This is a genomic window from Paenibacillus sp. FSL M7-0656 (assembly GCF_038003225.1).
Lineage (GTDB): Bacteria > Bacillota > Bacilli > Paenibacillales > Paenibacillaceae > Paenibacillus > Paenibacillus amylolyticus.
Window position 1 is genome coordinate 5363439 of sequence record NZ_JBBOOT010000001.1, and the last position, 57671, is coordinate 5421109.

56 protein-coding genes, 15 tRNA genes and 2 rRNA genes (2 of these 73 cut by a window edge) are annotated in these 57671 nt (G+C 46.4%); 64 read left to right on the forward strand and 9 right to left on the reverse strand.

The window, feature by feature from the left end; genetic code table 11:
• Together MHI01_RS23505 and MHI01_RS23510 are read left to right on the forward strand one after the other, a co-directional pair.
• On the forward strand, positions 1-577 hold the 3' portion of the coding sequence (locus MHI01_RS23505) for a sigma-70 family RNA polymerase sigma factor (RefSeq protein ID WP_036606995.1). The gene continues 197 nt to the left of window position 1, outside the view; 577 of the gene's 774 nt are visible here — the last part of the coding sequence; its start codon lies off the left edge, out of view; it ends in the stop codon at positions 575-577.
• 137 nt (positions 578-714) lie between these two features.
• Entirely contained in the window at positions 715-1740 is a 1026-nt protein-coding gene (locus MHI01_RS23510; protein ID WP_047841670.1) for a magnesium transporter CorA family protein, read from the forward strand.
• A 28-nt stretch (positions 1741-1768) separates the two neighbouring features.
• Here MHI01_RS23510 and MHI01_RS23515 read toward each other — a convergent pair whose 3' ends face one another.
• The 4 genes from MHI01_RS23515 to MHI01_RS23530 form a co-directional block, all read right to left on the reverse strand.
• Positions 1769-2134 carry a DUF5665 domain-containing protein gene (locus MHI01_RS23515; RefSeq protein WP_017692276.1) on the reverse strand — a complete coding sequence of 122 codons (366 nt, stop codon included), beginning with the start codon at positions 2132-2134 and terminating at the stop codon, positions 1769-1771.
• Between the two features lie 84 nt (positions 2135-2218).
• Positions 2219-2626, reverse strand: coding sequence for a YtxH domain-containing protein (locus MHI01_RS23520; protein ID WP_076319638.1), 408 nt, complete (start codon positions 2624-2626; stop codon positions 2219-2221).
• Between the two features lie 64 nt (positions 2627-2690).
• The gene (locus MHI01_RS23525) at positions 2691-2948 is read right to left on the reverse strand and encodes a GlsB/YeaQ/YmgE family stress response membrane protein (RefSeq protein WP_017692278.1); all 258 of its coding nucleotides are present in this window, start codon (positions 2946-2948) and stop codon (positions 2691-2693) included.
• 134 nt (positions 2949-3082) lie between these two features.
• Positions 3083-3784 (reverse strand): phosphatase PAP2 family protein, encoded by a 702-nt coding sequence (locus MHI01_RS23530; protein WP_340984245.1) that lies wholly within the window; start codon positions 3782-3784, stop codon positions 3083-3085.
• Positions 3785-3961: 177 nt separating this feature from the next.
• On the opposite strand from MHI01_RS23530, the gene MHI01_RS23535 reads away from it, so the two are divergent.
• Entirely contained in the window at positions 3962-4981 is a 1020-nt protein-coding gene (locus MHI01_RS23535) for an asparaginase (protein WP_340984246.1), read from the forward strand.
• 139 nt (positions 4982-5120) lie between these two features.
• Positions 5121-5846: a pirin family protein gene (locus MHI01_RS23540; RefSeq protein ID WP_340984247.1), complete on the forward strand. Its 726-nt coding sequence runs from the start codon at positions 5121-5123 to the stop codon at positions 5844-5846.
• 52 nt (positions 5847-5898) lie between these two features.
• Here MHI01_RS23540 and MHI01_RS23545 read toward each other — a convergent pair whose 3' ends face one another.
• On the reverse strand, positions 5899-6123 hold the full coding sequence (locus MHI01_RS23545; protein WP_036607002.1) for a DUF1128 domain-containing protein: 225 nt from the start codon (positions 6121-6123) through the stop codon (positions 5899-5901).
• 158 nt (positions 6124-6281) lie between these two features.
• Here MHI01_RS23545 and yyaC point away from each other — a divergent pair, with 158 nt between their 5' ends.
• The 5 genes from yyaC (at position 6282) to MHI01_RS23570 (ending at position 12791) form a co-directional block, all read left to right on the forward strand.
• Complete coding sequence (gene yyaC / locus MHI01_RS23550) at positions 6282-6839, forward strand: spore protease YyaC (protein ID WP_340387563.1); 558 nt, start codon at positions 6282-6284, stop codon at positions 6837-6839.
• Between the two features lie 60 nt (positions 6840-6899).
• On the forward strand, positions 6900-7691 hold the full coding sequence (locus MHI01_RS23555; RefSeq protein ID WP_036607004.1) for an alpha/beta fold hydrolase: 792 nt from the start codon (positions 6900-6902) through the stop codon (positions 7689-7691).
• Positions 7692-7962: 271 nt separating this feature from the next.
• Complete coding sequence (locus tag MHI01_RS23560) at positions 7963-8667, forward strand: DUF6483 family protein (protein ID WP_076253599.1); 705 nt, start codon at positions 7963-7965, stop codon at positions 8665-8667.
• 96 nt (positions 8668-8763) lie between these two features.
• Positions 8764-10011 (forward strand): class I SAM-dependent methyltransferase, encoded by a 1248-nt coding sequence (locus tag MHI01_RS23565; protein WP_340984248.1) that lies wholly within the window; start codon positions 8764-8766, stop codon positions 10009-10011.
• Positions 10012-10202: 191 nt separating this feature from the next.
• Complete coding sequence (locus MHI01_RS23570; protein ID WP_340984249.1) at positions 10203-12791, forward strand: O-antigen ligase family protein; 2589 nt, start codon at positions 10203-10205, stop codon at positions 12789-12791.
• A 664-nt stretch (positions 12792-13455) separates the two neighbouring features.
• On the opposite strand, the gene MHI01_RS23575 is transcribed toward MHI01_RS23570, so the two are convergent.
• Positions 13456-13803 carry a dehydrogenase gene (locus tag MHI01_RS23575; RefSeq protein WP_076328912.1) on the reverse strand — a complete coding sequence of 116 codons (348 nt, stop codon included), beginning with the start codon at positions 13801-13803 and terminating at the stop codon, positions 13456-13458.
• A gap of 160 nt (positions 13804-13963) precedes the next feature.
• On the opposite strand from MHI01_RS23575, the gene MHI01_RS23580 reads away from it, so the two are divergent.
• The 17 genes from MHI01_RS23580 (at position 13964) to MHI01_RS23660 (ending at position 27680) form a co-directional block, all read left to right on the forward strand.
• Positions 13964-14578, forward strand: coding sequence for a DedA family protein (locus MHI01_RS23580; RefSeq protein WP_036607012.1), 615 nt, complete (start codon positions 13964-13966; stop codon positions 14576-14578).
• A 2-nt stretch (positions 14579-14580) separates the two neighbouring features.
• Positions 14581-15150 (forward strand): thioredoxin family protein, encoded by a 570-nt coding sequence (locus MHI01_RS23585; RefSeq protein WP_017692292.1) that lies wholly within the window; start codon positions 14581-14583, stop codon positions 15148-15150.
• 6 nt (positions 15151-15156) lie between these two features.
• Entirely contained in the window at positions 15157-15789 is a 633-nt protein-coding gene (locus MHI01_RS23590) for an MBL fold metallo-hydrolase (RefSeq protein ID WP_036607016.1), read from the forward strand.
• Between the two features lie 553 nt (positions 15790-16342).
• On the forward strand, positions 16343-16588 hold the full coding sequence (locus tag MHI01_RS23595) for a hypothetical protein (protein WP_127551797.1): 246 nt from the start codon (positions 16343-16345) through the stop codon (positions 16586-16588).
• Between the two features lie 103 nt (positions 16589-16691).
• Positions 16692-17222, forward strand: a complete 531-nt coding sequence (gene sigY / locus MHI01_RS23600; protein ID WP_076328914.1) for an RNA polymerase sigma factor SigY — start codon at positions 16692-16694, stop codon at positions 17220-17222.
• A 2-nt stretch (positions 17223-17224) separates the two neighbouring features.
• On the forward strand, positions 17225-17560 hold the full coding sequence (locus MHI01_RS23605; protein ID WP_076328915.1) for a YxlC family protein: 336 nt from the start codon (positions 17225-17227) through the stop codon (positions 17558-17560).
• Entirely contained in the window at positions 17553-17783 is a 231-nt protein-coding gene (locus tag MHI01_RS23610; RefSeq protein ID WP_174806499.1) for a hypothetical protein, read from the forward strand. The genes MHI01_RS23605 and MHI01_RS23610 overlap by 8 nt, the downstream gene beginning before the upstream one ends.
• 131 nt (positions 17784-17914) lie before the next feature.
• Positions 17915-18298: a hypothetical protein gene (locus MHI01_RS23615; protein ID WP_024631336.1), complete on the forward strand. Its 384-nt coding sequence runs from the start codon at positions 17915-17917 to the stop codon at positions 18296-18298.
• 205 nt (positions 18299-18503) lie between these two features.
• Positions 18504-18791: an Asp-tRNA(Asn)/Glu-tRNA(Gln) amidotransferase subunit GatC gene (gatC, locus tag MHI01_RS23620; RefSeq protein WP_036607033.1), complete on the forward strand. Its 288-nt coding sequence runs from the start codon at positions 18504-18506 to the stop codon at positions 18789-18791.
• A gap of 27 nt (positions 18792-18818) precedes the next feature.
• Entirely contained in the window at positions 18819-20276 is a 1458-nt protein-coding gene (gatA, locus tag MHI01_RS23625) for an Asp-tRNA(Asn)/Glu-tRNA(Gln) amidotransferase subunit GatA (protein ID WP_340984250.1), read from the forward strand.
• Positions 20277-20302: 26 nt separating this feature from the next.
• On the forward strand, positions 20303-21742 hold the full coding sequence (gatB, locus tag MHI01_RS23630) for an Asp-tRNA(Asn)/Glu-tRNA(Gln) amidotransferase subunit GatB (protein ID WP_047841558.1): 1440 nt from the start codon (positions 20303-20305) through the stop codon (positions 21740-21742).
• 96 nt (positions 21743-21838) lie between these two features.
• The gene (locus MHI01_RS23635; RefSeq protein WP_340984251.1) at positions 21839-22303 is read left to right on the forward strand and encodes a GNAT family N-acetyltransferase; all 465 of its coding nucleotides are present in this window, start codon (positions 21839-21841) and stop codon (positions 22301-22303) included.
• 32 nt (positions 22304-22335) lie between these two features.
• Entirely contained in the window at positions 22336-23046 is a 711-nt protein-coding gene (locus MHI01_RS23640) for an MgtC/SapB family protein (protein WP_017692302.1), read from the forward strand.
• Positions 23047-23192: 146 nt separating this feature from the next.
• Positions 23193-23783: a hypothetical protein gene (locus tag MHI01_RS23645; protein ID WP_340984253.1), complete on the forward strand. Its 591-nt coding sequence runs from the start codon at positions 23193-23195 to the stop codon at positions 23781-23783.
• 26 nt (positions 23784-23809) lie between these two features.
• A complete protein-coding gene (locus MHI01_RS23650) occupies positions 23810-25219 on the forward strand; it encodes a DUF4097 family beta strand repeat-containing protein (RefSeq protein WP_340984255.1) in 1410 nt (469 codons plus the stop codon).
• A 167-nt stretch (positions 25220-25386) separates the two neighbouring features.
• Entirely contained in the window at positions 25387-25809 is a 423-nt protein-coding gene (gene perR, locus MHI01_RS23655) for a peroxide-responsive transcriptional repressor PerR (protein WP_026081471.1), read from the forward strand.
• Between the two features lie 140 nt (positions 25810-25949).
• On the forward strand, positions 25950-27680 hold the full coding sequence (locus MHI01_RS23660) for a glycosyl hydrolase family 18 protein (protein WP_036667993.1): 1731 nt from the start codon (positions 25950-25952) through the stop codon (positions 27678-27680).
• A gap of 263 nt (positions 27681-27943) precedes the next feature.
• Here MHI01_RS23660 and MHI01_RS23665 read toward each other — a convergent pair whose 3' ends face one another.
• On the reverse strand, positions 27944-28324 hold the full coding sequence (locus MHI01_RS23665; protein ID WP_036607050.1) for a DUF2614 family zinc ribbon-containing protein: 381 nt from the start codon (positions 28322-28324) through the stop codon (positions 27944-27946).
• A gap of 122 nt (positions 28325-28446) precedes the next feature.
• Here MHI01_RS23665 and MHI01_RS23670 point away from each other — a divergent pair, with 122 nt between their 5' ends.
• The 19 genes from MHI01_RS23670 to MHI01_RS23760 all read left to right on the forward strand — a co-directional run bounded on the left by MHI01_RS23670 (position 28447) and on the right by MHI01_RS23760 (position 37227).
• Positions 28447-29325, forward strand: coding sequence for a nucleotidyltransferase-like protein (locus tag MHI01_RS23670; RefSeq protein ID WP_036607052.1), 879 nt, complete (start codon positions 28447-28449; stop codon positions 29323-29325).
• Positions 29326-29783: 458 nt separating this feature from the next.
• Positions 29784-31336 (forward strand): 16S ribosomal RNA (locus MHI01_RS23675).
• Positions 31337-31649: 313 nt separating this feature from the next.
• Positions 31650-34575: ribosomal RNA gene (locus tag MHI01_RS23680) — 23S ribosomal RNA — on the forward strand.
• The 16S and 23S rRNA genes sit together here with 15 tRNA genes alongside, the layout of an rRNA operon.
• 66 nt (positions 34576-34641) lie before the next feature.
• Positions 34642-34717 (forward strand) — tRNA-Asn (locus MHI01_RS23685).
• A 3-nt stretch (positions 34718-34720) separates the two neighbouring features.
• Positions 34721-34812 (forward strand) — tRNA-Ser (locus MHI01_RS23690).
• Between the two features lie 9 nt (positions 34813-34821).
• Positions 34822-34893 (forward strand) — tRNA-Glu (locus MHI01_RS23695).
• A 67-nt stretch (positions 34894-34960) separates the two neighbouring features.
• Positions 34961-35036: transfer RNA gene (locus tag MHI01_RS23700), tRNA-Val, on the forward strand.
• 17 nt (positions 35037-35053) lie between these two features.
• A tRNA-Met gene (locus tag MHI01_RS23705) sits at positions 35054-35127 on the forward strand.
• Positions 35128-35154: 27 nt separating this feature from the next.
• A tRNA-Asp gene (locus MHI01_RS23710) sits at positions 35155-35232 on the forward strand.
• Between the two features lie 95 nt (positions 35233-35327).
• Positions 35328-35403, forward strand: a tRNA-Phe gene (locus tag MHI01_RS23715).
• Between the two features lie 20 nt (positions 35404-35423).
• Positions 35424-35499 (forward strand) — tRNA-Thr (locus tag MHI01_RS23720).
• A 9-nt stretch (positions 35500-35508) separates the two neighbouring features.
• Positions 35509-35594: transfer RNA gene (locus MHI01_RS23725), tRNA-Tyr, on the forward strand.
• A 6-nt stretch (positions 35595-35600) separates the two neighbouring features.
• Positions 35601-35674, forward strand: a tRNA-Trp gene (locus MHI01_RS23730).
• 29 nt (positions 35675-35703) lie between these two features.
• Positions 35704-35776: transfer RNA gene (locus MHI01_RS23735), tRNA-His, on the forward strand.
• Positions 35777-35798: 22 nt separating this feature from the next.
• Positions 35799-35873, forward strand: a tRNA-Gln gene (locus MHI01_RS23740).
• Positions 35874-35877: 4 nt separating this feature from the next.
• Positions 35878-35952 (forward strand) — tRNA-Gly (locus MHI01_RS23745).
• 6 nt (positions 35953-35958) lie between these two features.
• Positions 35959-36032, forward strand: a tRNA-Cys gene (locus MHI01_RS23750).
• A 6-nt stretch (positions 36033-36038) separates the two neighbouring features.
• Positions 36039-36117 (forward strand) — tRNA-Leu (locus MHI01_RS23755).
• Positions 36118-36300: 183 nt separating this feature from the next.
• A complete protein-coding gene (locus MHI01_RS23760; RefSeq protein ID WP_340984256.1) occupies positions 36301-37227 on the forward strand; it encodes a class I SAM-dependent methyltransferase in 927 nt (308 codons plus the stop codon).
• A 229-nt stretch (positions 37228-37456) separates the two neighbouring features.
• Here the strand turns inward: MHI01_RS23760 and MHI01_RS23765 are convergent, their stop codons facing one another.
• Positions 37457-39850 carry a helix-turn-helix domain-containing protein gene (locus MHI01_RS23765; protein ID WP_340984257.1) on the reverse strand — a complete coding sequence of 798 codons (2394 nt, stop codon included), beginning with the start codon at positions 39848-39850 and terminating at the stop codon, positions 37457-37459.
• Positions 39851-40407: 557 nt separating this feature from the next.
• On the opposite strand from MHI01_RS23765, the gene MHI01_RS23770 reads away from it, so the two are divergent.
• The 12 genes from MHI01_RS23770 to MHI01_RS23825 all read left to right on the forward strand — a co-directional run bounded on the left by MHI01_RS23770 (position 40408) and on the right by MHI01_RS23825 (position 51126).
• Positions 40408-40716 carry a LiaF transmembrane domain-containing protein gene (locus MHI01_RS23770; RefSeq protein ID WP_017692311.1) on the forward strand — a complete coding sequence of 103 codons (309 nt, stop codon included), beginning with the start codon at positions 40408-40410 and terminating at the stop codon, positions 40714-40716.
• Between the two features lie 35 nt (positions 40717-40751).
• Complete coding sequence (locus tag MHI01_RS23775) at positions 40752-41423, forward strand: PspA/IM30 family protein (protein ID WP_017692312.1); 672 nt, start codon at positions 40752-40754, stop codon at positions 41421-41423.
• A 5-nt stretch (positions 41424-41428) separates the two neighbouring features.
• The gene (locus tag MHI01_RS23780; protein WP_017692313.1) at positions 41429-41662 is read left to right on the forward strand and encodes a PspC domain-containing protein; all 234 of its coding nucleotides are present in this window, start codon (positions 41429-41431) and stop codon (positions 41660-41662) included.
• A 17-nt stretch (positions 41663-41679) separates the two neighbouring features.
• Positions 41680-42189, forward strand: coding sequence for a PspC domain-containing protein (locus tag MHI01_RS23785; RefSeq protein WP_017692314.1), 510 nt, complete (start codon positions 41680-41682; stop codon positions 42187-42189).
• A gap of 1 nt (position 42190) precedes the next feature.
• Positions 42191-42898 (forward strand): PspA/IM30 family protein, encoded by a 708-nt coding sequence (locus MHI01_RS23790; protein ID WP_017692315.1) that lies wholly within the window; start codon positions 42191-42193, stop codon positions 42896-42898.
• A gap of 149 nt (positions 42899-43047) precedes the next feature.
• The gene (gene liaF / locus MHI01_RS23795) at positions 43048-43695 is read left to right on the forward strand and encodes a cell wall-active antibiotics response protein LiaF (protein ID WP_091020935.1); all 648 of its coding nucleotides are present in this window, start codon (positions 43048-43050) and stop codon (positions 43693-43695) included.
• A gap of 31 nt (positions 43696-43726) precedes the next feature.
• The gene (locus tag MHI01_RS23800; protein ID WP_340984259.1) at positions 43727-44842 is read left to right on the forward strand and encodes a sensor histidine kinase; all 1116 of its coding nucleotides are present in this window, start codon (positions 43727-43729) and stop codon (positions 44840-44842) included.
• Positions 44784-45452, forward strand: a complete 669-nt coding sequence (locus tag MHI01_RS23805) for a response regulator transcription factor (protein WP_091020933.1) — start codon at positions 44784-44786, stop codon at positions 45450-45452. The genes MHI01_RS23800 and MHI01_RS23805 overlap by 59 nt, the downstream gene beginning before the upstream one ends.
• 447 nt (positions 45453-45899) lie before the next feature.
• The gene (locus MHI01_RS23810; RefSeq protein WP_340984260.1) at positions 45900-46649 is read left to right on the forward strand and encodes a YwmB family TATA-box binding protein; all 750 of its coding nucleotides are present in this window, start codon (positions 45900-45902) and stop codon (positions 46647-46649) included.
• A 215-nt stretch (positions 46650-46864) separates the two neighbouring features.
• Complete coding sequence (zwf, locus tag MHI01_RS23815) at positions 46865-48415, forward strand: glucose-6-phosphate dehydrogenase (RefSeq protein WP_036605690.1); 1551 nt, start codon at positions 46865-46867, stop codon at positions 48413-48415.
• A gap of 377 nt (positions 48416-48792) precedes the next feature.
• On the forward strand, positions 48793-49191 hold the full coding sequence (locus MHI01_RS23820; protein ID WP_024634146.1) for a DoxX family protein: 399 nt from the start codon (positions 48793-48795) through the stop codon (positions 49189-49191).
• Positions 49192-49542: 351 nt separating this feature from the next.
• Positions 49543-51126 carry a peptide chain release factor 3 gene (locus MHI01_RS23825; RefSeq protein WP_036605691.1) on the forward strand — a complete coding sequence of 528 codons (1584 nt, stop codon included), beginning with the start codon at positions 49543-49545 and terminating at the stop codon, positions 51124-51126.
• 226 nt (positions 51127-51352) lie between these two features.
• On the opposite strand, the gene sspI is transcribed toward MHI01_RS23825, so the two are convergent.
• Positions 51353-51586: a small acid-soluble spore protein SspI gene (gene sspI / locus MHI01_RS23830; RefSeq protein ID WP_017692323.1), complete on the reverse strand. Its 234-nt coding sequence runs from the start codon at positions 51584-51586 to the stop codon at positions 51353-51355.
• A gap of 128 nt (positions 51587-51714) precedes the next feature.
• Here sspI and MHI01_RS23835 point away from each other — a divergent pair, with 128 nt between their 5' ends.
• From MHI01_RS23835 to MHI01_RS23865, 7 genes are all read left to right on the forward strand, one after another.
• Positions 51715-52416: a potassium channel family protein gene (locus MHI01_RS23835; protein WP_076254620.1), complete on the forward strand. Its 702-nt coding sequence runs from the start codon at positions 51715-51717 to the stop codon at positions 52414-52416.
• A gap of 26 nt (positions 52417-52442) precedes the next feature.
• Entirely contained in the window at positions 52443-53237 is a 795-nt protein-coding gene (locus MHI01_RS23840) for a TrmH family RNA methyltransferase (protein ID WP_340984261.1), read from the forward strand.
• A 216-nt stretch (positions 53238-53453) separates the two neighbouring features.
• Positions 53454-53957, forward strand: a complete 504-nt coding sequence (locus tag MHI01_RS23845) for an SMI1/KNR4 family protein (protein WP_340984262.1) — start codon at positions 53454-53456, stop codon at positions 53955-53957.
• A gap of 313 nt (positions 53958-54270) precedes the next feature.
• Positions 54271-55029 (forward strand): SDR family NAD(P)-dependent oxidoreductase, encoded by a 759-nt coding sequence (locus MHI01_RS23850; protein WP_340984263.1) that lies wholly within the window; start codon positions 54271-54273, stop codon positions 55027-55029.
• A 60-nt stretch (positions 55030-55089) separates the two neighbouring features.
• A complete protein-coding gene (locus tag MHI01_RS23855; protein WP_340984264.1) occupies positions 55090-56175 on the forward strand; it encodes an alkene reductase in 1086 nt (361 codons plus the stop codon).
• A gap of 81 nt (positions 56176-56256) precedes the next feature.
• Complete coding sequence (locus tag MHI01_RS23860; protein WP_340984265.1) at positions 56257-57255, forward strand: NADP-dependent oxidoreductase; 999 nt, start codon at positions 56257-56259, stop codon at positions 57253-57255.
• A gap of 61 nt (positions 57256-57316) precedes the next feature.
• Positions 57317-57671: the 5' portion of a TetR/AcrR family transcriptional regulator gene (locus tag MHI01_RS23865; RefSeq protein WP_340984266.1), read on the forward strand. Its footprint extends 224 nt past the window's final position; only the first 355 of its 579 coding nucleotides appear in the window; it begins with the start codon at positions 57317-57319; the stop codon falls past the right edge of the window.

Consider the following 57671-nt stretch of genomic DNA (forward strand, 5'->3'; position numbering starts at 1 on the left):
TTTGATTCGTTTGCTTAAGCAATACGATATCAACCTGGGTATTCCGTTTGAACCTTATGCCATGAAGAGCATGATCGGTCATATGAAGAACTACTTGCGTGATAAATCCTGGTATATTCAGGTGCCCCGGAGGATTAAGGAAAAGGGAGCCCTTGTGCAACATGCCATTGATGAGTTAACCGTTAAGCTGGAGCGCTCACCCGGTGTGAACGAAATTGCTGAATACCTTGATCTGACTGCAGAAGAGACAATTGAAGTTCTGGCTGGTCGGGAATGTTACCACTATGTATCACTGGATTCTCCTTTATCTCAGGATGACAGTGCAGCAACATTGGGAGAACTGATCAGTGCAGATGTTAATGACTATGATTCGGTCGAAAAACGGATGGACTTGCAACAGGCATTGGGACAATTGAAGGAACAAGAACAGCAGGTACTTATTCTAGCATTCCAGGATGGCCAATCTCAGCGGGCAATTGCCCAGAAGCTTGGTGTTTCACAGATGAGTGTATCTCGGATTCAGAAGCGAGCTACAGAGAAACTGAAACAGATCATGTCTAATGCTTCAATGTTATGACAAATGGAACCCTAATGTTGTTGAGTACGGCATAAAGAAGGACACGTCAATGCGCTGAAATGCATACGTGTCCTTTTTGGGATCAAAAAGATGGGCATGCAATGAAGAACATGAGTGCAGGAGTGGATAAAGTGATTATGAACCAAATCAAGTTGGAAGCTCGCCGTGACAAGTTATCTTGCTCGGACCATTGGCAATGGTGGGATTGGGTTGCACCTGACACCGATAGCATGAACGATGCGTTGGAGGAGCTGACAGAGGCGTTTCCGGATATGCGGTATTGGCTTCATAAGATTCCGGAAGTGGAATCGAATTATTTGTCCGTCCGTTTCGTGAATGGTAAAGAACCAGTCATATTTGGTTCATTGTTGTATGCTGTCAAGAATGAGAGAGATGACAAACGTCAAGATAATCAGATGTTTTTCTATGTCGATCGCAATAACCTGGTTACCTTGAATATGGATGACAATACACGAGGCATTATGAAGACGGATGAACGTGCCCATATGTTACAGCAATGTAGTGAAGCCAGGGACGGGATGTTTGTACTTTTTCGAGCTATACTGCATTACTACCATGTGGGGATGGATCATTTTGAGATGAACCTGCGTGATCTGGAACGGAAGATGGAATCCCGCAATGCCCGCACCTTGATGGACCAGATTCTCGCCGCTCGATTTGAATTATTGTATTGGAGTAATCTGTTCATCCCTTACTCGGAACTGATGGCTGCTTCACATGAGGCTTACCTTGATGAAATAAATGAAAATCGATATTTCCAGCAACTCCAACATCGGGTAGAGCGAATGGAACGTTTGTTTAGTCACTACGAGAAAGAGATCGATACGTTAATCTCCATTGATAATGCGATCTCCGGTGTACGTGGCAATGAGATCATGAAGACGCTGACCATTGTCACTGCTGTGTTCATACCTGCCACGGCAGCTGGCGCGATCTGGGGGATGAACTTTGAGAACCTGCCCTTTATCGACAAATCATGGGGAGTTGTACTGGTCCTTGTTGTCATTATCTTAAGCATGATCAGCATGTATGTATGGCTGATGATGAAAGGCTGGACAGGAGATCTGCTCAAAGTGAAATCTTCACAGCCTTCAGCTGAAGAGACAGAGAAAAAAGGAGCTATGGAAAAACGTAAGGGATAGCCTACTGGTGGTTAGTCCTCTTAGTTTCTTAGTTTTTGTAATCTTCAATATAACCAAGCAAGTCAGCGATATATTGGCCCACAATCGGCATATTCACGAATTGGCTGAGAATGAATGCCAGCAAACCGAGAACAACAAAGGTACCCACAGTCAGACCAAGACCTCGTGCCATGCCCGCTGTAAAATTGGTAATAATCCGCTTTTTGGGACTGCTGTAATTCTCAATAATATCCTTGATCTGTGCTCTCTCCAGGCTGTCCGCAATCTGGTCCAGACGGGTGTTCAATCGCTTTACCTCATGACGCAATTCAAAAGGGTGCTCGCTTGTATCATACTGCTGGGCCGGTGTTCCTCCCGTAATTGGAGTATTACCGTTGATTGTAACTTTACTCATATTATTTGTCCTCCTCAACTCTCATTGGATAAAAAATAGCCAGCTGGAGTGCAGCTGGCTATTAGTCACTCGATCTGTATCGCCTTACAGGCTAGTCGAGTTAAGTTCTTTACGTGCATCTTCCTTCGCTTCAACGGAAGCGGCAGCCACTTCATCAGATGCACGGGATGCTTCATTAGCCACATCAGCGGACGCTTTTCTCACAGAGTCCATTACATCATTGCGGCCTTGATTTACCGTTTTTGCAATGTCTGAAGTTTTGGAAGAGACCGTTTTTGCCAGTTCAGAGGCTTTGTCACTTACAACAGTTGCCACTTCTTTGGTGCGGTCAGTAACGATGCCCACTTTCTCGGAAAGGTCACCACGCAATTCACGTCCCGGTTTAGGCGCAAAGAGTAGTGCTGCTGCAGCTCCCAGCAAACCCCCGATGAAAATACCTTTTGCGAAAGTGGAACCCGTCTGTACAGGATATTGCTCTTCTGCTTTATTCATGTCTAATCACTCCTTCTTCAATTTAAGAAACAAATACGAAACAACGAACACCTTGTTGCCCGAATCAGGCAGCCTGTCTTAGCAGTCTGGACACAAGCCCCAGCAAGAAAACAAAGAGCGCTGTACCAATGATGGCAGGGATAATGGCAAAGTTACCGATAACTGGTCCCCAGTTACCAAGCAAAAGTGCTCCTAGCCAGGCTCCGGCAAATCCGGCAATCATTGCACCGATTATGCCTCCAGGCATGTTGTGACCGGCAAGTGCATCTCCGATCAAACCGATGATGACAGCCATCACAATGCTGATAATGATGCCCCACATAACAACCGCCTCCTTTAAACTTGATGTAGGATGTTGTCTGTTCGCGTTTGCTTACTTCGTATATAAACCCCGTGCAACCCTGTGAAACAATAAAGATGAGGAGGAATGAACTGGAAATTAGAGGAATTCATTCTTTAGCGGCTTTGTTTAATACCTTTAACCATGCAGAAGATCCATGCCAATCCAGCAGTAAATCCAGTAAATACATCCGTAGGATAATGAACGCCCAACATGATTCGGCTGAGGCCAATCAAGAAAATAAAACTAATACCACCTAGAACAGGAAGCCACACACCGGAAGAGTTATGTCGCTGTCTTTCAATGGCCCAGATTACAAAGAGCATGCCGTAGAAGCCCATGGAGATCATGGCATGTCCGCTGGGAAAGCTGTACCCGTGAACGACCAGCAGATGATCCAGATCAGGTCTGCTTCGTCTGAAAAATTCCTTCAATAAGGTGTTCAGAATCCACATCATGGCAAAACTTCCCGTGAGCGCATATCCATATACAACAAACCTTGGACTGCGTTGAATGAAGAAAAGAAGAGCAAACCCTCCTGCAGCCACAGCAGAGATTTTGAATGAACCCAGTGCGGTTATGAATGCAGTGTAAGGGAATAGATGAAGACGTGAATCTGAATTCAGATAAAATAATTGCTGAATTTGATCATCCAGACGAATAATAACATCAGCACCCAACCAGGCACCCAGACCTGCCAGGATAAATACGACCGATGCGCTGAGGGCCAGGCCAGCCATACCCCAGTTGAGGAGTGGACGTAATAACGTACCGGAATTTGAACTGAATGAGGCTGGTGAATACGTTTTGCGCGGCATAATGAGTTTCTCCTTCAGTTATTGTAGTAGATGAACATAGATGATAAAGCTATACCCGAAATGCCTGTCGAAAAAACTGTAAAAACGTCGCTTTTGTACTATACTATTTAAGATATCCCATGCGGCGTCGTGACGCAAAGCAGAGATGAAATCGGGAGCACAAAGGAGAGAACTCGCATGGAGAGTGCCTTGTTAATTAAAGAATACCGTGCAGGCGTTATGGAATGCGCCCATTACGGACACATAAGTATTACGGATGAGTATGGCCGAATCGTATACTCGGCTGGTGACCCTCAATTTAGAGCGTTCACTCGCTCATCTGCCAAACCTTTTCAAGCCATTCCAGGTATTCGGGCAGGAATTGCCAGTCACTATGACCTATCAGCACAGGAGATCGCCATTATGTCCTCTTCGCATCGTTCGGAACCGGAACACATTCGGGTGCTGGAGCAGTTATCCGGTAAGATCGGATTGGGAGAAGAATGCCTGATCTGTGCACCAAGTTATCCGCTTAATGAAGAAAGCCGTAATCAATGGTTACGTGGACAAGGAGAGAAACGGCGCATCTTGCACAACTGCTCCGGAAAACATCTGGGAATTCTGGGGTACAGTCAGATGAAGCAGGTTGATCTGGGCAGTTACGCTGAACCGGATCATCCGGTACAACGAGAAATTCTTGAAACCTTTGCCGACCTGGCAGGTATTGAGGAAAAAGAGATTAAGCTTGGGACGGATGGCTGCGGCTTTCCGGTATTTTCTTTGCCGTTGTCGGCATTGTCGAACGCCTATCTGAAGCTCGCTTGTCCGGATCTTATCGCTGATCCTTCCACAAGAACAGCTGTAGAGACCATAACATCAGCTATGAATGAACATCCGTTGATGGTAGGTGGCACGGAGCGTGTCGATTCAGTGTTGCTGGAAGACAATAACATTGTAGCGAAGGGTGGATTCAAGGGGGTATTCGGTTTTGGTCTGAAAAAAGAAAGGCTGGGAATCACCTTCAAGGTGCTTGATGGTTCTGAGGAAGAGTGGGCCTTCATTACCCAATCCATCCTGAAACAGATTGGTTATTCCAATGAGAGAACCATTGCCCGATTGGCTGAAGTGTTCCCTTCGGACATCCGAAATGATGCGGGTACCCTTGTAGGTCATGCAGATAGTGAGTTCATTCTTCACTCACTTGAAGATAGCGTATAACCTTAAGAAGGGGCGTGATTAGAGTTGCCGGACCCCGGGTAAAGATGACATACCAACTGGTATTCATCTATACAATTCATATACACGCATGGACTGCCGCGGTAATGTGGCAGCTCTAAACCCTTGGAGGTGGATGAACATGATTAAAGTGGTGACATCGGAAGAAAGGCACACGTCGGATCGAGGTTGGATACACAGTGAATTCAGCTTTTCCTTTGCGGATTATGATGATCCAAGCAACGCCCATTTTGGCTGTCTGTTGGCTCATAATGAAAACACGCTGATGCCGCAAGAAGGCTTTAAGAAACATCCACATCATGATCTTGAACTTGTCAGTTATGTGATATCAGGTACACTCAAACATACGGATAGTATGGGAACAGAACAATTGCTTGAACCGGGTACGGTCCAGGTGATGAGTGCGGGTACGGGAGTGGAACACTCCGAGACCAATCCGTCAGCGGATGAACCGGTACGTTTCCTCCAGATGTGGTTTTTGCCATCGGAGCGTATGCTGAAACCTTCCTATACGAATCGGAGAATAGAGCCGCAGGAGCATTTGAATCGTCTATGTCCGATTGTATCCGGGCAAGGGGGCGAGGGAAGCGAAGGCGCATTGCCTATTTCCCAGGATGTAACCTGTTATCTGTCCCATTTGGAGTCCGGGAAAAAGTTGATGTACCCGCAACACGAAGATCGACGGACACATCTTTTCCTGATCAGTGGACATGTGGAGATTCATTGTTCGGATGGTAACTTCAACCTCAAGCCGGGGGATACCGCACGAATTCGCAAAAGCTGTGATCTGCAAATCACGAGTACAGACAGTGAACCTGCCGAATTTGTTTTGGTTGACCTGCCTTAAGCGAAAAAGGACCTGTTCCCACGGTGATGTGGAAAACAGGTCCTTTTTTGGCTTAAGATTTACGAAGATTACCCAGTTCCGAAGCGACAGCTTCCACTTCAGAGATACTGAGATGTTCCTTGCTCAAAATCATTTCATACAGGTCAAACAGATCTTCATATTTCTCAAGTGGGAATGAAGAAGCTTGCATGGCGGCACCGCTTGCCATACGAAGTTTGGTTTTGATCGCTTCAATCATATATTCCATATTGGCTGCTGTTGCTTGTGATAAATCCATCGTTAAGTTCATCCCTTCCGTATCGGAAACTCTTGTTATTGTATCATGATTGGAAGCGCTCAGGCTAATGCTTTTGCGAGGAAACCAAGCATCGGTTACAATGATGGATACAACAACAGGATTTAACGGAAACCTGAGTGTACTGGAGGGAATACAGTTTGGCAGCGTATAAGCGAGAAATGGTTCGCCATCAAGGAAGGGAAGTCCGCAAAGGCGTGCCTGCAGAGAATCTGGTCTTATTTTTCAAAAACATCGTTCAACTTCATTCTCCAGCTGAAATCACGTTTGTCTGCATCGGTACTGATCGTTCCACCGGGGATGCTCTGGGTCCAATGACAGGAAGTTTACTGCAAGAGAGCGGAATGGAGAACGTGATTGGTACGCTGTCTTCCCCTTGTGATGCAGATACGCTGGAAAAGAAATTGGCACTTATTCCTGCACACCATGCCATCATAGCGATTGATGCATGTCTGGGTCCAAAGCATGCGGTAGGTACATACTATCTCTCGAATAACCCACTCATTCCGGCCCAATCGGTCGGAGGCAAGCTACCCCCTGTTGGACAATACAGTGTAGCAGCTGTGGTTAATGCGAATGGACCAAGGCCCTATTCCATTTTGCAGATGACCTCGCTTCACTTGGTTATGGGGATGTCCCGAACGATTGCAGATGCCGCAATTGAAGCATGGAAATGGAGACAAACGTTTCATTCATGATATGTAGGCTTAATAATATACAACCTGAATTATTTAATTCGCGCAGAGAGAGGGATTCATATGGAAAAAGTGATGTGTGATGGAACGACGATTTGTTATGCCGAACAAGGTAAGGGAGAAGCACTCATTTTGCTCCACGGATACTGTGGCAGTTCATCGTATTGGGATGAGGTCGTACCTGAACTGGCACGCAGCTATCGCTGTATCGTACCTGATCTGCGTGGACACGGAAAAACAGATGCACCTGTAGGAAGTTATACCATCGAACAGATGGGCAACGATGTATTACAGTTGATGGATGAGTTGAATGTGGAAAAAGCGGTCCTTCTGGGACACTCGATGGGGGGATACATTGCGCTCTCGATTGCACAACGTCACCCGGAGCGTTTGAATGCATTTGGTCTGATTCATTCGACAGCCTATCCGGACAGTGAAGAAGCCAAGGAAAAACGCCTTCGTGCTGTATCCACCATTCAGACCGAAGGTATCGTGAATTTTGTAGATGGACTGGTTCCCGGACTGTTTGCACCGGAACATGTGGAATCGTTATCTAAGCATGTAACACGTGTGAAGGAAATTGGATACCAGACTGCTCCTCAAGGTGCTGTTGGTGCTGCACTTGCTATGCGAGAACGCCCGGATCGCCGCGATGTGTTATCGGCTACACCTTTACCTGTATTGCTGGTTGCAGGAGAGAAGGATGCTGTTATCCCGCCAGAACGTACATTTACAAGTGACAAGCCACATATCGTGCAAGCCGTGATTGCGGGTGCAGGTCATATGAGCATGTATGAAGCTCCTGAAGAGTTAATTCAGGTCATTAAACAATTTATGGCTGGATTATCGAAGTAATTGATGAAGTGATTTATGTTGATATCATTAGAATATAGTTTGGTTTCTGGATGATTCAACCTCTTGTGGAGGAGGAGTAACCAGTTCCATTTCAACCGAGCCCCTGCCACGTCCCTTTGGGATAGGCAGGGGTTTAGTGTGTTCATGGCCAGAGCAAAGACACGTGTGTCTTGTTTTTGGCTTTTTGTCATGGCATGAATTAAAATAAATATAAAGGAACGATATGAGAACGATTGAATGTATAGGGTCGAATGATGAGGGGGCATACAGCATGTTCAGAAAAGATTATCTGCTCCGCATGATGGAGGAAATGACTGAAGCAATAGGCAAAGTGTTCACGCTCAAACAGCAACGTAAGCACACCGAGGCATTGTCTGAACTGGATGAGTTGATGCGCAGGCAGTTTGGGTTGAACTTATCTCTACTGAACTCATTGCCAGCAGAGGATGTTATTGAAATGTTCCGTTTTCGCGGAATAATTGAGGTAGATAATCTGCAGCAAGCCGCGAGGCTGATTGAAGAAGAGGCTTACATCTATCAAGAGAAGGCCAAAGTTGAAGGCATCGATGATCAGGAGAGAATGGACGCAGAGGATGACGCCCTCATTCGATTGATGAGATCACTTCATTTTTACCTGTATGCATTAAATCATGGCGCTAATCCCAAGTTGTTGGACGCACCGGAACGGGTTGAGGGTGTGTTGGGGCTTACGAAAGAATATGAACTCCCTGCTCGAACCGAAAGACAGCTTGCCCTTTATCGTGAACAACAAGGGCGTTATGACCAGGCAGAGAACAGTTGGTACAGGCTGCTACAGCTTGGTGCTGAATTCCCGGTGAGCTACCGAGATGATGTACAGGCGTTCTATGAAAGGTTGAGCCCACTCACGGATGAACAACTGGAGCAGGGCGGTCTGCCACGGAACGAAGTTGAAGAGGGACTAGCTGAACTAAGTCGTCAAGAGATGAACTCATAAAATATGGATTGGATCAAGGCCTGTTACATGCCTTTACTTGGAGAGGGAACGGAATTGTGGTATGGTAACGGTTGACCAAACCAAATCGAAAGTGAGATGTACCCCGTGGATTCATTGCGAAAGCTTATACAAGACATCTTTGAACAGAATTCGCTGATTACAGCGACCTGGAGCCAGCTGCGCAGACGGGACAATGTCTCGTATACCAAAGTGCAAGTCAAGCCGGTGACACTGAAGAATCAGCTGCATTATCAATTTGCATTTCATTATAACAACAAAGTGCTGCACGAGAATTTGACTCCGGCTGAAGCGGCTGAGCGCATGACTTTGTTATGCGAAGAGACGTTTCGTCAAGGGCTGCTCTGTACGACCGAGGCAGACTATCAAATTTTGATCAGCAAAAAATATAAAGTATCCATTCTGACCAAATCTGCTTCCAAAACTGCGGTGGATCTGTCGCATAATCGCAAGAAGCAATATGTATTAGAAGAAGGCGTACCTGTATCGTTCCTCGTTGAACTTGGTATTATGAACGAAGAAGGTCGTGTGCTGGCCCGCAAGTATGACAAGTTCAGACAGATCAACCGTTTCCTCGAAATGGTGCAGGATGTCATTCCACATCTGCCGGAAGGACGTCCACTGACCATCGTTGATTTTGGTTGCGGCAAGTCTTATCTGACATTTGCGTTATATCATTATCTGTCTGTACAACAACGTCGTTCACTCAAGATTATTGGGCTGGACTTAAAGGCAGATGTAATTGAACACTGTAATGACCTGGCTAATCGATTGCATTATGGCGATCTGAAGTTTCTGGTTGGAGACATCGCGGACTACGATGAATTGAATGAAGTGGATATGGTTGTCACACTGCATGCCTGTGATACAGCTACCGATGCTGCTTTGGAGAAGGCAGTTCGTTGGGGGGCTTCTGTTATTCTGTCTGTTCCTTGCTGTCAGCATGAACTGTTTGATCAAGTAGAGGCTTCCGTGATGAATCCGTTGTTGTCCCACGGTATTCTCAAGGAACGTTTTTCCGCTCTGGCTACGGATGGGATTCGTGCCAAGTTGCTTGATCTGATGGGATACAAAACACAATTGCTTGAATTCATCGATATGGAGAATACGCCTAAAAACATATTGATTCGTGCTGTTCGCGGTCAGGCTGGCGAAGTGACGGAGATGTGGAATGAATATACGGCTTTCCGTGATTTCATTCATGCTGATCCATATTTGGAGCGGGCTTGTGCCGATTTGCTTCCTGGCGATGGCAAGCAGGCCGATGGGAAATCAAATTCGAGCAAAGAAATCGTTCAAGATTCCGCAAATTGCGACCTTTGCTGAGTGTGCCAACGCCAATCCAGGGACATACTGCAATTAGGGTCCCTGAATGTAAAATGATATTCTATGCACATACTTCGTAGCAATCAACATTATAACTGTCAGATGTATATCAGGCAGAAGGACCCGTTATCGGGATCTTCTGTCTTTTTGTTATGCATATGGAGTGCTGGAAGGAAGGAGGGTGTATAAGGATGAAGAATAGGACAATGCATAAGGGAGTTGTAAGGTATAGACGAGGGTATGCGGCGAATGAGGAAATGATGGAACAGGCGTTTGAACGGTCTCACCACGCAAATGGTACAGAATATGTAGATAACAGGGACTTATGTAATGGGGACAGTAAGGGTAGTAAAGACAGTACATATAATAGGGAAGATACATATAACAAAGATGATACGTATAAAAAAGAGGATAAAAATAATTCAAATGGAGCTATTCAGACCGATGCGTCAGGGAGTTTTTCTCAAAGTTTGAGGTGTAAACGTTATTCAGGATGGGGTTGGACTGTTGGGGTAGGCATACTCTCCATTGTCTTGCTGCTTGCAGGATGTCTGAGTCGAGGGCTGTACTATTCAGCGGATCTGTACCCTGTCCTTTTGATCGCAGGAGGAAGCATATTGATTATGTTTTTGCTTTTCCTTGTAGGTATTCGTCCCAAGAAGGCGAGTGAACGAATACCCATGTCATTGGGACAGGGTCGGGGGAGACTCGAACGAATCGTTGAGAAAATTTTTCGATTTCCAGGAATGTGGCGGGTATTATGGCCGCTGGGGATGATGACATGTTTTGGGCTACATGCATGGGTAGGCTCGGTGAGTAAACAGGGCAGCATGGATGAAATGCTACGGTGGAGCCTACTTGCGATGTTTACGCTGCTCACTGCAATACTGGCTACGCGCACGGATGGTGCGCGTTGGTTAGCTTGCGGTTGGCAGATGGCAGGAGGCTTGCTTGTGCTAAGCGGCATCCTTGCCGTATGCGGGATATTGCCGCTGCCCTTCGGGGTGATGCGGACTGCTGACCCCGAGATCAGTTCCGCCGGAGCAAGGCTCGGCGGACTATTGCAGTACCCGAATGCGTACGGTGCCGTTGTTGGCATGTACGCATTGGAGCGGCTGACAGCCACCGCGCGAGTCATAGCCCGGCCTGTGCCGGCCGGGCGACTCATCGCGGCAGTGCTGCCGCTCATGCCTGCGCAAGCCGCGCTTCTGCTGAGCGAGTCGCGCGGCGCTTGGCTGGCGACCGGCTGCGCCGCGGTCGCCGCCTTTGCTTTGCAGCGGCGCGGTGCCCGCCTGCCGCTGCTGCTGGCCATGGCCGCGCCACTGGCGTGCGCGGCCTGGCTGTACCGCCAGCTGGCTGCTGCCCAGCTGGCGCCTGCACCCGTGCCCGGCCTGCTGGCACTGGCCGGGGCATGGGCAGCTGCGCTGCTTGGCACGCTGCTGCTGTGCCGTCTATGGCACAGCGGCGCCGCCAAGGCTCCACGCGCCGCTGCCCTGACGGCCATTGTGCTGGCGGGAGCCGCCGCCGCACTAATGGCCGTGGCCTCCACCGCCGATCGCCTCGCGGCGGGTGTCGGCACTGGGGTGTCCCGCCTACAGATGTGGCGGGACGCCCTCCAGCTGTGGACCGAGGCCGCATGGCTCGGCCACGGTGGGGATACATGGCGCAACATATTCCGCGCCATTCAATCCTCGCCTTATGTCGGAGGCGAGGTCCACAACGGCCTGCTCGATCTCGCCCTGGACACGGGCATGATCGGCATCGTGCTTGTCGCAGGGTGGTTTCTCCTCACCCTGCGAAGCATCTTTCATTTTGCACCGCAGCTCATGCCTTCTGTGCTTATTTTTGGCCTGCATGGGGCGATGGACTTTGACTGGAGCTTTACATTATTTTGGATGCTCTTCATCTGGCTCGGTGCTTGGGCAACTGCATTGAAGACGGAAACAGAGGGAGTGCAACGATCCGGCGTAACTGTAAAATACACTCCTATCAGATTCAAATCGGGATCTAAATCGAGATCTAAATCCAGATCCAGATCCAGATCTCTTTTCTTGCGATATTTACCAACCCAATCCCACCCATCAGCTGTCTCGATGCGTTCCTTCTTTCATATTTTTCAGCGAGTAACTGCTTGGCTAATAAGGGTATCCACAGTGATGATCATCCTTTTCTGGATTGGTGGAACAGTCTGGCTGACCTCCCGATATGCCGTAGCAGAAGTGCAGTACCATCAGGCGATGTCTGAACCGGCTGGCACTCCAGCACAGAAGGTGCATCTTATGGTTGCCCTTCAGTCTAACCCGAATCGGGCGGATATCGTGATATCCTTTGCGCGAACGCTCCCGGTACGAGAAGCAGAAACACTCCTTTTAAACAGCTTGTCCCATTCCCCGATGCACCCTCAGATTTACATCGAACTGGGACGATTGGTAGCCCAATTCGACGAAGGACAGCAGGCTGGAGAATATTTTGAACAAGCGATCGCATTGAATCGGTATGATGGCATTGGCCAATCCTCGGCTTTGTATTGGATGGAGCAGGTAGCGAGGCGGGAATGGAAGGCAGGATTCACGGATCGAGCCCAACAGACTGCCGCCGCTGGTGTTCAGATGTATGAACGGTATCAACTGCTGGCTGAGGAAGTGGAAGCAGGAAACGTTCGCAATGATCGTCGTTTTGTACTGGAAGAACATGCTCCAGGCTATGGAGAGAACCTGCGCAGGCTTGCTTCAGCTTTTTCTCATCCGTTTACTCCAGAGTTGACCAAGCGGAGCCCTTGAATCACTGCTGGATCTTGACGTTTACCCAAGCTATATGATGATGGATGTCAACGTCTAAAAATTCTGGGAGTCCAAGCCGGTTGCTCCTCGCGGATGGGTATGCGATTTTCTAAGGAACACAGGACGTCTTATTTGGCCTTTAGCTCCTCCTTTTAAATTGTAAGGAACATCAGACACGTTATTTCCGGAAATTCCCTAACAAAAACCTATAAAAGGTCAAAAATTCCGATATAACGTGTCTCAGGTTCCTTAGATTTCTGCAGACGCTTCAAATCGTTGAATAAGACGCCTCAGATTCGTTACCGCTCATGGGCTTGGGCTTGAGTATGAGAATGAGCATGAAAATATACTCTCAGCTTATGTTCATACTCCCCATGGTGGTCGGCTTCATGCTCTGCTCGATCCGCAAGCCAGAGGACGCCCTGCATTCCACCTGGAGCGAAGCTTTACATCATAAATGAGCAATTCCCATTTATGTTGTCTCAATCGCTTGCTCGTACGTGAAGAAGGCATTAACATCACACGGTAAGGACACAGTGCCCGTGCCCTTACCCGTTCCTAACATGTTCCTAACATGTTCAGATTCGCTTAAGATTAGCTTCAACCATTGCTCCGTTTTTCAGTAGGTTTGAAGACACAGCTATCTGCCTCATTCCTCCATAATCTACAGACGATAACCGCCAAATGCGTGCTGAAACGCATCTTTTAATGGTTCAACGTCTACTTCCCACATCGTGGCGATCTCTGCACTGACATCTGTGTTCCACCACTCACATAATTTCTTGCGGTTGTCGCGATTCTCCCCAATCCAGAGCAGATTTGTAATCACCTTACCGTAATAATATTCTTCCGCCTGTTTCATTCGTTCGGGAGAGACATATACTTTTAGCCTTTTGGCTGTCCGGTACAATTCCTTGCTGCATGCTCTGCGAATTCCTCTGGCGGAAGGAAGGTTTTGACCAGATTGCTTATGTTTGACCGGCGGAGAACCGGGTATTGACTTGTGTGACATCTTCTCACGCTCCTCTCCCCATACCATATGCCGACTGCTACGAACGGGACACTATCCCAACCTCGTGAAGTAGCAACGTCCACAGCCCTGTGATAAAATAGGGACGAACATCCATGGTGCGGAGGGGCACCGCCAATCAGGATGGAGAAAGAGGGTTGAGATGGACTTTATTCATAACCTTGTTGGCCAATTGTTCGATTGGATTCAAAGTCTTGGGTACTTTGGAATCATGCTTGGATTAATGTTGGAAGTTATCCCAAGCGAAATTGTGCTGGCGTATGGAGGTTTTCTCGTTTCACAAGGTAATATCAACTTCTTCGGTGCTATGATTTTTGGTACTGTGGGCGGTGTGATTGCCCAGTTATTTATTTACTGGATTGGCCGTTATGGCGGCAGACCTGTACTTGAACGCTACGGTAAATACATACTCATCCAGAAAAAACACATCGACCATTCCGAGGAGTGGTTCCGCAAGTATGGTACAGGTGTCATTTTCACAGCGCGTTTTGTTCCGGTGGTAAGACATGCAATCTCCATCCCGGCTGGCATCACGAAAATGCACACAGGCAAATTCATCTTGCTTACTACACTCGCTGTTATACCTTGGACTGCATTGTTTATATATTTAGGGATGATTCTTGGAGATCAATGGAAGCATATTGATGAGAAAGCGGCACCATATGTTATGCCTATTTTGCTTGTCGCTCTCGCCCTTATGATCGTTTATGTACTTATTAAATGGATGAATGTTCGTAAAAAGAAAGGAAGTGTCTAGTCATGGGTAAACCCAACTTGTCTCACAAATTCGGTAAAGGTCTTCCACCGAAAGATTTTATCGAGAGTATGACCAAGAACCAAAGTGAATTCCAGGCCAACTATGATAGCTTTACTTGGTCGAACGAAGAGGATCGTGAGTTCTTTGAGAGTCTGAACCATCGCGATGATCTGCGTGTGTTAATTCTGGCTGCTGACTGGTGCGGGGATGTTGTCCGTAATATTCCGGTTGTGTTTCAGGCGCTTGAAATCTCAGGAATTCCAACAGAAGTTCTGATTATGGAGAACCATCCGGAAGTGATGGATGAGTTCCTGACGATGGGTGGCCGTTCCGTGCCAGTCGTTATTTTTGCAGATACAGGTGGTCATGTGTTAGGTCAGTGGGGACCTCGTCCGCAGCATGTACAGGAAGTCATGATTGAATTCAAACGCCTTAATCCGGATCGTGAAGCAGCAGATTATCAAGAAAATTTGGCTGTAGCGCGTCAAGAGATTGGTAAACGTTATGGGGAAGGAACGGAGTCACATGCGGCCATTATCCGTGAGCTGCGTGAACTGATTTCGGGTTACTAAGCCGATATGCTTAACATTCGTACGTTTACACTAGGCCCGCTTCAGACCAACGCGTACCTTTTACAAGGAGATGATCCGGGCAAAGCCGTCATTATCGATCCAGGCATGAATCCAGGGCCGCTACTTAAGGCGATCCAAGACTTGGAGATCGAAGCCATTCTCCTCACTCATGCTCACTTTGATCATATGGGCGGGGTAGATGAGATCCGTAAATTGAAGGGATGTCCCGTTTATCTTCATGACTTGGAGAGTGACTGGCTCACCACCCCGAAATTAAATGGATCTTTGAATTGGCCACAGGCGACACCACCGCTTTCGACAGATCCTGCTGAATATGCCATGGACGAAGGGCAGAAGCTGAATCTGATTGGTCATACGTTTAAAGTGTTCCATACACCTGGACATTCACCAGGCAGTGTAAGTTTGCTTTGTGATAACGACCTGTTTGCCGGTGATGTGCTGTTCCGCATGGGTGTGGGCAGAACGGACCTGACAGGAGGGCGTGAACGGGATCTGATTGATTCAATCCAGAACAAGCTTTACACCTTTGCTGATGAAGTGAAAGTATATCCAGGTCATGGTCCCAAAACGACCATTGGTTATGAGAAACAGAACAATCCTTACGTGTCCGCAAGATAATCCGACATGATATGTGAAGAAAGTCTGGACAAGTGACAACTTTTTCATTAGAATAGCAATTAGTTGTTACAAGCGTTAAGGCATCATCTAACTGAAGCATTACCAAGAAACACCCAACCTCGCGAAGCACGCAGACTGTGGTCTATACCCGGTTTGCGTTCTTTTTTTTGTTTTCAGCCCCTTTTTATCACAGAATTAGCCTTTTTTACGCTACATAGAGATGCAAGATGCGCTTCATCACAAGCCAGTTTTAGACCAATAGCAAGTACAGATTGATTTAGAAATGATGAGTTTAAGAAAAATAGTATATAAGTTGAACTAATCATTTACACAATAACGGAGAGGGCAGAAAAAACCTGTAAAAGCGAAGCTACAAGCTTTCTGCAAGAAAGCAACTTCGAAAGCATAAGCTATCACCGGATTTCCCCTTTAAGAAAAGGGAATCAAAAAATCTGGGGATAACAGCGATTGGAAGGTTATTCCGTCATCGTAGTGTCAGTGTAAATAATCTTTAGTTCAACTTATATAGATCATGAGAGTGGGGAATATCAAAGTGGAGAAAACAAGAGTTATTCCGTTGAATCAGCGTGTCGAGTATCCGATCATTGAAGAAAACCGTCGCATATTGGAAAGTGGGAAAAGAGAAACAGGTACTGAGCGAGCTTTAATACATAACCCTAGCGTGACCAATGAAGTGGTTAAGTCTCAGCAGAATATATGGGCAAGCCGTGTTTTAAGAAACGGAGCCCGCAACCAACCGTGGTTCGACAAGCTGCAAGATTACCGGAATCAAGTCTGATTGCCCGGGAAATTGTCGGGTTTAAATTTTTTTTTGATTTCATTGAACGTTTTTGCAGAGCCTGTCGTATTAACTCCAGATTGAACGGGAAGCAGGTGATTTCATGATAAAGGTAGCTGAGCTTGAAGAGGTACGCAGAGCAGTATCGGGAGACGATAGCGCACTCGCAGCGTTGTTGCAACGTCACTACACGTTTGTGTATAAGTATCTTGTGAAAGTGACAATGGACGCTAACCTCGCAGAAGAGACGGTGCAAGATACGATGATTCGTTGTATGGAAAATATCCATCGATATGATGGCACGTCTGCCTTTTCATCATGGATGATCACCATTGCGACCCGCATCTATATCGATAAGACAAGACGTAAGAAGAGAGAACAGAACTGGCTTGCTCTCATTCGGGATCAGGCTGTACGTCGATTCCGCTGGCAGCTTGAGACTCGGAATGAAGAATGGACAGATGTCATGGATGCGATGACAAGACTGACACCCGAACATCGTGTTGCAGTGTTACTGAAGCATTATTATGGATACGGATATGACGAGATCGGGGAAATGCTGGGTATTCCTGCGGGAACGGTGAAGTCACGCACAGCTTATGGTCTCCGTCAGTTAAGAAAGGAGCTGGAATAAGGATGAGCAGATCAGATGATGCACAAGAACAAGAAGTTGTAGAACGATTGCAGCAACACATGAAAGTGCTCGATGATGCATTTGAGCCGACAAGTATTCCTTCTTTGGGTGCACTTGAAGCCCAAGTCAGGGAACGGAGACAGATTAGACGTCGAGCCAATTGGATCGAGATGATATGTTTCTGGTTGGTTGGATTGCTTGCCATAACCTTTGGGGCATTATTTTTTGTATCTGCTCCAGCTCTTTATCTGGGAATCCAGGCTCTTGGTACAGCTGTTGCGGTGATTTTGGCTGTGATTTGGGCCGGACGGCGCCGGAAGGAGGTTCATCATGAATAAAATACATTATTCATTGGATGAGATTTCTCCACTGTGGCTGGCATTGCTTGGCATTTTCCTTCTGGTTCAGGGCACATGGATCTTTCAGGACGCACGCAGACGTGGACGTTTCCCTTGGTTATGGGGATTATGGGGAATCACAGGATTTCCCACGCCACTTATAATATATTGGTTTGTCGTGATTCGATCACAGCGCAAGCCAGGTGCACGGAATCAGAAATAACATCATTTTAAAAATGGAAAAAAGATTTTGCACAAATATGTTGTTTAATTCTAGTATTCCTAGACATCGTTATTCTTTTCTAGTAGACTATACAAATAAATATTAATGATAGACTACCAGGAGGTTAGACGATGCTGCGATTAGGAGAGAAGGTTGTCATCGTCGCGGATGCGTTTGAGCAGAATCTTCCTGTGGGGGAATATGGTTTCATCATCGCTTATGACCGGAATCCGGACAATGCGTTCGATTACGTGCTTCGAGTGCCGCAGGTGAACCGGAACTTTTTTGTTCCATCCGGCGACGTCGATCTGGAAGAGGTTCTGCTGAAGCAGGAAGCTGAGCGGGTCGAGCGAGAAGCGTTGATAGATTACGCCCTTGCGACACACAATGAGAAGCTGTTTCATCATCTGATGAACGGAGATTTTCAAGCTGTGGAAGAGGAAGAGGAAACCGCGAACGATGTTATGTCACAGGCGGATTTTATAAAGCAGGTTAATCTGCGTGCATGGATTTAGAATTTTAAGAGTCGGCTGATGCCGGCTCTTTTTTATTTTATAAGTTTGATTTTAGCTTCCCGGAAGCCTGTCAGGTCATTTGCATTGAATTGTCGAACTATCTCACCTATAATGAAAAAAGTTATCTTGAGACTTTAGCCCGTTAAACGAGCGATTCGTTTCAGGTCGTTTCGGGAATCAGAACGAATGAAGGAGGCATCCGCTAATGAGTATTTCGAATAATGACGTTCAGCATGTGGCCAAGCTGGCCCGGCTCAACTTGACTGCTGAAGAAGAACAGACCCTGACAGGTCAGCTGAACGCGATTTTAAAATATGCAGAAAAGCTGAATGAGCTGGATACAGAAGACATCGAGCCCACCACTCACGTTCTGCACGTAAGCAATGTTATGCGTGAAGATGAGACCAAAGAAAGCCTGTCGATTGAACAGGTGATGCGCAATGCACCGGAAGAAGAAGACGGGCAGTTTAAAGTGCCTGCAGTAATGGAATAACGGATAACCGGAAGGAGGACAAAAACTGTGAGTTTATTTGAACAATCGTTGCCTGAGTTACATAACAAGCTGCATGCCAAAGAGCTGTCGGTCAGCGATTTGGTGGATCAGGCGTATCAGAACATTGGCGCGCATGACGATAAAGTTAAGGCATATTTGGCACTGGATGAAGAACAAGCACGCGCTCGTGCACGTCAACTGGATGACCGTCTGGTTAGTGGCGAGGAGAAAGGTTTGCTTTTTGGTCTGCCAGTAGGTATTAAGGATAACATCGTTACGAACGGACTGCGCACGACGTGTGGTAGCCAATTCCTTCGTAATTTCGACCCGGTGTATGACGCGACAGTTGTCGAGAAATTGAAAGCTGCGGACACCGTAACTATTGGTAAACTCAACATGGACGAATTCGCCATGGGCGGCTCCAATGAGAATTCAAGTTTCTCCCCTGTACGTAATCCATGGGCACTTGATCGTGTTCCAGGAGGTTCCAGCGGTGGTTCTGCAGCAGCTGTAGCTGCGGGAGAAGCATACTTCACGCTTGGATCAGATACAGGTGGCTCCATCAGACAGCCTGCTTCGTATTGCGGTGTTGTTGGATTGAAGCCGACGTACGGACTTGTTTCCCGCTTTGGATTGGTTGCATTTGCATCATCCCTGGATCAGATTGGTCCTTTGACGAAAAATGTTGAAGATTCTGCTTATGTATTGCAAGCCATTGCTGGTTATGACGCCAAAGATTCGACATCTGCAAAAGTAGAAATCCCGGATTATTTGAGCGGACTGACAGGTGACGTCAAAGGGCTTCGCATTGCCGTTCCGAAGGAATACATCGGTGAAGGCGTAGAACCACAAGTGAAAGAGACAGTTTTGTCTGCATTGAAAGTTCTTGAAGGGCTCGGGGCAACATGGGAAGAAGTATCCCTTCCGCATACCGAATATGCGGTGGCTACGTATTACCTGCTGGCATCTTCAGAGGCTTCTTCCAACTTGGCTCGATTTGATGGTGTACGTTATGGCGTGCGTGCTGACAATCCGGATAACTTGCTGGATCTGTACCATCAGTCCCGCAGTCAAGGTTTTGGTCCGGAAGTGAAACGACGTATCATGCTCGGAACGTATGCACTCAGCTCGGGTTACTATGATGCCTATTATCTGAAAGCACAGAAGGTACGTACATTGATCAAACAGGATTTCGACAATGTATTTGCCAAATATGATGTGATTATCGGACCAACTGCGCCAACTACGGCGTTCAAACTGGGTTCACAGGTGGATGATCCACTTACGATGTATCTGAACGATATTTTGACTATTCCGGTTAACCTTGCTGGTGTACCTGCTGTTAGCATTCCATGTGGATTCTCGGATGGATTGCCTGTTGGCCTGCAGATTATCGGTAAAGCCTTTGATGAAACAACCGTATTGCGTGTAGCGCATGCGTTTGAACAAAATACAGAATTCCACAAGCAGCGTCCGCAGCTGTAGACTGCCCGGAACGGAGGAATATAGAAATGTCCGCATCTAAATATGAAACGGTCGTTGGACTTGAAGTCCACGTGGAGTTGCATACCAACTCCAAAATTTTCTGTGGCTGCTCCACAGCTTTTGGAGCTCCGCCGAACACGCATACCTGCCCGGTCTGTCTCGGACATCCGGGTGTACTGCCTGTATTGAATCGTCAGGCGGTAGACTACGCCATGAAGGCAGCGATGGCCCTGAATTGTACGATTGCTGATGTCAGCAAGTTTGACCGTAAAAACTACTTTTACCCCGATTCACCAAAGGCCTACCAGATCTCGCAATTCGATCAACCGATTGGTGAGAACGGCTGGATTGATATTGAAGTAAATGGTGAAACGAAACGAATCGGCATCACGCGTCTTCACTTGGAGGAAGATGCAGGGAAGCTTACACATATTGATGGCGGATACGCTTCTTTGGTGGACTTTAACCGTGTCGGTACTCCACTTGTGGAGATTGTATCCGAACCTGAGATTTCTTCTCCGGAAGAGGCACGTGCGTATCTTGAAAAAATGCGTGCAATCATGCAGTACTGTGATGTGTCGGACGTGAAGATGGAAGAAGGATCACTGCGTTGTGACGCCAACATCAGTTTGCGTCCACATGGACAGGAGAAGCTGGGAACAAGAGCCGAGCTGAAGAACATGAACTCCTTCCGTGGTGTTCAGCGTGGTCTGGAATATGAACAATACCGTCAGGCTGAGATTCTGGATGATGGCGGTGAAGTGGTTCAGGAGACGCGTCGCTGGGACGAAGCTCAAGGGAAAACACTGTCGATGCGTGGTAAGGAACAGGCGCATGACTATCGTTATTTCCCGGACCCGGATCTGGTGAAGCTGCATATCGATGAAGCCTGGAAAGAGCGGATCAGAGCTACCATACCTGAGCTTCCAGACGAGCGCAAGGCGCGTTACACGGCTGATTATGGATTGCCTAGTTATGATGCAGAGGTTATTACCTCCTCCAAAGCTGTGGCAGATCTTTTTGAAGATAGTCTGAAATACACTCAGGATGCGAAGTCCGTATCCAACTGGATCATGGGCGACTTGCTGGGTTACCTGAATACGAGCAACCTTGAAGTGACTCAAGTTCCACTGACAGGTCAAGGCTTGGGTGAGATGATTGGCCTGCTTGAGAAGGGCACAATCAACAGCAAAATCGCCAAAACGGTATTCAAGGAAATGCTGGAGAGCGGCAAGCTTCCACAGCAGATCGTTGAAGAGAAGGGTCTTGTGCAGATTAGTGATGAAGGCGCCATTCTTGCCATCGTTGAGCAGGTTGTAGCGAATAATCCTCAATCCGTGGAAGACTATAAAGCTGGTAAACAAAAAGCCATTGGCTTCCTTGTTGGTCAGGTTATGAAAGAAAGTAAAGGCAAGGCGAATCCCGCTCTAGCCAACCAACTGCTTGCAGATGTACTGAACCGCTAATCCTTCCGGTGAGGCCGGACAGAAAGAGGCTCGTCCCTGTGACAGCCTCTTTTTGGTATTGATAGATACAAATGTATTTCGGACGGGGGAACGGATATGAACATTCAACCATTGTCACTGAGTGATCTGGAGACGTTGGGACAGTTATGGAGACTACAACATGTAGCTTATCGATTGGAAGCCGAAATCATCGGATTTCAGGAGATTCCTCCTTTGATGGATACGATGGAGACACTTCGGGATTGTGGAGAGAGTTTTTATGGCTGTATCCATGATGACAGAGAGCTTATCGGGGCTGTCGCTGTAGCGGAGGAAGAGGAGAATACACTGACCATTACACGAATGATGGTGCACCCGGATCACTTTCGCAAGGGAATTGCGGCATCTTTGATGACGTATGTGTTGGAACAGCATGCGGATCTTCCGCGTTATATCGTCTCCACAGGAACGTTGAATCAGCCCGCAGTGAATCTGTACACCAAATTTGGTTTTAATCCCGTGGAGGTCACACAGATTGCACCTGGAGTGGAATTAACGACTTTTCACAAGAATAAACTTTAATAATATTAACAACTTGAGGAGGAATACCGACTTTGGGCGATCCCTGGTTCATTGATGAGTGGCACATTTTATTACGATTATTGCTGGCTATGCTGCTTGGAGGGCTCGTAGGCCTGGAGCGGGAACGGTCCAATCATGCTGCCGGTTTGCGTACCCATATCCTGGTATGTCTTGGCTCTGCACTGATTATGATGTTGTCTGTTTATGGCTTTAAAGATTTTGCTAATGAATTAAACGTAAGGATTGATCCAGCGCGTCTGGCTACTGCTGTAATTACTGGTGTCGGATTCCTGGGAGCAGGGACAATTCTCTTCACGGGAAAATCCATTACCGGACTGACTACAGCAGCTTCAATCTGGGTTGTTGCAGCCATTGGGCTCGCAGCAGGTGCGGGATTCTTTTTTGCCTCTATCGTATCCACCGTTCTGGTATTGCTTAATCTCTGGGTATTTAACAAATTAGAGCTAAGGTATCTACGAGGGAACAAACTGCATGTAGTTACACTTCATACCTTGTCAGAACCCGGTTTTCTCGAACAACTGTCTTCATGTATGGAGCAGGAGAAGATCAAAATTCGTAAAATTACCGTGAATGAACAAGACTTGGCCTACGCAGAGATGGTGTCGGTTGAACGTAAAATTGAGATTGTGTTACATGTTCAGGTACCGCATGATTTCCAAACGGTAGGCTTGGTATCCAAGTTAAGACAATGGGAACACGTTACCAAGGTGTCGATCGAATAATGAATTACAACCCTCCCCAGGCCAGTAGTGCCGGAGGGTTTTTGGTCATATCCATATTTCTTCCAGTTACTCTCCTTGCTCTTTAGGGTACTATCTAACCAAATGCATGAAGAGCGGAAGGTCAGATCAGAAGAGAGGAGTATGTTATGAAACGGAGACGTCAATTGAACAAAAAGACCCGTACAGTTCAGACCAAACCGGTCAGAAATCGGACTCACAAGTTTATTGCGGGATTACTGAGTGCCATTATTCCTGGTCTGGGTCATATTTATCTGAGATTGTACATGAGGGGTTTGACCTTTATGTTGCTTGTTTTGCTTGATCTGTCAGCAGTGTTGTACTTCTCATCTATTGGTATACAGATTAATGTGCCATTGCTCATCTTACTGGCTTTGTGTATTCCGGTTATTTACTTTTACAATGTATATGATGTGTTGCAATCTGCGGACTGGGTCATGATGCGCAGACGTAGAGCCGTAACCCAGGCAACTTCGGACAAGCCGATAAATGAACGTTCTACACGAGATGCAATGATGGTCTGGGAGAGAGGCATATCGTTTGGATTACTTCTCATTGTGGGAGGATCTTTAATGGTACTTTTTTTCCGCAAACCACGTTGGTTTCAAGAGCTTCTCGCCATGTACGGCGGATATTCATTTGCGGTTCTCATGATCGTAGGCGGTTTGCTTCTGTTTGGTCGTGAGTTCTGGGTGATGTTGAACAAGAAAAAAATGTAGTGGAAACGATACAAGGAGGGAACGTGATGAACCGTAAAGTCCGGGTTGGCCGCTATACGGCTGCCGCCTTAATCATAGCGGTCGGTGTGCTGTTGATTTTGGATAAACGGTGGGGAACTGACTACGTATATGAGATGGTGGACTGGTGGCCATTTTTGCTCGTTGTTTTGGGTGTTGAATATATTGTGCTGTTCCTGTGGACACGCAGAAGAAACAAGGTGCAATCGGATAACCCGAGCAATCCTGATGAGCAAATCAAAGTACGCTTCAGACCCGATGCCAAAGGCATTCTAACCTCACTGATTTTGGCAGCTTCCGTATTTATCGTCACCGAGCAGGATCACTACATGCACTTATGGAATAGAGTGAGTCTAAATCTCGGAGCGGCATCCATGGACTATAGTCAAGCGGCAGGATATATGGAGGATAAGGGCACGATTCGTGTACCTGTTCGCATGGATACGTCAGATCTGGTGGTCGAAGGTGTTAACGGAGATATCTCGGTACAACGCGGAGATACGGATGAGATTGAAGTACGGACGGTGATCTGGGTAGATCAGACGACGGAAGTACAGGCAAAGGCCGTTGCAGCAGCCTCTTTTGTAGAGGCCGATGGTACAAAAGTGATTTATATCAAAGCTACAGGCAAGACGTATGGAGACAATGAAAAAACGCAGCCACGGATGAATCTTACCATTACGATCCCGGATGATCGTCGTTTTAATCTGGATATTCGAACTTCCAATGGAGCCATATTATTAAACCGTCCGGAAGCCATTAGTACCATACTGGCTGAAACGGGTAACGGACGTATCCGGATTACCAATGCTGTTGGAGATATCTCCGGGAAAACGTTGAACGGGGATGTCATTGTAGCCAACGCCATTGGTAATGTCGATCTGGACAGTAACCGTGGAGATATGAAGGCTCGCGGTATTTCCGGCGATGTAGATCTTGCTACACAAGTGGGAAGTATCAGTATTGCGGACTCCGTTGGTGAATTCATCGCAGAGACACGCAACGGCAATATTACGCTGGATGGAGCCAATCTGGGAATCAAAGCCCAATCACTTAATGGCAGTATTAACATCGTATCTACCAAAGTCGGAGGGGACTGGGATGTGTACAGTGCGGTGGGAGCCATTAACGTATTACTTCCTGATCGTGGAGACTACAGTCTTGCGGGTTCCAGCAGTTATGGAGATCTAAGTACGGATCTGCCGTTCAAAGTACAGAATAAAACCATAGAAGGCCAGCTCGGTGAGGGCGAGTACAGGGTGAAAATTGAAGGCAACAGTGATCTCACCATTCAGAGTAACCCGGCTGTATCTACGCCTGAAACAGTTACACCTGATTCTGGAGATACGGCTGAGAATCTGGAACAGACTACCGAGGGCGGACCAAATTCCCAGGAGGATTCTACAGAGGTTCCTTGACTGCCGCGTTGACAATAAACTTGTAATCGCCGTACAATAAATGTACACTGGCAAGATTACACGGCATGAAAGATGGATTGTCGTTCTTAATGGCCGGGAATCAACTCTGAGCGAGGAGACAGTAACTTACTCTTCACCAGAGAATGAAAGGTAAGGCGGTGGGTTTTATGGCAACACGTGTCCAACATGCGTTGGAGCATCTGAAAACGACCGGTGTCCGTATTACACCCCAGCGTCATGCCATATTGAACTATCTGATGGAATCCATGGGGCATCCGACAGCCGATGAAATTTACCGAGCCCTTGAACCCCAATTTCCCAGTATGAGCGTGGCAACGGTATATAATAATTTGAAGATGTTTCTGGAAGCTGGCATGGTCCGGGAATTGACATACGGAGATAATTCAAGTCGCTTCGATGCCAATGTGACGGATCATTATCATGTTATCTGTGATCAATGCGGCAAGATTGAAGACTTCAGCTATCCTTCACTCAAAAGTGTAGAGCTTCAGGCGGAGTCTAGTACAGGATTCGAAGTACACGGTCACCGATTGGAAGTATATGGCGTTTGCAAAAGTTGCAGGGATTAAGAGAGTTGAATTACAATATTAACGTGCAGAATTCAGTATGGATTCTTCACGTTTTTTTTTAGCATTTATGCAAAATGCTCATCTTTATAACAACTTATGCGCACATCCTTATGATCAGCATAATTAACGGAGGTAGACGTTTGGGTAGAAAAAGCAGATATACACGTCAGAAGCGACGTTCATTTTGGCCCGGTTTTCTCGGGGCTTGTCTGATCGCCGGGGGGGCTTACTGGCTTATAACAAATGTATGGTTGAACCAGACCCATGAAGACCCCGACTGGGTAGGAAGAAGCCAGCCTATTTTTGTGGATGGGCAACTGATGGATGGAGACGCTCTGGGTACAGGAGATCAACTCAAGTTGCCTGTAGATGTGCTGCAAGAAGCGATTGATGCAGGCATACGTTATGAATCAGAATCGGGAGATATCATTATTGCGTCTCCTCAGCGAGTCCTTCATATGAAAGATGGAAGCACACAAGCAGAACTTAATCACAAAGATTATCCTATGACAGTTAAGCCTGAGGTTAAGGACGGAGAAGCCTATATTCCGCTCAAACCTTTGAAAGAAGTATATGGCATAACCGTACAGGAAGATTCAGTAACAGGTGCTGTGCTGCTGATGCGTGGTGGAGACATGATACAGTATGCAGAGATTGATACGTTATCATCCAAAGCCGACAAAACGGTGCCGTTATATAAACGTGGGGGAGAATCCTCACCAATCATTGCCGACATGGAAAAGGATGCACGGGTACGTGTTTGGCAGACGGGTGATAAACAGAGTTTTGTTCAACTCGATAATGGATATGCCGGATATGTAGATAATGATTATATTGTCCTCACAGAGAAAAAGAAGGTGGACTTGCCCAAGTATACGCTGACTGCAGCAGAGAAGAAGTGGCAGAATAAACCGGTAAATCTGGTTTGGGAAGCCGTGTACAATCGTCAGCCTGATGTGGGCTCTATCGGTAAAATGCCCGGTGTGAATGTGGTCAGCCCCACATGGTTTCATATTACGGATGGACAGGGCACTGTGAAAAGCAAGGGAAACCAAGCTTATGTGAACTGGGCTCACCGTTCGGGTATGGAAGTATGGGGACTCATGGATAACAGCTTTGATCCGGACGTTACAAAAGAAGCTGTAGCTTCTTACGAGACACGCACTCATATTATTGAGCAGATGTTGGAGTATGCACAGACGTATCAACTGGATGGTATCAACATCGACTTTGAGAACGTGTATACAGATGACGGGCCGAATATTACGCAGTTTGTGCGCGAGATCAAGGCGATGGCACGTATACATGGATTGATGTTATCAATCGATGTAACACCAAAATCAAACAGTGAGATGTGGTCTGCCTTTCTGGATCGCCGTGCATTAGGTTCTTTTGCAGACTATGTTATTGTGATGGCTTATGATGAACATTGGGCAGCCAGTCCTAAGGCAGGTTCGGTAGCGTCTCTGCCTTGGACCGAGGCTTCCATGAGACGCATACTTGAGGAGGATGAAGTCCCTTCTAACAAGTTGATCATGGCGGTTCCGCTCTATACCCGGATATGGACGGAAGAGACGAATGATCAGGGGGAGGTTAAAGTGTCTTCCAAAGCGGTGGGCATGAATGCCATTGTGGAGCTGATCCAAGAGAAGAAACTCAAACCCGAACTGGATCAGGCAAGTGGACAAAACTATGTTGAATATAAGGAAGACGGAGCTACCAAGAAAATATGGATCGAAGATGCCGTGTCCCTTCAGGCGCGGGTGGATTTGATTGCTTCGTTGAAGCTGGGCGGAGTAGCAGCATGGAATCGGAGTTTTGCTAATGCCTCTGCATGGGAGGTATTAAAGCAGGCTGGTTACCAGAAATAATTTACTCGAACTCAGAGTGTCTGATTGCTTTGATTTATTTTCGCTAAGCTCAAAGTTTCTCCTTGGGTAACATCATACGTGCAGTCTACCGTTTTATTGGTCGTAGAACTTATAACTTAACTTCATATTTTAGCTATTGATAACAGCAATAAGGGTTCACTTATAAGCCAAGTCCAAAAAGGTCCGGTAAACATACCGGGCCTTTTTTTGTTCTTCAATGAAATTAAGGTAAAAGACATTTAGCGGTTGGAGACCATTTTGTGCTAACCATCGGTGGGGGGAGCTTGTGTAGAAGGCGATTTCAGTTGTTGACTGGTCATGTTGGCCTTATTAGGGTCCAGGGTGAGGATGGTATGACAGAACATACAACGATCCGTTTTGCCAAGCATTTTGGTTAACTTCCCGCATTCCGGACAGTCGACTTGTACTGCACTGGTGGAGAGCATACCCGCCCAGAAATAAATGGCTAGACTGGCCATCATGGCAATCAGTCCGATGACGAGTCCTACAGCTGCGAATACCTTGCCTGCATGTCCCCAGAAAACAATCCCGGCTGTTCCCAGTATCATTAGGCCCATACCTAGCATGGTCAGTAGTAATCCCCAAGTGCGAAAAGCATTAATTTTTGCTGATTTAAAAATCATGAAAAATGCTCCTATCGTATGAGTAGTATTGGACCTGGAAAAGAAGGAAACTTCAGTCTGGATGTAGAATTACATTATAACTGACTTGGCGCTTATCTGCCATGAAATGTATGGAGGGAATCGTGGAATTAAAGAACCTTGCTTTTTTGTCCGAACAGTCGGAAGAGACAGGGGCAGTTGGGGCTATCGCTTATTCCCACCCGGGAGAGCGATTCCACGGCTCCCTAATTCAAGATTTCGAATTATTAGTACTTGTTGTTCATAATGATGATCAATTGAAGTCGGCGGTGGGACATTACAGATATGGTGATCTTCGTTATCAGATGATCTATGCGAGCCGTCATGAATTAAAGAGTAGTGTAGTAACCGGGAATCATAATAATCTCACCCAGTGTCTGATTGAAGGTGAGATTATCTGGGAAGCGGACAGCGCCTTAAGTGATTTGCGAGAAGAACTGTCTACCTTTGGGGCAGAATTGCGTGAGCAGAAGCTACTTCATGAATTCACCAGTTTCTTGAGAATGTATGTGGAGGCCAAACGTCATATTCAGGAAGGTCATGTTGTAGACGCCTACTACAATGTATTAGAGGCTCTGGGGAACTGGGCAAGAATTGTATTGATTGAACAGGGGATATATCCGGATCATGCTGTCTGGACACATGTGCAGAATCTGGATCGCGCTTTATGGAAACTATATCAAGAGCTTACCGTAAGCTCGGAGACGCTGGAGCAGCGAGTAGAGCTTGTCCTGCTTGCCTGTGAGTTTTCCGTAATGTCCAAAATGAGTGAATGCTCAGAACTGCTGCTGCGTGTGTTAAGAAGTCGCAAGGAGCCTTGGAGCATGAATGAACTTGTTCATCATCCGCAGTTAAGATTTGTTCGAGAAGATCTGCCTTTGGTAATACGTAAGCTGGTCTTTCGTTCTATTGTAAAAGAATCGGCAGGGTGGCCATCGATCGGAGGAGAGGGCCGGGAGATTCGGTATTGGATTGAGGCATAACCTTCTCCAGAGGCCTGACATTATATTGATCACATAAGGGAGGGGAAACCTTCCTTTTTTGTTTGTTTAATAATTTATAAAAAGATGTTGACTCTCATTCACGATATATGATACATTATATTTCGTTCCTCAAACGAGATTATCGCCAACAAACGATAAATTCTTCAGAGGAAAAGTGAAGAACTAAAGCTTCAAAAAAAGAAATTGAAAAAAGTTCTTGACGAAAACAAACAAAATGTGTTACATTATTTAAGTCGCCGCCGAAACTTGGTTAAGACGAAAAAGAAGTGAAACAAATCGTGTTTGATCTTTGAAAACTGAACAACGAGTGAGTAAACATTCTGCTTGCAGAATGAACGCGAAAGTTTGAAACAAGCCTTGGCTTGAATCGGCTGGAGCACAAATGAGATTTTTAATCTCGTCAGATTCAAAATGAGCTTATCGCTCTTTTCAATACTTTATTGGAGAGTTTGATCCTGGCTCAGGACGAACGCTGGCGGCATGCCTAATACATGCAAGTCGAGCGGACTTGAAGAGAAGCTTGCTTCTCTGATGGTTAGCGGCGGACGGGTGAGTAACACGTAGGCAACCTGCCCTCAAGTTTGGGACAACTACCGGAAACGGTAGCTAATACCGAATAGTTGTTTTCTTCGCCTGAAGGAAACTGGAAAGACGGAGCAATCTGTCACTTGGGGATGGGCCTGCGGCGCATTAGCTAGTTGGTGAGGTAACGGCTCACCAAGGCGACGATGCGTAGCCGACCTGAGAGGGTGATCGGCCACACTGGGACTGAGACACGGCCCAGACTCCTACGGGAGGCAGCAGTAGGGAATCTTCCGCAATGGGCGAAAGCCTGACGGAGCAATGCCGCGTGAGTGATGAAGGTTTTCGGATCGTAAAGCTCTGTTGCCAGGGAAGAACGCTTGGGAGAGTAACTGCTCTCAAGGTGACGGTACCTGAGAAGAAAGCCCCGGCTAACTACGTGCCAGCAGCCGCGGTAATACGTAGGGGGCAAGCGTTGTCCGGAATTATTGGGCGTAAAGCGCGCGCAGGCGGTCATTTAAGTCTGGTGTTTAATCCCGGGGCTCAACCCCGGATCGCACTGGAAACTGGGTGACTTGAGTGCAGAAGAGGAGAGTGGAATTCCACGTGTAGCGGTGAAATGCGTAGATATGTGGAGGAACACCAGTGGCGAAGGCGACTCTCTGGGCTGTAACTGACGCTGAGGCGCGAAAGCGTGGGGAGCAAACAGGATTAGATACCCTGGTAGTCCACGCCGTAAACGATGAGTGCTAGGTGTTAGGGGTTTCGATACCCTTGGTGCCGAAGTTAACACATTAAGCACTCCGCCTGGGGAGTACGGTCGCAAGACTGAAACTCAAAGGAATTGACGGGGACCCGCACAAGCAGTGGAGTATGTGGTTTAATTCGAAGCAACGCGAAGAACCTTACCAGGTCTTGACATCCCTCTGATCGATGCAGAGATGTATCTTTCCTTCGGGACAGAGGAGACAGGTGGTGCATGGTTGTCGTCAGCTCGTGTCGTGAGATGTTGGGTTAAGTCCCGCAACGAGCGCAACCCTTATATTTAGTTGCCAGCACTTCGGGTGGGCACTCTAGATAGACTGCCGGTGACAAACCGGAGGAAGGTGGGGATGACGTCAAATCATCATGCCCCTTATGACCTGGGCTACACACGTACTACAATGGCCGGTACAACGGGCTGCGAAATCGCGAGATGGAGCCAATCCCAACAAAGCCGGTCTCAGTTCGGATTGCAGGCTGCAACTCGCCTGCATGAAGTCGGAATTGCTAGTAATCGCGGATCAGCATGCCGCGGTGAATACGTTCCCGGGTCTTGTACACACCGCCCGTCACACCACGAGAGTTTATAACACCCGAAGTCGGTGGGGTAACCGCAAGGAGCCAGCCGCCGAAGGTGGGATAGATGATTGGGGTGAAGTCGTAACAAGGTAGCCGTATCGGAAGGTGCGGCTGGATCACCTCCTTTCTATGGAGAATCGTTTCCTGCAACGGAAACATTCAAATAGCAGACTAGATCTGCACAAACTACTCACTCGTTGTTCGGTTTTGAGAGCTCAAACTCTCAAAACAGCTTGCTTTTGCATGGAGCTTGTTCTTTGAAAACTAGATATCGAAACGAAACAAACGCGAATTAGAACATTCCTTTAAGCTGAACTTGTGCAAACAAGTCAAGTGTATAAAGGTAGTTAAATTGCTTTTGTGATGGTATCGGGTGAGAGCGACTTTTGGCTTTGCGCAAGCAAAACAAGGGAAGCGAGCGACCGAAACCGGAACAAAATGGTTAAGCTACTAAGAGCACACGGAGGATGCCTAGGCGCTAGGAGCCGATGAAGGACGTGGCGAACAACGAAACTGCCTCGGGGAGCTGTAAGCAAGCTTTGATCCGGGGGTGTCCGAATGGGGAAACCCAGCTGGGGTAATTTCCAGTTACTCATAACTGAATACATAGGTTATGCAGAGGCATACCAGGGGAACTGAAACATCTAAGTACCCTGAGGAAGAGAAAACAATAGTGATTCCGTCAGTAGCGGCGAGCGAACGCGGAGAAGCCCAAACCAGAGAGCTTGCTCTTTGGGGTTGTGGGACGTCTCACATGGAGTTACAAAGGAACCGGTTAAGCGAAGAGGTCTGGAAAGGCCCGCCAAAGAAGGTAAAAGCCCTGTAGTTGAAAGTCTGTTCCCTCCGAGACGGATCCCGAGTAGTGCGGGGCACGTGAAACCCCGTATGAATCCGGCAGGACCATCTGCCAAGGCTAAATACTTCCTAGCGACCGATAGTGAAGCAGTACCGTGAGGGAAAGGTGAAAAGCACCCCGGAAGGGGAGTGAAATAGAACCTGAAACCGTGTGCTTACAAAAAGTCAGAGCCCGTTTTAGGGGTGATGGCGTGCCTTTTGTAGAATGAACCGGCGAGTTACGTTCCCGTGCAAGGTTAAGGTGAAGAGCCGGAGCCGCAGCGAAAGCGAGTCTGAATAGGGCGACTTAGTACGTGGACGTAGACCCGAAACCGGGTGATCTACCCCTGTCCAGGGTGAAGGTGCGGTAACACGCACTGGAGGCCCGAACCCACGCATGTTGAAAAATGCGGGGATGAGGTGGGGGTAGCGGAGAAATTCCAATCGAACTCGGAGATAGCTGGTTCTCCCCGAAATAGCTTTAGGGCTAGCCTCGGAAAACAGAGTCGTGGAGGTAGAGCACTGATTGGGTGCGGGGCCCGCAAGGGTTACCAAGCTCAGTCAAACTCCGAATGCCATAGACTTACTTCCGGGAGTCAGACAGTGAGTGCTAAGATCCATTGTCAAAAGGGAAACAGCCCAGACCATCAGCTAAGGTCCCCAAGTGTGTGTTAAGTGGGAAAGGATGTGGAGTTGCACAGACAACCAGGATGTTGGCTTAGAAGCAGCCATCATTGAAAGAGTGCGTAATAGCTCACTGGTCGAGTGACTCTGCGCCGAAAATGTAACGGGGCTAAACACACCACCGAAGCTATGGCTTGATGCTTTGCATCAGGGGTAGGGGAGCGTTGTATAAGGGTTGAAGGTGTACCGTAAGGAGCGCTGGACATTATACAAGTGAGAATGCCGGTATGAGTAACGAAAAGATCAGTGAGAATCTGATCCGCCGAAAGCCTAAGGGTTCCTGAGGAAGGCTCGTCCGCTCAGGGTAAGTCGGGACCTAAGGCGAGGCCGAAAGGCGTAGTCGAAGGACAACAGGTCGAAATTCCTGTACCACCGTAAGCCGTTATGAGCAATGGGGGGACGCAGTAGGGTAGTGACGCGGACTGATGGATGTCCGTCTAAGCAGTAAGGCTGATGTGTAGGCAAATCCGCACATTGTAAGGCTGAGCTGTGATGGGGAGCGAAAATTATAGTAGCGAAGGTCATGATCTCACACTGCCAAGAAAAGCCTCTAGCCAGGTGATGGTGCCCGTACCGCAAACCGACACAGGTAGGCGAGAAGAGTATTCTAAGGCGCGCGGAAGAACTCTCGTTAAGGAACTCGGCAAAATGACCCCGTAACTTCGGGAGAAGGGGTGCCCCGGTAGTGTGAATAGCACGAGGGGGCCGCAGTGAAAAGGCCCAAGCGACTGTTTAGCAAAAACACAGGTCTGTGCGAAGCCGTAAGGCGAAGTATACGGGCTGACGCCTGCCCGGTGCTGGAAGGTTAAGGGGAGTGGTTAGGAGCAATCCGAAGCTGTGAACCGAAGCCCCAGTAAACGGCGGCCGTAACTATAACGGTCCTAAGGTAGCGAAATTCCTTGTCAGGTAAATTCTGACCCGCACGAATGGCGTAACGACTTGGGCGCTGTCTCAACGAGAGATCCGGTGAAATTTTAATACCTGTGAAGATGCAGGTTACCCGCGACAAGACGGAAAGACCCCATGGAGCTTTACTGCAGCTTGATATTGAATTTGGGTACGATCTGTACAGGATAGGTGGGAGCCTTTGAAACGTGAGCGCCAGCTTGCGTGGAGGCAACGTTGGGATACCACCCTGATCGTATCTAGGTTCTAACCTGGTACCGTAATCCGGTGCGGGGACAGTGTCAGGTGGGCAGTTTGACTGGGGCGGTCGCCTCCTAAAGAGTAACGGAGGCGCCCAAAGGTTCCCTCAGAATGGTTGGAAATCATTCGAAGAGTGCAAAGGCATAAGGGAGCTTGACTGCGAGACCTACAAGTCGAGCAGGGACGAAAGTCGGGCTTAGTGATCCGGTGGTACCGCATGGAAGGGCCATCGCTCAACGGATAAAAGCTACCCTGGGGATAACAGGCTTATCTCCCCCAAGAGTCCACATCGACGGGGAGGTTTGGCACCTCGATGTCGGCTCATCGCATCCTGGGGCTGAAGTAGGTCCCAAGGGTTGGGCTGTTCGCCCATTAAAGCGGTACGCGAGCTGGGTTCAGAACGTCGTGAGACAGTTCGGTCCCTATCTGTCGTGGGCGTAGGAAATTTGAGAGGAGCTGTCCTTAGTACGAGAGGACCGGGATGGACGTACCGCTGGTGTACCAGTTGTTCCGCCAGGAGCACCGCTGGGTAGCTATGTACGGACGGGATAAACGCTGAAAGCATCTAAGCGTGAAGCCCCCCTCAAGATGAGATTTCCCAGTATGTAAGACCCCTTGAAGACGACGAGGTAGATAGGCTGGGGGTGGAAGTGCAGCAATGCATGGAGCTGACCAGTACTAATCGGTCGAGGGCTTATCCAATAGCAAGTTGTCATTCGCGTGTTTCGTTTCGAATCTAGTTTTCAGAGAACGATCTCTGAAGCATATTCCCTGATAGCTCAGTTGGTAGAGCACTCGACTGTTAATCGAGTTGTCACAGGTTCGAGCCCTGTTCGGGGAGCCATATGGAGAGGTGTCCGAGCTGGCCGAAGGAGCACGATTGGAAATCGTGTAGGCGTCACAAGCGTCTCGAGGGTTCGAATCCCTCTCTCTCCGCCATAATATTAAGGCCCGTTGGTCAAGGGGTTAAGACACCTCCCTTTCACGGAGGTAACAGGGGTTCGAATCCCCTACGGGTCATAATAACTTCAAAAAAAGAAGTTGATTTTTACAACAAGATTATGGTATGATCATAAATGTGTTGTTCGGAGGCTTAGCTCAGCTGGGAGAGCATCTGCCTTACAAGCAGAGGGTCGGGGGTTCGATCCCCTCAGCCTCCACCATATAAACTTTATAACGACGCGGGGTGGAGCAGCCCGGTAGCTCGTCGGGCTCATAACCCGAAGGCCGCAGGTTCAAATCCTGCCCCCGCAATTATACTTTCCTTTGAGAAAGTGATCTGGAACCGTGGTGTAGTTGGCCTAACATGCCTGCCTGTCACGCAGGAGATCGCGGGTTCGAATCCCGTCGGTTCCGCCATTTAATCTTTACATGAGGCAAACTGTTCACTACATCTGCTGTATGGCACTGATGCCCTATATAAAGTGTAAGGAATTAAGATTAGACTTTATTATGGCTCGGTAGCTCAGTCGGTAGAGCAGAGGACTGAAAATCCTCGTGTCGGCGGTTCGATTCCGTCCCGAGCCACCATTTTTAAAATAATTTAATATGCCGGTGTAGCTCAACTGGTAGAGCAACTGACTTGTAATCAGTAGGTTGGGGGTTCAAGTCCTCTCGCCGGCACCATGTAATCCTGGAGGATTAGCGAAGTGGCCAAACGCATCAGACTGTAAATCTGCTCCCGTACGGGTTCGGTGGTTCGAATCCATCATCCTCCACCAGTTTTTAGGGGCATAGTTTAAAGGTAGAACAACGGTCTCCAAAACCGTTGGTGTGGGTTCAATTCCTGCTGCCCCTGCCAATTAACTTTTTAGAAATTAACCTTTTATGGCGGTCGTGGCGAAGTGGTTAACGCACCGGTTTGTGGATCCGGCATTCGGGGGTTCAATTCCCCTCGATCGCCCCTTTGTTTTTTTATTTTTTATTGGGGATTAGCCAAGCGGTAAGGCAACGGACTTTGACTCCGTCATGCATAGGTTCAAATCCTATATCCCCAGCCATTATGCGGACGTGGCTCAGCGGTAGAGCATCGCCTTGCCAAGGCGAGGGTCGCGGGTTCGATTCCCGTCGTCCGCTCCAAAATATGGCGCCATAGCCAAGTGGTAAGGCACAGCTCTGCAAAAGCTTTATCCCCAGTTCGAATCTGGGTGGCGCCTCCAGCATATGCCGGCGTGGCGGAATGGCAGACGCGCTCGACTCAAAATCGAGTGGGAAACCGTGGAGGTTCGAGTCCTCTCGCCGGTATATTGAATAACCCTACATGTTGCTTATGCAATGTGTAGGGCTATTTTTATTTTATATGAAACGATTTATGTGCAGTAAGAAAATCTAGAGTAAGAGAAGATGGATGTTAATAAAGATTGACGTATGATTATATTCAGTATATTGTAGATAAGTAAAGTCTTTAATGTGAAGGAGTGAAGTAGAGTGACTAATGGAAAAAATGTATCGGATACCGATCTGTTATTTGATCTTTCTGTATGGGAAGAGGCATGGAAGAATCGTCCGAGAAGTTCAAAATATAAGAAGAAAAGCGTCCCCTCTAATACAGAAGAAGCATTTGAGCGATGGGCCAGGGATTATCATGCACAGTCGTTCACTGAAGAAGGAAAGCAGCGTTCTGAACGCATTATGGGCTGGATTGAAAACCAGGGTGTGGAATTCATAGGATTATCCATTTTGGACATTGGAGCAGCCTCAGGCATATTTACCATTCCTTTTGCGGAAAAGGGGGCAAGTGTGACGGCAGTTGAGCCTTCTGAGTTGCTTGTCTCCCTTATGAAAGAGACGATACCTCCAGCTCTGGAATCCAAAATCGAAATCGTAAACGAACGATATGAGGAAATCTCTATTCAGGATAAAGGCTGGGAGAAGAAATATGACTTTGCATTTGCATCCATGTGTCCAGCGATGTCGGATTGGGAAACGATTGAGCAAGCGATCAATTGTGCCCGGAAGTATGTGTATATAAGTACTATGGCGGGACAGAAGGAACACACACTAATGGATGAACTTAAGGATGTACTGGGGGTAACTTCTTCATACAAGGCCGGTGATATGGGGTATATCCAACAGTTGCTGTATTTGAGGGGTTATTCTTATACGATGATTATTACGAGAGAAGTTAATTCATTTGAAGTACCGGTGGAAGAGATTATCGAGCAGCTGCCAGAATGGCTTAATACGTATGAGTTACCATCGGATGAAGATTCTCTCAGACTGGCTGAGAAGTACATTAGGGATACGTACAAGGATAGTACGGTGACCTTCTCACGTGGAGGAAGATTTGGTAAAATTCTAATTCAACTTGAACAGCCCAATATGAAAACAGTTCGCACTAAGGATAAGCGATAAATCACATAAGCGTGGCACGTGTAATGATAATCAGGAATTGAGACGGAGACAATGTAGTCTAACGTCTAAGATGACACTAGGAAGCATCACAACGCTGTGCCAAAAGATGAACGGTTGAAACATATGAAGTTAAGCTTGTAGAAGTAAAGTTGTAATTTAAGGGAGCCGGTTATGTGCTCCCTCTTTTTTAAGCCACTAATTCATCAACCGCTTTGAACCAGACCCTCGTTTATTTAGAGATGTTCGATACTTCTGCTTTCTGCTTACGTTCCCGATACTGGCCGGGGGTGATTCCTTCCCATTTACGGAATGATCGGATAAAGTTTTGCGGATTGTTGTACCGAAGTCGTGCTGCGATATCTTTAACGGTTAGATCACTTTCGTCCAGCCATTTTTTAGCGATATTAAATCGGTACTTGGTCAGATATTCACTAAATGCACAGCCTGTCTCTTTGCGGAAAACACTACTTAAGTAGTTGGCATTGTAGTGAAGCTTCAAGGCACATTCCTCAAGCGTCAGATCCTTATCATAATCTTGATGAATCATGGCAATCATTTTCTCAGATATATGCTGATACTGGGCATACTGTCTTGCTTTAAAAACCTGGATGACGGGCAAGATGACTTGATGGTTAAACCAATCCTCAACTTCAGCAGCGTACTGCAAAGCATGAAGTTCATGAAACATCGAACCACGACCTTGGGAGATCTGTCCGAGTCGTATGCCGGATTCCTGAGTCATTTGCAAAATATGCGTGAGTAGCCTCGTAAGAGCCACCTCATACTCCTCCGGTGTAACCTCCATACCAAAGATCACTTCAAGCAGTTGTTGCAGAAGAGCAGAGGCCTGGACTTCGTCCGCATTTTGAATAGCTTGGATCAACGAATATTCCAATGATTCCGGGTAGGTCATGGACCAAGTGGGAGCGTAATGATCTATGTCCTCATATTGAAAAATAATGCCTGATCCCAGCTTCATCCGATGCCTCAGTGCTTCCATGGCTTCTGTGTAAGCTTGAGGGATGTGATGTAGAGAGCTGTGCGGCTGGCTGAATCCTATACTGACTTGAAGAGCCAGAATCTTATCCATCTGTTGTTGTAACTGGTCTGTTAATACATATAGCTGCTGTGAAAAAATAAACTGATCCTGTTCCACGGTGCCAATCACCGTGACTACTGTATGTTCCAGCACAATGGGAAGCAATTGTTGGTTATGCACAACGGTTTCCTCCAATATATTTTGAATAGCAAATAATAAGAGGTCACGATCACTAGCTCTATATTTTGTATGATTAACAAGATCGGCCTGTAGTGTAATAACAGCAATTTGTTGCCATTCCCGAACCTGATGCGTGTAGCCATATTCATTCAGGGTGTCATGAAGAGTATGAACAGGGATCTTACCCTGGAACAGATTCATCATAAAATGATTGCGAATCTGCAATAGATGCACATTAAGTGTGTTCTCTAATTGGGAGCGAGAGGCAGATAATTGTGAGACCCCTGCTCTGATCTGTTCGAACTCATCAGAAAATGGTGGTGATTGCTGAGCTAATGTGTTTCCTTCTTTGGACAGATGGTTGTCACCAAGTTGGGTTAAAAGTTTACGAATCGGGACATGCATTCGCTTGGAGCCGAGCCAGGCGAGTAATAATGAGAGTAAAAGTAAGAAGATACTGATATACAAGGTGTGTAATCCGATATCGATATATTCTTGTGTCAGAATATTGGTAGGTGAGATTAGAACATAAGTCCATCCTTTTAAGGTAGAAGGGCTATACGTCAGAGAATAATGTGTATCGGCGATCTTAACTTCCCGTTTTTCAAAGCCTGTTGAAAATGTGATGGGTGATAGTTTGGTTATGTTGGCTTCCGTATCCCGATCCTGTAATCCAATGGCAGACAACGGTTGTCCAATGTATACAGGATCGGGATGGACCAAGATACGTTGTTCCCGATTCAAAATGATCAGTCCTGAGGCAGCATTGCCTAAGGAGACTTCTCCTATTGTATTTTGCAAAGAGCATGCAGGGATTCCTGCAATCAGGGCAGCATCGGAAGACGTATTCAGATTCGGAATAGATCTCGCAAGGGCAATATGATAAATACAACCTGTACCGGGTGAACGCTCATCATTGCTGAACACCGATGAAGGGGAGAGCTGCCATCCAGAAGTTAACGTATCCGATATCAATTCCTTCATGGGAAGAGCCAGTGGAAAATCCGTATTACGATATAATCCTGCATGATCAATAAGCCAATTCTGAGATTGATTCACCAGAGTAATATCCAGCAAAGGTTCCCATGACCTCATATTCTGAAATTCGCTCTGTAGCTTGTCGGCAAGCAAAGGTCCTTTCCCTTCTAGTGAAGAAGAAGCAGACAGGGAACGAAGGGTTACTGGAGAGCGAACGGCCTGATCAAGCATATAACTAACTGTAGCGAGTTTGTGCTCAACGTTGGATTGCATTTGTTCCAGCAACTGTCTGTTGGCCAGCGTACGATGCAGCTCTGTTTGGTTTGATGAATAGATAAATGCGGCAATTCCCGTTAACAAAATGGGCAGGGTGCTTAACAGGATTCCGAAGATGATCATTTTATGGAGATAGCTGGTTGGTCGCACAGTTTCAGTTCCACCCCTGACATTAGAAATAGTAACACTTTCTATTTTAGTAAACGCTTACATATAGAACAATCTAAATTTTGTTTATTTGGATAAATAAGTAATTTTGTGAGAGGTATAGGAGCAGGTATAAGGGATTGCTGATAGATGATCTTGCAGAAAAGGCTAGAGAAACGGCTTGGACTGACTATCCTAAACGGAATCATGAGAAACGAAATTGCAGTGTGAACGTAAATAGAGACATGGACATCATTCTCTCTACCTGGTGATATTGGGTGAAGTAGAGCCTGTATACGGGTAATAGAAGGTATCTTGGAGTGCTATTCAGCTTAGGTAGAACGTTGGTCTTATATAGGGACAGTCAAAGGTCCAACTAGATCCCCGACCTGAGTCTAGGATGAAAAACCGTCCACGGTCTGTTTTGAAAAGTCGCGGAATCCCCTAGAATAAGGACATAAGGTTAAACAAGAAACACGGAAACAAAAAAACAAGAAACAAACGAACAAATGACTCAACACATTAAAAGGAACGAATGGAAAGGGCGGTGAACAACAATTATGAGATTGAATAAGGGAAATGGCTGGGCGATTGTATTGATTGCGCTGGGTGCACTACTCCTCTTCGGAAAGTTAACTCCACTTCTTGGACACTTAATGGGTTATCTGATTCCGGTCCTGATGATTGCACTGGGATACTACGGAGTTAAACGAGGGAATGTGATGCTGGGCTGGATTGTTCTCATCATCGGTATCATCTCACTGATGGGTAAACTGGCATGGTTGATCGGACCGATCATCGCGATCGGGTTAATCATCTTTGGTATCTCAATGCTAAGCAATAACCGCAGTCGTCGTGGTCGGTACTAAGCTTTCACGATTATGAAAAGGAGGGACAGAACATAATGAGTGTATTTCGTCGAATGCGGGATATTACCGTAGCCAATCTGAACGAACATTTGGAGCAAAGTCAGGATCCAGTCAAACTGATTGACCAGTTCCTGGTCTCGACCCGCCAAGACATCGGTGAAGCCGAGAAACTTCGTCATCAATACGCAAGCCATACCAGACAAATGAAACAACAAGCCGATCAGGCAGCAGGTATGGTGAACAAACGGGAAGAACAGGCTTCCATGGCTCTGAAAGCAGGGGAAGAACATCTCGCTAAGCTGGCCTTGCAGGAGAAAATACTCCACGAGGAAAAAATGGAACAGTACAATGAATTGTATGCACAAAGTTATGCGGCATTACAGGAGTTGGATGAACAGATCGACCAGCTGAAGGTTGAATATCAGAATGTATACAGCAAACGTCAATATTACTACGCTCGTATGCAGACGATTCAGTTACAGCAACGTATGAACCAGAGAGGCAATCACAACGGTCAGAATGTACCCCGTATGTTTAACCGACTGGATGATCAAGTCTCTGATCTCGAATATGAAGCACAAAGTCTCCGCGATATCCGGCGGATGAATCAAGATGGTTCAGGAGTGACTGGCAGCATGTCATCCTCTACGTTGGATAAGGAACTGGAACGCTTAAGACAAAAATTGAACAATGACAGAAAGGAGTAGTCACAATGAGTAAATTATACCGCTCGGCGCGTAATCGAATGCTAACAGGTTTGATCGGTGGCATTTCTGAAAATCTCGGATTGAGTACCACGCTGCTACGTATCATTTTCTTCATCAGTATTTTCGCTACGGGAGGTACATCATTGTTGATCTACTTCATCGCTGCATTGGTGGTACCAAAGGAATCCAATCACGTTGATCCATATGCTTATGATTCCAACGTAAGAGGATACAAGTAAACGAAAGGAGCAAGCACATGAGCAAATTATACCGCTCAACGCGTGACCGGATGTTAACCGGCTTGTGCGGCGGAATTTCCGAAACCATCGGAATGGATTCCACCCTGCTGCGTATCATCTTTGTTATCAGTATCTTCGTAACTGGCGGCACGTCGTTGTTAATATACTTTATTGCAGCACTGGTGGTACCAAAAGAACCGTATCCGCCTTATGATCCATATGGCTATGGTCCGGGCCAAGGCCCTGGTCCTGGCAGAGGATACGACAACTATGATCATCAGCCACCAAGAGGTCCTTTTCAAAATAATCACAACCAACAAGGTCCTGGTAACTTCGGTCCCGGCCCTGGATTCAACGGCAGACCTCAATCTGGTCCCCGTTCTTATGACAACAACGCCTACGGAGCAGGAGCACCGCAAGAAAGTGAACTTGATTCCATGATGAAAGATATCGAGAAAAAAGCACTGAAAAAAGAAGTTGAAGAGCTTCGCCAAAAATTATCTCGTTACGAGAAGGGAGAAAAGTAAAATGGGAGTATTTAAACGGATTAAGGATATGACGAAAGCATCGGTAAATGATATGTTGGATAAAGTAGAGGACCCGATTGTAATGTTGAACCAGTACTTGCGTGATATGGAGGCTGAGATTCATGAGGCAGAGGTAACTGTTGCTAAACAAATGGCAAATGAGCGCCGCATGAAACAACGTTTGGATGAAGCGGAGCGTACTTCGGTACAACGTGAGTCCCAAGCAGAAGCTGCTCTGTCTAACGGTCAGGAAGAAGTGGCACGCAAATTGTTGGAAGAGAAAATCTACTTTGATCAAAAAATTACGGAGTACAGCGAACTGCATGCACAGTCCGAAGCACAAGCAAAAGATCTGTTGCAACAGTTGCATGATATGAAAGATGAGTTCTACAAAATGCGTAACAAACGTAATGAACTTGTATCCCGTGCACAAATGGCAAAAGCTAAAAAACAAATGTCTTCCATCAACAGCTTGCATTCGATCGAAAGTGGCGGCGCATCACTTGGATTCCACCGCATGGAAGAGAAAATCATGCAACTGGAAGCTGAGGCTGACGTAGCTCGTGCACCTTATCGCAACACATCATCCACGTATACGAATCCTGTAGATGTGGAAAAACAATTCAAAGTGGATCAGCAATTACAAGCCCTCAAAAATAAAATGGGCAATGGTTCCAAGAATGAAGCGAACGGAACTTCAAAAGAATAACTGTTCGCTTAGTGGACAATATGATATTCTATAAATCGTGTATAATGTACGGTTGGTAGAACAAAAGTTAAGCCATACAGGACTTCATTGCCTGATATGGCTTTTCCGTTGAATAAAGAGAGATTAACTTACAGAGGAGGTGCGGCGGGATGAATCAAAAGAGTAAATGGCTTGCAGTTGTCATTATGATTATTGGCACAATGATGTTATTGAATGACAATATTAACTTCCTGACCGCTGCCGCACTGATTCTGTTAACGGTTGGAATGCTTCAAGTCCGCAATGGGGATACCCGCAAAGGTCATCGGTATCTTGGCATTGGTGCGGCACTGTTATTGCTGGATAATTTAATGATTGTATTTTTGATTGTACTGGCTTCTTTAGCTTACTTTTATTCAAAAAACAAAAAGATTCATCTGGACGAAGGCGTTATGAAGAAACAGAATTTTATGGCTCGGTACTACTGGGATCAATCATCCTGGACGTTACGAAGTATGAGTCTGTGGCATGCCATAGGTGAGGTTAACGCCGATCTATCTCTTTCGATTCCGGAGGAGAAACAAACAATTGTGCTGCTGCAAGGAGTTATGGGTAATGTTCGCCTTACACTACCAGAAGATTATGGTGTGGAGATTGAAGCATCGGTTCTTTTCGGCCGGATTAATCTTCTTGGAGAACAAGATAGCGGCATGATGAACAAATTAGTATGGAGAACACCTGGATATGAATCCAGTGAACATAAAGCAAAATTTGTCATTTCTTATATTGTTGGCGACCTAAGCATCAGTAATCCGTAGTAAAATAGATGAAGAGAAGGAGGAGACCCCGATGAAGACAAAACGACATACCGACATGGTAACCCGAAGTATGGGTGAAGGGATCCTCCTGGTTTTCATTGTGCTCGCTGTTATTTTGTATGTATTGTATACATATGGTTATCTTGCTCCGTTTACAGGTTGGCGTCATCTGATTCAATCGGGTCTGGCCTTATTGTTGCTTCTGATTGGAATCGGTGCGGTCTTTGGGTTCTATCAGAGTTACCGGGTTAAACGCCGGCTCGAACTGCTGCGGGAAACACTTCTACTGTGGGAGAAGGGCTCTCTATCACGCACTGTACCTGATCTGGGCGATGATGATGTGGGCCGTTTAAGTGAGCAACTCGGACGAATCGGCAAAAAGTGGGAAGATCAGATATCTACGCTCCAGCGGTTGTCTACTCATAATGCACAGCTTGCTGAACAAGCCAGAATTACGGCTATTGTGGAAGAGCGGCAACGTTTGGCACGGGAACTACATGATGCGGTATCGCAGCAATTGTTCGCGATATCCATGACAGCAACGGCCGTTGGACGGAAGATGGAGAAGGATTTTGAACGTGCTCAGAGGCAGGTGGCTCTGATTGAGGAGATGGCTTCGGTAGCCCAGTCCGAGATGCGTGCGTTACTGTTACATCTGCGTCCAGTCTATCTGGAGGGTAAACATCTCGAACAAGGTCTGCGTGATCTGGTGATGGAACTGAAAACAAAAGTACCCATGGACATTGTGCTCGAAATGGACGAAGACATTGATCTGATCAAAGGCATCGAGAATCATCTGTTCCGGATCGTTCAGGAGGCTATGTCCAATACGTTACGGCATGCAAAAGCGGAAAAAATGGAGATACGGATCCAGCGCCGTACTGATGCGATCCGGGTATTGATTCGTGATGATGGGCAAGGCTTTGATCTGGATGAGAATAAACAAGCTTCTTACGGTCTGGCTAACATGCGTGAACGTGTTACGGAGATTGGCGGGGCCATACATTTTGTAACAGCGCCTGGTAAGGGAACGCGGATTGAGATTACGATACCTTTGATGAACGATGAAAGCGAGGAAGAACATGTCAATGGAACCGGAAGTCGAAACGGAGACGGAAACGTCAATCAAAGTATTGCTCGTGGATGATCATGAGATGGTACGTATTGGTCTTGCAGCGGTACTGGATACCGAAGATGGAATTGAAGTTGTTGGTGAAGCAGGTAGTGGAGAGGAAGGCATTCGGCTTGCACAGGAATATAAGCCTGATGTTGTTCTGATGGACCTGGTTATGGAAGGAATGGATGGTATTGAGGCTACTCGTCAGGTACTTAAAATGTATCCAGAGTGCAAAGTCATTGTATTGACCAGTTACCTGGATGATGAAAAAATGTATCCTGTCATTGAAGCAGGCGCATTCAGTTATCTGTTGAAAACATCAAGAGCCAATGAAGTGGCAGATGCGATTCGCGCAGCCGCTCGCGGGCAATCCGTTCTGGAGTCACAGGTGGCTTCGAAAATGATGAATCGCTTCCGGCAGCCTCAGGCAGCAGCTCCTTTGCACGATGAATTAACAGACCGTGAAATGGATGTGCTCCGGTTGCTCGCCAAAGGTAAATCAAATCAGGACATCGCTGATGATCTGATCATTGGTATCAAAACAGTCAAGTTCCATGTTACAAACTTACTGGCAAAATTGGGCGTAGACGACCGTACACAGGCTGCGATCTATGCTTATAAAAACGGACTTGCAGAGTAAGAAGAATCATATGTACAATTAAGCCAAAGAACCGTACTTTTAATGTGCGGAAATTATAGATAAGAGATGATTTATATAAATTGAACTAAAGATTTACACAAAACGGAGAGGACAGAAAGAACCTGAAGAAGCGAAGCTAAAAGCTTTCTGAAAGAAAGCTACTTCGGAAGCATAAACTTCGCCTTTATCCCCGGATTTACCCTTTATAAAAAGAATCAAAAAAATTGGGGGATAACAGCGATCGGAAGGTTGTTCTGTCATCGGAGTGGCGAGTGTAAATATTGTGTAGTTCAATTTATATAGAAAAGTATGAATGAAAAGCTCTGCTCTGCCATGAATATGGTGGGTGGGGCTTTTTTGCTGTGTTTAGAAGAAGTATAGCTAATGTGGGAAAGGGGCATGCTGTTGATAGATTCATAGAATGCAAGAAAGAAGCGGGGGATTCGAATGTTAAATCGTTGGATGACAGCAGGTATCTTGGCAATAGCTATCATAATTCTTATTGGTGTGACACAGGTATACGCAGAGAAGAACGAATCCAAAGCTGCCCAACTGGAACAGTTAATCTATACTGCTGACAGTGTGATTGATAATGTGGATCATCTAATTATTAAATGGCAAGGAGAAGGCAAGGGAGATGCACAAGCGCAGACCGTGTTACTGGCAAGTCACTTGGGACTTGAACCACCTGTGCGGGTACGCCAGACGGGTCATGATGTTTACCGCAGTGAAGAGATTGTCGATACGGCTACTGGAGGTGCAGGCATGTTGGTCAATGTCGTCGATACAGGAGACAACGGATACTACGCCATCGTACAACTCTCAGGGGATGCACACACGGATCGGAAGGCATTAATGACATTACATGAAGAGGTCGATCAACTGCTTGTAGACTCAGGGATGAAGGCAACCTGGAATATGTCTGTGCAAGGTACAGCAGTTACTGCCACGGAACATGATGCGAGTCAGCAACTGGAACTGATCGAAGAACAGCTGTCCACAAAGGTGGATATCGCCTCCGTCGAACGATATACAGATGCAGGCACTGCAAGTGTCTCTTATAAGGCGGCTGAGCTGCCCCTATCGATCAAGAGTGGCTCGCACATGTTGAATATGCAACTCGCAGTTCACCAGGTTGGGGACGAGGTTGATAATCGAATTACAGTGGGGTTTCCGGTGATTACGATTGAATACTAAGAGATGGATTTTTCATGAATTGGGACCCAATATTGAGAATCTTTATCAGAAAAATGAGTTTGAAATAGTGCATCCATTCAGTTGATATGCTAAAATGGCATCACATCCAAGAAGGAACTTGCTGGTAATTGACAGTTGTATGTCGTGCATATATAACACCATTACATAGCTCGGGGAGAGCGTGAAGGTTATCTTCCCGGAAGAAAGAGGAGCCCATGGTTGAAAAACAATTGCAAGATGAAGTACAGACACCAGGCGCAGTATTTTTCATTTTTGGAGCAACGGGTGATTTGGCCCGCCGGAAGCTGTTTCCGGCTATCTACAGTCTTTACCGTGAAGGCAAGCTTGCCGAAGACTTTGCGGTTATTGGCGTAGCACGTCGTCCGAGGTCCCCAGAAGAATTCCGGGAAGACATCTATGAATCCATTAAAGAGTTCTGCCGTTATCCAGCGGGGGAACCTGATGAGTGGAACGCTTTTGTCGATCATTTTGAATACAAAGCACTGGATATCAATAATGTGGAAGGATTCAAGGAGCTGCGTGCGCAGACGGAGCATCTGGAATCAAAGTTTAACACGCCGGGGAATAGGCTGTTCTATCTGGCACTGGCACCTGAGCTGTTTGGCAGTGTCTCGTACAGTTTGCGGGACGGCGGTATGTTGGAAAGTCAGGGGTGGAACCGTTTGGTGATCGAAAAACCATTTGGTTATGATCTGCAATCGGCCGAACATCTGAATGAGCAGATTCGTGAGGTATTCCGTGAAGAGGAAATCTATCGGATTGATCATTATCTGGGCAAGGAAATGGTGCAAAATATTGAAGTGATCCGCTTCGGAAATGCTTTTTTTGAACCGCTCTGGAACAACAAACATATTGCCAACGTTCAGATTACACTTGGTGAGACGGTAGGCGTGGAAGAACGTGGTGGTTATTATGATCACTCCGGAGCGCTGCGTGACATGGGGCAAAACCATATGCTTCAGATGCTGACGATGATTGCGATGGAACCACCAAGTCGCCTATTCCCGGAAGACATTCGGGATGAGAAGGTGAAGGTATTGCGCTCTCTACGGGCGTTCACCTCGGATGAGGAAGTGAGCAACAACGTTGTGCGGGGGCAGTATGCCGAAGGGGAGTACCGTGGCAAGCAGCTTCCGGGGTATCGCCAGGAAGACAAGGTTGATCCGCAGTCGAATACGGAAACTTATTTTGCAGCACGTGTATTCGTGGATAATTTCCGCTGGGCGGGTGTGCCATTCTATATTCGGACAGGCAAACGTCTGCCGGTGAAAACAACCGAGATCGTAGTTGAATTCAAGTCGATGCCAAACAACGTGTACCTTGGTAAAAAGTATAAATTGGAACCGAATCTGCTGGTCATTCGGGTGAATCCGATGGAAGGCATATATATCAAAATCAATGCCAAGAAGCCAGGCTCGGATTCTGAGATTCAGCCACTCGCAATGGATTTCTGTCAGAGCTGCATGATTGGAATTAACTCGCCTGAAGCGTATGAACGTCTGCTGCACGATGCAGCAGAAGGGGATTCTACGTACTTCACCCGTTGGGATGAAGTGGCAACAGCCTGGTCTTTTGTGGATCGGATCGCAGCAGCCTGGGGGCAGAATCAAGGAGAGCTTCATACGTACCCTGCTGGAACTTGGGGACCAGAAGCGACAGATAAGCTACTGGAGCAGGATGGATTCCACTGGTGGCCGGTGAATGGTCAGGACGAGGACAGCGTGATCTGGCAAGTGAATGGTTAGGGTAGGGTAAGGGCATTAACAACAGTATTAACAACATACACAACATGACTGAGCCTGGGGAAATCGCAAATTTTGCGGTGTACCCAGGCTTTTTAGTGGGGGAAAAGGTAGGTATCCATCCTAAGGAAATAAGTAATTTAAATTAAGTTGTTGACAAAAAGTAAGTATGTAACTTATACTCAATACATGAGTTAAAGAGTTACGCAAATGACAAACTTCATTCGGGCAAACGTTTCGGATAAGTTATCATTCATGAGATAAAATGTAAACCAGTTGAAGGGGTTTGCGTCACAGAGAATCATGAAGAAAAAATGTGCATAATATCTTTAATCTAAGAATACTATTTTGTATATATCGAATGGAGGAAAAAGAAAATGATGTTGGATGTAGGGTTGTTGTTGATTCGTTTGGTGATTGGATTGTCGTTCATGGCGCACGGAGCTCAAAAGCTGTTTGGTTGGTTCGGAGGTTACGGGATCAAGGGTACAGGCGGCTGGTTTGAGTCGATGGGCATGAAGCCAGGTGCATTGGTGGCGTTACTGGCTGGACTCGCGGAATTCGGTGGCGGATTGCTGTTGGCTCTAGGTCTGCTCACACCTGTAGGTGGCATTCTGATTGCATTGACGATGGTCATTGCGATTGTGAAAGTCCATGGCGCGAACGGATACTGGTCCACACAGAACGGATTCGAATATAATCTCGCGATTCTGGTGATTGGTGTAGCGCTGGCATTGACAGGTGGCGGACAATACGCGCTGGATGCATTGATTTTCTAAAACCATAAATAAAAATGAATGAGGAGTGCCTGGATGCCATGGAAATGGCTGAAGGGTGCTTTTTTTTTGCAAGTGAAAAGAGAAGAATCTGCGGTAGTAATCGGTTATTTTCGGTACAGATTATGGTACAATAGGAGAGTTGGGTTAAGAAGCAGTTCACGGTATACATGAAAGCACAGATTTGAGGAGGATGAACTCCATTGTAAATGTGTAAAATTAATCTAGTGTGTAAATACCTAGTACGTAAAAACTGATGTACAATCAACCGGCCTCGCCGGATTGCATAAAGATTGAATGATGGACCGGCTATGCCGGATTAACGTGAATGAACGGACGAAAGGGATTAAACCTATGAGCAAAGCTGCAAATGATATTCTTCAACAGGAAGTGGACAAACGCCGGACGTTTGCCATTATCTCTCACCCGGATGCGGGTAAAACTACATTAACCGAGAAACTGTTGCTGTTCGGGGGCGCGATTCGCCTTGCGGGAACGGTAAAAGCTCGGAAAGCCAGCAAACACGCAACAAGTGACTGGATGGAAATTGAGAAACAACGGGGGATCTCGGTTACCTCTTCCGTAATGCAATTTGATTATCTGGATCATCGCGTCAACATTTTGGATACACCGGGTCACCAGGATTTCAGTGAAGATACGTATCGTACACTGACGGCTGCCGATAGCGCGGTGATGTTGATTGACGTGGCAAAAGGTGTCGAGGCACAAACGATCAAGTTGTTCCAGGTATGTGCGAAGCGCGGGATTCCAATCTTTACATTCATCAACAAACTCGACCGTGAGGGTAAAAGCCCATTTGACCTGATGGAAGAACTTGAAAATGTACTGGGTATTCGTTCGGTTCCGATGAACTGGCCTATTGGTACAGGTCGCGAGTTGTGTGGTGTCTATGACCGGATGAAAAATCAGGTGGAATTGTTCCAAGGGGACGATCACTCGACGATTAAAGTACAAAAGGTAGATGGCTACAAAGATCCGATTATCCGTGAGATGGCAGGAGAATACCTGCATGATCAATTGTGTCAGGATCTGGAGTTGCTGGATATTGCGGGCGACCAATTCGACATGGAGAAAGTTCAACGCGGTGAATTGACCCCTATTTTCTTCGGTAGTGCGATTAATAATTTCGGCGTACAGACTTTCCTGGAGAATTTCCTGGAACTGGCACCGAAACCTGAACCACGTCGCAGTACGGCAGGAGAGATTCAGCCAACGAATGAGAAATTCAGCGGTTATGTGTTCAAGATTCAGGCAAACATGAACCCGGCACACCGGGATCGTATTGCGTTCCTGCGAATTGTATCAGGCAAGTTCCAACGTGGAATGAGTGTGAAGCATACTCGTGTGGGCAAAGAGATCAAGCTGTCACAGCCACAGCAATTTCTGGCACAAGACCGGGATATTGTCGAAGAGGCATATGCTGGCGATATTATCGGTTTGTTCGATCCGGGTATCTTCCGGATTGGCGATTCACTGAGCCAAGGCAGCGAGGTTATCTTTGAGGAGTTGCCAACGTTCTCGCCAGAGATTTTCGCCAAAGTTACTGTGAAAAATGCATTGAAACATAAACAGTACCAAAAGGGAATTGATCAGTTGACGGAGGAAGGAACCATTCAGGTGTTCCAGACGGCAAGTTTCGACGAGACTATCCTCGGCGTAATTGGTCAACTTCAGTTCGAGGTATTTGAATACCGGATGAAAGGCGAGTATGGGGTAGACGTACTATTACAACGCATGCCTTATCAGTTCGCTCGCTGGATCGTGGACGAGAATCTGGACCCAAGCAAATTCCGGATTAACTCTGCGCTTGTAAAAGATAAAAAAGGAAATTATGTAGTGCTCTTCGAAAATGAGTACGCAATGAGAACGGCTATGGATAAAAATCCTACAGCTCAATTCCTGGAGACTGCGCCTTAAGTGAAGACAAAAGTATTTCGTGGGAATTGTTAAAAAATTAGTTAAACGTGACAAGCTCATGTGATGAGATAGCTTGTTAAAAATAAGATCCCTCCGCCAATTGGCGGAGGGATCTATTGCTATACACCTTACCTGGAGGCGGGTATGATCCAGCCGAATAAGGGAAAGCTTTCTTTTGCAGACAGAACAAACGTAATGATGGTTACCTTACCCTCCACTGCTTCGATTAGCTAAGCGGTTGGACGGGAATGGTGTGCAGATGCTCTTGCGCGATTTGAATCAGTTCTTCCTGCTTGGCAGGTTCTGTGTTCTTCCAGATCATCTCGAAAATGGCGCCAAGTCCAGGTAATGCAGCTTCCGGTCCATCTACTGAACCTTCAATCATCTCCCGGAGCTGATCATCACTCTTGTCATGAACTTTATGAACAATCGCTTCACGCAGGCTTAATGTAATGGGCATCGCAATTCCCTCCTCGTATATTCGGCTGCTCTAATACTGTTCCCTGGGAAGCGCGAGCGCATTCAAGTTTATCGGGCTTTGTGGTATACTACGAAGGATTATTTACGTTAGCATGGGTATCCGTAATGATGCGTCATGCTGAAGAGCAGCGGGAGGTTAAGACCCTAATGGCCAAGAAACAGTATGCCGTAATTGGTATGGGACGATTCGGATCAAGTGTTGCCAATGCACTGAGTGGCATGGGATTCGACGTGCTGGCAATTGATGCGGACGAGCAGCGGACTCAGGAAATGTCCAATGTGGTGACCCATGCGGTATCGGCAGATTCAACAGATGAAGAAGCGCTGCGTGCGCTGGGCATACGGAATTTCGACGTTGTCGTTGTGGCGATTGGTGAAGATATACAGGCGAGTATTCTGACAACCCTGATATTGAAAGATATGGGTGTACCCGTTCTGATCGTAAAAGCCCAAAATGAGCTTCATGGTAAGGTATTGCAGAAGATTGGGGCGGATAAAGTCATCTATCCTGAGCGGGATATGGGACTACGCGTAGCCCATCATCTGACCTCGCCTAATATACTGGATTACATCGAGTTATCTGAGGATTACAGCATCTTGGAGATGAGAGCCTCCGAGCAAATGATCGGTAAAAACTTGATGGAATTAAACATCCGTGCACGTTTTGGTTGTAACGTGATGGCGATCCGCAGTGGGAACTCGATGAACATCTCGCCGTACGCTGAGGATCGGATCGAAGCTGGAGATGTGCTGATCATTGTGGGTCACAAGGATCATTTGACGAAAATGGAGCTTGCGTATCCGAAGTGATGGATGCAGATGGGAAGGATGGAAAGATGGATATTGTATCACCGCAAAATACACGTGTAAAAGAATGGGCGCAGTTGCTGGAGAAAAAGCATCGTACCCGTCAACATAAATATATCATTGAGGGCATTCATCTGGTACAGGAAGCATTGCGCGCCGGAGCAGATCTGGAGTGTATTGTGTACGACGGAGAGCAAGGCGTACCTAGCGAACTCGCCGGGCTTGAGAATCCGCTACAGCGTGTGGAGTGGGTTAGTGTATCTCCAGCGGTTATCGCCAAATGTACGGATACGATGACGCCACAGCCTGTATTCGCGATTGTGCGTAAAGGCAGTGAGCCACTGGAAAGCCTGATCGCAGGAGCACGTGGGCTTGTCGTGGTGCTGGATGGTGTACAGGACCCAGGGAATGTGGGGACGATCATCCGTAGTGCGGACGCAGCTGGAGCCGCGGGGGTTGTACTTGGCGCGGGCTGTGCTGATGTGTATAACCCAAAGACGATTCGTTCGACGATGGGGTCATTGTTTCATTTGCCCATTGTGGAGGGCCAGTTGGAATCCTTGCTTCCCGAAGCGAAGGCTGCGGGCGTGAAGCTGGTTAGTACTTCTTTGCAGGCAGAGCATTCATGTTATAGTTATGATTTTACGCAGTCGGTATGGCTTGTGATCGGTAACGAAGGCAAAGGCATCTCGGATGCTACGGCACGTTTGGTAGATGATGCGATTACGATCCCGATGCAGGGACAGGCAGAGTCGCTTAACGCGGCAATGGCGGCAACGATTTTGTTATTTGAGGCGATGAGACAGCGGATTTTTAACAAATAAATGATTCCTGTCCAATTTCAAATTTACCGTCCCTAACTAAAATTAACTGTCCCCAAACCACCAAAGACTGGAAGTTGGTTGCCGCTTTTCCCAACCATTTCTCCAGTCTTTTTGTTTTTCTCTTTGAAGCACGACAGCAGGGATTTTCCATTCAAATCCCGAATAGGTGATATAGTTTCTATTTCTTAAGCTTATAGGCAGGTGTATAAATTGGAAATGAATAATGGAAAAGAAAAAACTCACCTTAGGGAATTTATGGCTTGGGCCGGGGAAAAGGGCTGGGACATAATGAGTAAATCCGGTTCGCAGTCACATTTAAACAGCAGCATTACTTCAAGATATAAAGGACTTCCAGATGAATATTTAGAATTTCTAAATGTAGTTGAAAAATGCGTTGCACCGGATGAGCAAACCTGGTTTATTTGTGAGGCTGAGTTCAACAATAGCACGGAGACCGCATTCCAATGGAATGAATTTGAAATGCTTAGTTTGGAGGCAGCAGAGGGTGAATCTATTTGGCAGTCAGAGATAACGGCTTGGTGGGATCATCACTTGCCGATCGTAATGTCTGTGGAAGATGGATATTCCTTCTATGCCATTGACTTAACAACGGACAGTGGAGCTATTGTCCGTGGATGTGAGCCTGAATTTGAAGAGGTTGAAAAGGTATCCGATTCGTTTGGAGAATTTCTGGCATGGATGATGTCGAATTCAGATTAGCGTAGCCAGGAAAGGTTGATGGTTATACTTATGGCCAGCGGCCTGACATTAGATTATTCAATGAAAGAACTTATAAAACGATATAGGAATTCTTAATTTATGATATAAAAAATGGTTTATATAGCGTGATTTTATTCTTATTTAAGTATGTTCCAAGCATATTTTCTATATATAAAATAATTCTTTACTGTTCGTTCTAGAAATGATATGCTAACAGCAAGTTAGATCTAACTACTTTTTTTTACACATTTAAGAACGATCGTTCTTAAAACTGGAATTACACTAATCTAAAGAATATAAGGGAGAGAATAAGATGAAATACACAGTGATTACAGGAGCAAGTTCAGGAATTGGATATGAAACGGCATTGGCATTTGCAGCACGGGGCAAAAATTTGATTTTGGTAGCTAGAAGATTGGATAAGCTTGAAGAACTTAAATCGACTATTCAGGGTATCGATCCTAAAGTGAATGTTGTCGTACACACAAGCGACCTGTCTGTTACCGCAGAGGCGTACACGCTATATAACGATTTGAAGGAATATCAGATTGAGACTTTGATCAATAATGCAGGGCTTGGAGAAGGCTCGTTCATTGCTGAACAGAATTTGGATAAAGTGGAGACCATGCTGCGTGTTAACATCGAATCTTTGACCATTCTATCTACACTGTATGTGCGAGATTATGCGAATGTGGTTGGCACTCAATTGATTAACGTCTCATCCGCACTTGGATATGCCATTGCTGTAGGCAGTGTTGCTTACTCTGCATCGAAATACTACGTTAGTGCCTTCACAGAGGGCCTTGCCAAAGAACTGGAATTGAAGGGTGCAAAACTAAAAGCGAAGGTGCTTGCACCAGCGGTCACGGAAACAGAATTTGTGCAAAAATCAATAGATGCTGAAGGATTTGATTACAAGGCAAACATGTCTAAGTACCACACTGCTAAAGAAATGGCAGGCTTCATGATCGATCTGTATGATCACAATGAAGTGGTTGTAGGGATTGTAGATCAGAACTATGATTTCCAGCTGACAGGTGCGATCTACCCGGTGATTTCAGAATTGAATTAATACAGCAGAATCTAGAGGATACATCTACAAAATCTCAAATAAGAAGAGGAGTACATCCAAATGGAAAAGATATGGAGGAAAACAAAGATTGGTAACATGGAATTGTCTCATCGACTAGCAATGGCACCTATGACACGCAGTCGAGCACAAGAAGATGGTACACCTGGAGAGTTGGCGGCACTTTATTATGCTCAGCGTGCAACCATGGGACTCCTGATTACGGAAGGAACGCAACCTTCCGATGATGGACAGGGATACTTGTGGTCACCTGGCATCTACACCGATAAGCATATTGATGGATGGAAAAAGGTAACGGATGCGGTGCATGAAGCTGGCGGATATGTATACATCCAATTAATGCATGCGGGTCGCATGTCACATCCGGACAATACCCCGCATCATCGTCAACCGATTGCTCCATCAGCGATCGCACCGGGTGTAGAAATGTTTACGGCTACAGGGATGCAGGATATCCCCGTTCCCCGGGAATTAAGTCAGGAGGATATTCAAACGACCATCTCCGATTTCCGAAAAGCAGCAGCCGCAGCGATTGAAGCAGGGGCGGATGGCGTTGAGATTCATGGGGCTAACGGATACTTGATCAATCAATTTTTAGGAGAAAATTCGAATACACGCACAGATGAGTATGGCGGATCTATTGAAAATCGTGCTCGCTTTGCGATTGAAGTAACCAAAGCCATTGTGGAGGAAATAGGGGCAGAACGAACAGGCTTCCGCATCTCACCAGGGACACCGCTGGGTGGAATTCAAGATGGAGAACAAGGCCCTGAACTCTATCGCTATCTTGTAAAAGAATTGGCTCAATTGGATTTGGCTTACCTTCATGTTATGCATCTTGGAGATGAACAACTGCTCCAAGACATTCGTTCGATCTGGCAAAATCCACTGTTGGTCAATCGGGCTGGAAGAACGTTGGATGATCTCAGTGTCGATTTAGATCGTGGTCTCGCTGATGTGGTACCTGTAGGTGTATGGTCCTTAGCTAATCCAGATTTGGTGGAACGACTTCAACAAGGTGCGCCACTCAATGAAGCAGATCCGACAACATTCTTTGGATTGGGAAGTAAGGGCTACACGGATTACCCTACGTTGGAAGAATTAAAGTCGCAAGAGGGGCTACACTAGCACAAAGCATGGAGCATGGCGTACAACTGAATACTGCGCGCCATGTTCCTAGTCAATATGCAAAGGAAGAGGATATATATGATGAGAGCAGCTCAAATACAGAAATACTCTAAAAAAATCCAGGTGGAAATTAATGATATTGCGACACCTCAGATCCAGAGCCATGAGGTTCTTGTCAGAGTAAAAGCAGCGGGTGTAAATCCACTGGATATCTTGAATATGAATGGCAGTGTTCGGATGATTGCCGACTATACGTTACCTTTAACTTTAGGGAATGAATTATCGGGTGTCATTGAAGCTGTCGGTGATGATGTTTTGAATTTTAAAGTGGGTGATAAGGTTTATACAAGGTTACCTCTGAATAAAATTGGTGCTTTTGCTGAATATGCGGCTGTACATGAGGATGCTTTATCCATGATGCCTGAAAATCTGTCTTTTATCGAAGCTGCTGCAGTACCCCTTACTGCCTTGACCGCGTATCAAGCATTGCATGATGTGCTCCGAGCGGAACCGAATAAAAAGTTGTTTATTCCTGGCGGAACCGGGGGATTCGGTGCGATGGCTATCCCAATTGCCAAATCTATGGGATTAACGGTGATTACAAGTGGCAGTGAACGGGGCAGAGCACGTACTTTATCCATTGGAGCAGATAAATTCATTAATTATAAGACCGAGCAGTATGCTGATATTCTGTCGAATATTGATTATGTGATCGATACCTTGGGTGCGGACGAGATCAAAGATGAACTGAGCATTTTGAAACCACAGGGGAAATTAGTCTCTTTGAAGGCAGGACCCAATTATCGCTTTGCAGTGGACAGTCAATTCCCGTTGTGGAAAAGAGCATTGTTTGGTCTCGTAGGTGCACGCCTGGATTCTTTAGCGCGTAAGAATCAAAATGAATATCGTTTTTTATTTGTGCACTCCAGTGGAGTTCAATTGCAAGAGATTACAGCTCTTGTAGAAAAAGAAGACATTAAACCTTCGATCGATTCTACGTATACGTTTGATGACATTGAAAAGGCATTGATTAAAGTGTCCACGGGTCACTCTCAGGGCAAAGTCATTGTTACCTTTTAAAGGCTCGATAAGATCATGCTTATGCTATTTAATGTTCGTTTTCTGAACAGGAGGGAAGGCAATGGCGAGAGGCAAAGAGTTCGAAGAGTCTGTTGTACTGGATAAAGCGATGAGACTTTTTTGGGAACAAGGTTATGAGAAGACGTCTATGACGGATCTGGTTAATCATATGGGAATTCATCGTAAAAGCTTGTATGACACATTTGGCGACAAACATACCTTGTTTCTAAAGTCAGTAGATCTGTATGATCGCAAAATCAGCTCCGCCCTTGTAGCAGGCGTAAAGCGTTCTAAAACGGCAACGGAAGCACTTCAGTTTATATTTCTTTCTTTAATTCATGGAGAGGAATCTCCAGCATCAGGCTGCTTCATTGTTAATTCGACGGTAGAATTGGCGGCACGTGATAAAGACATGA

Bases quoted from the DNA above. Each gene is read 5' to 3' on its own strand.
- MHI01_RS23840 (WP_340984261.1), top strand. From the start codon at position 52,443: ATGGATATTGTATCACCGCAAAATACACGTGTAAAAGAATGGGCGCAG.
- MHI01_RS23590 (WP_036607016.1), top strand. From the start codon at position 15,157: ATGCTTAACATTCGTACGTTTACACTAGGCCCGCTTCAGACCAACGCG.
- MHI01_RS23535 (WP_340984246.1), top strand. From the start codon at position 3,962: ATGGAGAGTGCCTTGTTAATTAAAGAATACCGTGCAGGCGTTATGGAA.
- MHI01_RS23615 (WP_024631336.1), top strand. From the start codon at position 17,915: ATGCTGCGATTAGGAGAGAAGGTTGTCATCGTCGCGGATGCGTTTGAG.
- MHI01_RS23845 (WP_340984262.1), top strand. From the start codon at position 53,454: ATGAATAATGGAAAAGAAAAAACTCACCTTAGGGAATTTATGGCTTGG.
- MHI01_RS23825 (WP_036605691.1), top strand. From the start codon at position 49,543: ATGAGCAAAGCTGCAAATGATATTCTTCAACAGGAAGTGGACAAACGC.
- sspI (WP_017692323.1), bottom strand. From the start codon at position 51,586: ATGCCCATTACATTAAGCCTGCGTGAAGCGATTGTTCATAAAGTTCAT.
- MHI01_RS23665 (WP_036607050.1), bottom strand. From the start codon at position 28,324: ATGATTTTTAAATCAGCAAAAATTAATGCTTTTCGCACTTGGGGATTA.
- sigY (WP_076328914.1), top strand. From the start codon at position 16,692: ATGATAAAGGTAGCTGAGCTTGAAGAGGTACGCAGAGCAGTATCGGGA.
- MHI01_RS23770 (WP_017692311.1), top strand. From the start codon at position 40,408: ATGAGATTGAATAAGGGAAATGGCTGGGCGATTGTATTGATTGCGCTG.
- MHI01_RS23555 (WP_036607004.1), top strand. From the start codon at position 6,900: ATGGAAAAAGTGATGTGTGATGGAACGACGATTTGTTATGCCGAACAA.
- MHI01_RS23635 (WP_340984251.1), top strand. From the start codon at position 21,839: ATGAACATTCAACCATTGTCACTGAGTGATCTGGAGACGTTGGGACAG.
- MHI01_RS23610 (WP_174806499.1), top strand. From the start codon at position 17,553: ATGAATAAAATACATTATTCATTGGATGAGATTTCTCCACTGTGGCTG.
- MHI01_RS23805 (WP_091020933.1), top strand. From the start codon at position 44,784: ATGGAACCGGAAGTCGAAACGGAGACGGAAACGTCAATCAAAGTATTG.
- gatC (WP_036607033.1), top strand. From the start codon at position 18,504: ATGAGTATTTCGAATAATGACGTTCAGCATGTGGCCAAGCTGGCCCGG.
- MHI01_RS23850 (WP_340984263.1), top strand. From the start codon at position 54,271: ATGAAATACACAGTGATTACAGGAGCAAGTTCAGGAATTGGATATGAA.
- MHI01_RS23835 (WP_076254620.1), top strand. From the start codon at position 51,715: ATGCGTCATGCTGAAGAGCAGCGGGAGGTTAAGACCCTAATGGCCAAG.
- MHI01_RS23855 (WP_340984264.1), top strand. From the start codon at position 55,090: ATGGAAAAGATATGGAGGAAAACAAAGATTGGTAACATGGAATTGTCT.
- MHI01_RS23520 (WP_076319638.1), bottom strand. From the start codon at position 2,626: ATGAATAAAGCAGAAGAGCAATATCCTGTACAGACGGGTTCCACTTTC.
- MHI01_RS23860 (WP_340984265.1), top strand. From the start codon at position 56,257: ATGAGAGCAGCTCAAATACAGAAATACTCTAAAAAAATCCAGGTGGAA.
- MHI01_RS23650 (WP_340984255.1), top strand. From the start codon at position 23,810: ATGAACCGTAAAGTCCGGGTTGGCCGCTATACGGCTGCCGCCTTAATC.
- MHI01_RS23560 (WP_076253599.1), top strand. From the start codon at position 7,963: ATGTTCAGAAAAGATTATCTGCTCCGCATGATGGAGGAAATGACTGAA.
- liaF (WP_091020935.1), top strand. From the start codon at position 43,048: ATGAATCAAAAGAGTAAATGGCTTGCAGTTGTCATTATGATTATTGGC.
- MHI01_RS23575 (WP_076328912.1), bottom strand. From the start codon at position 13,803: ATGTCACACAAGTCAATACCCGGTTCTCCGCCGGTCAAACATAAGCAA.
- MHI01_RS23515 (WP_017692276.1), bottom strand. From the start codon at position 2,134: ATGAGTAAAGTTACAATCAACGGTAATACTCCAATTACGGGAGGAACA.
- gatB (WP_047841558.1), top strand. From the start codon at position 20,303: ATGTCCGCATCTAAATATGAAACGGTCGTTGGACTTGAAGTCCACGTG.
- MHI01_RS23545 (WP_036607002.1), bottom strand. From the start codon at position 6,123: ATGGATTTATCACAAGCAACAGCAGCCAATATGGAATATATGATTGAA.
- MHI01_RS23565 (WP_340984248.1), top strand. From the start codon at position 8,764: ATGTACCCCGTGGATTCATTGCGAAAGCTTATACAAGACATCTTTGAA.
- MHI01_RS23510 (WP_047841670.1), top strand. From the start codon at position 715: ATGAACCAAATCAAGTTGGAAGCTCGCCGTGACAAGTTATCTTGCTCG.
- MHI01_RS23810 (WP_340984260.1), top strand. From the start codon at position 45,900: ATGTTAAATCGTTGGATGACAGCAGGTATCTTGGCAATAGCTATCATA.
- MHI01_RS23785 (WP_017692314.1), top strand. From the start codon at position 41,680: ATGAGCAAATTATACCGCTCAACGCGTGACCGGATGTTAACCGGCTTG.
- MHI01_RS23585 (WP_017692292.1), top strand. From the start codon at position 14,581: ATGGGTAAACCCAACTTGTCTCACAAATTCGGTAAAGGTCTTCCACCG.
- MHI01_RS23645 (WP_340984253.1), top strand. From the start codon at position 23,193: ATGAAACGGAGACGTCAATTGAACAAAAAGACCCGTACAGTTCAGACC.
- zwf (WP_036605690.1), top strand. From the start codon at position 46,865: ATGGTTGAAAAACAATTGCAAGATGAAGTACAGACACCAGGCGCAGTA.
- MHI01_RS23525 (WP_017692278.1), bottom strand. From the start codon at position 2,948: ATGTGGGGCATCATTATCAGCATTGTGATGGCTGTCATCATCGGTTTG.
- MHI01_RS23780 (WP_017692313.1), top strand. From the start codon at position 41,429: ATGAGTAAATTATACCGCTCGGCGCGTAATCGAATGCTAACAGGTTTG.
- MHI01_RS23580 (WP_036607012.1), top strand. From the start codon at position 13,964: ATGGACTTTATTCATAACCTTGTTGGCCAATTGTTCGATTGGATTCAA.
- MHI01_RS23790 (WP_017692315.1), top strand. From the start codon at position 42,191: ATGGGAGTATTTAAACGGATTAAGGATATGACGAAAGCATCGGTAAAT.
- MHI01_RS23820 (WP_024634146.1), top strand. From the start codon at position 48,793: ATGTTGGATGTAGGGTTGTTGTTGATTCGTTTGGTGATTGGATTGTCG.
- MHI01_RS23605 (WP_076328915.1), top strand. From the start codon at position 17,225: ATGAGCAGATCAGATGATGCACAAGAACAAGAAGTTGTAGAACGATTG.
- MHI01_RS23570 (WP_340984249.1), top strand. From the start codon at position 10,203: ATGAAGAATAGGACAATGCATAAGGGAGTTGTAAGGTATAGACGAGGG.
- MHI01_RS23530 (WP_340984245.1), bottom strand. From the start codon at position 3,784: ATGCCGCGCAAAACGTATTCACCAGCCTCATTCAGTTCAAATTCCGGT.
- perR (WP_026081471.1), top strand. From the start codon at position 25,387: ATGGCAACACGTGTCCAACATGCGTTGGAGCATCTGAAAACGACCGGT.
- MHI01_RS23800 (WP_340984259.1), top strand. From the start codon at position 43,727: ATGAAGACAAAACGACATACCGACATGGTAACCCGAAGTATGGGTGAA.
- MHI01_RS23775 (WP_017692312.1), top strand. From the start codon at position 40,752: ATGAGTGTATTTCGTCGAATGCGGGATATTACCGTAGCCAATCTGAAC.
- MHI01_RS23540 (WP_340984247.1), top strand. From the start codon at position 5,121: ATGATTAAAGTGGTGACATCGGAAGAAAGGCACACGTCGGATCGAGGT.